This window comes from Pseudomonas sp. TH41 (assembly GCF_016650695.1).
Classification (GTDB): domain Bacteria; phylum Pseudomonadota; class Gammaproteobacteria; order Pseudomonadales; family Pseudomonadaceae; genus Aquipseudomonas.
Genome location: NZ_JAEKFH010000001.1, coordinates 459,282 through 516,687, shown reverse-complemented (window position 1 = coordinate 516,687; position 57,406 = coordinate 459,282). Strand labels below are relative to the sequence as shown.

Below are 57,406 nucleotides of genomic sequence, written 5' to 3'. Positions count from 1 at the left end.
ATGGCACAGTTGATCGGCTGGCCGATGGAGCGTGGCATCGTCACCATCTGGATCGCCCACACCACGTTCTGTGCGGCGTATGTGGCGGTGGTGGTGTCGGCGCGCTTGCGTGAGCTGGACCTGTCCATCGAAGAAGCGGCCATGGACCTCGGGGCGAAGCCGTTCAAGGTGTTTTTCCTGATCACCATCCCGATGATCGCGCCGTCACTGGCAGCCGGCGGCATGATGTCGTTTGCCCTGTCGCTGGATGACCTGGTGTTGGCGAGCTTCGTCTCCGGCCCGGGTTCGACGACCCTGCCGATGGAAGTGTTCTCGGCGGTGCGTCTGGGTGTGAAACCGGAAATCAACGCCGTGGCCAGCCTGATTCTGTTGGCGGTATCGATTGTGACCTTCATGGTCTGGTTCTTCAGCCGCCGCGCCGAAGCCACCCGCAAACGCGCGATCCAGGAAGCAATGGACCAGACCGCCAGCGAATCCTGGCAACAACCGAAGAAACAGATGGTTGGGGCCACCGCCTAATGTAGGAGCTGCCGCAGGCTGCGATCTTTTGATCTTGCTTCTAAAAATCAAAAGATCGCAGCCTCGTTTCACTCGGCAGCTCCTACAAGATGATGGGTCCCCTCCCTTGCCACAGGTTTTATGTTCACTGCATTTTTGCTTTGTGATTTTGAATAAAAAGAGAATTGGAGTTGTACCGATGAAAATGTTTGGCAGGACTCTGCTGACACTGTCCTTATTGGGCGCAATCGCCACTGGCGCCCAGGCCAATGACAAGGTACTGCGCGTCTACAACTGGTCGGATTACATCGCCCCGGACACCGTCAAGAAGTTCGAAGACGAGACCGGCATCCGCGTGACCTACGATGTGTTCGACAGCAATGAAACCCTTGAGGCACGGCTGCTCGCGGGCAAATCCGGCTACGACATTGTCGTGCCGTCCAACAGTTTTTTGGCCAAGCAGATCAAGGCTGGCGTGTATCAGGAACTGGACAAGTCGAAGCTGCCCAACTGGAAGAACCTCAACCCGGTCCTGCTGAAAAACGCTTCCGCCAGCGACCCCGGTAACGGTCACGCCTTCCCGTACATGTGGGGCTCGATTGGCATCGGCTTCAACCCGGACAAGGTCAAGGCAGTGCTCGGCAAAAATGCGCCGACCAACTCCTGGGACCTGCTGTTCAAACCTGAAAATGCTGAAAAACTCAAAGCCTGTGGCATCAGTTTCCTTGATTCGCCGACCGAGATGCTCCCGGCCGCCCTGCACTATCTGGGCTACCCGGTGAACACCCAGGACAAGGATCAGATCGCCGAAGCTGAAGCACTGTTCATGAAGATTCGGCCGTCGGTGGCTTACTTCCATTCGTCGAAGTACATCTCTGACCTGGCCAACGGCAACATTTGCGTGGCGGTCGGTTACTCCGGCGACGTGCTGCAGGCCAAGGCTCGCGCCAAAGAAGCCGGCGACACCGTGAAGATCGACTACAGCATTCCAAAGGAAGGCGCGGGCAGTTTTTATGACATGGTCGCGATCCCTCGGGACGCTGCGAACGTCGAGAACGCTTACCTGTTCATGAACTTCCTGATGCGTCCGGACATCATTGCCGAGATCACCAACAACATCGGCTACAGCAACGCCAACTCAGCGGCGACGCCGTTGGTGGATGAGGCGATTCGGGATGACCCGGGCTCGTACCCATCACAGGAAGTGATGGCGACGCTGTATGCCATTCCTGATCTGCCGATTGCTGTTCAGCGGGTGATGACGCGCGGCTGGACCCGGGTGAAGCTCGGTAAGTAATTCACTCGAAGCTGCCATCGCGAGCAGGCTCGCTCCCACAATTATCTTTGGTGAACCACAGAATTGTGAGCAACGCCGAACCCTGTGGGAGCGAGCCTGCTCGCGAAGAGGCCATCACATTCAACATAGATGTCTGTTTACTGTTTTCCGTTCACGCAGCGCCTTACCACCGCTGCACCTCTCTCAAGAACGGCCTCACCTGGCTTCCTCGGTTAAGGTGAATTTGGGCGCCCTCCTCGGGCGCCTTTTTTTATGGCACGAGTGGCCACTCGGCCAGCGCTCGATAACGGCCCTTATGGGATTCGTACAAGGTGAAGTGATCGGCGCGCAGGAAAAACTTGGGGGGCGTAGCCGATTCCGGGACCGGCACTCGGTAGTCACGCATCAACGTCAGGTGCGGCCGAAACTCTTTGGATGATTCCTCGAATCCAAACGGCAGCATCGCCTGCTCCAGCGCATACACCAGCCGCAGTAACTCCGCAGGCGCCTGCTCCGAGGCGAGCACCAACACCCCTGCCCTGCGCCAGCTGTCCACTCGATCAAGCACAACCCGCAACGGCACACCCGGCACTCGAACCTTCGCGGCGGCCGTGCAGATGTCCGCGATCTGTACCACGCCAACCGATCCCAGAAACATCAGTGTCAGGTGGAAGTTTTCCGCGGGTACCGTGCGCCCACTCCGAAGCTGAAGGGCGCTGCGCCATTGGGCAATGGCCTTGCGCTGCTCGACGGGGCAGTTCAACGCGAAGAACAGCCGTTTGGACGGTTCATGGGTTTCGTCGCTCACGCCTGGCACCTCCTGACATGCACGTTATAGTTGAACCAACCGAACACACGGGATGGGGCCATGCGAGAGATCATCAGCAAAGAGCCGTGGTGGGCAATGCCCCCCAAACCCGGTCAGGATGAGTCCGAACTGGACTGGGGCTGGCTGGTTCACTATAGCGAAGGTGAGCCGCGCTTCGAATTCGTCAAAGAGCGACCGACGGACAATGAGATCCGCAATCGCAAGAGTTGCAGGATCACCCCGACGCCGGAGTGATCCTGACGTTTGGTTTCAGGCTTGCACGATCATTTTGAATCCACCGAACACCATGCGCTGGCCATCAAACGGCATCGGATTGACGTCCGCTTTCATCCGCGGATCGGTCATCATTTTCTGCATGCCTGCATCGCGGGTGGCCTTGTCTGGCCAAATGATCCAGCCAAACACCACCGTTTCGTCTTCCTTGCGTTTCACTGACATGGGAAACGAGGTCACTTTCCCTTCGGGTACATCGTCGCCCCAGCACTCGGCGAGGCTAAGGGCGCCGCTTTCCTTGAAAATGGCAGCGGTGATTTCAGCGTGTTTCTTGAATTGCTCGCGGTTGGCAGTCGGTACGGCAGCGATAAAGCCATCAACGTAAGACATAGTCATTCTCCTGCTGGAGGTAGTGGGTCAATCTGATGGTTAGTCGATTCAGTCGGGCCCAAATCGACAGCTCCCGCGTCCGCACCGACCGACGGTTCGGCACTCCCCGCCAGATTGCCCTCGATCTGCGCCGCCATGTACAGCGTGCCAGCCATCACGCCGGTCGTCGGGTTTTGCACCAGCTTCAGCCAGGCCTTGTCGAACGTATTGCCCAGGCTGCTGCGAATCAGCGCCTCGCTGTCAGGTCGGTCATTGGCCTGAATGATGGCGCGAATCCCTGCAACACCCACGGTGATCAATCCCCCGGCGAGTTTGCCCGCCGCCGCTGCCACGGCACTGGCCGCGCCTCGAGGGGCCATTTCGGCTTCCATCCGTTGGCTGGCGCGCTTGGCCACCGGCGCCATGGCGGTGTCGGTCGACGCGACCCCCTTGTTGCCACCCGCCTCATGAATCTTGGCGATCAGCGCCGCATAGGCCGGCAACGTATTCAGCGGTGTGGTGTGCATCACCTGATACAACGACGCGTCGCGAGCAGGCGGCGGCCCGAGCGCAATCGCGGGGATTTTCTGGATGCGCCCGTTGAGCTGAGCCATCGGCACATTGTGGCGCTGAGAGATTTTCTGCAGTTCTTCCTGAAGAATGTCCACGTAGAACGCCGTCGCCAAGCCGAGAATCGCGTCAGGATCGATCTCCACCGCGACCGGCGCCAATACGCGCTCTTGGTATTGTTCCAGCAGATAGGCCGCCAGGCGCTTGGCCGAAGCGTCCTGCTCGCCCTTGGCGCTGATGGTGTACCAGCTGACCTTCATCGATAGCCATTCCTGGGTCCAATAACTGCTGAACCATGGAATGAAGTTCTCTTCGGTCCGTTCATAGACCCGTGTTCGCCAGTATTCCATGGCACCGCGCGCGTAGATTTTTGTCTGCTCGGTGGCCGATTGCGACGCAGTGACAATCTCCCGATCCACCTGCTGCCAAGTGCTCTGGGAGATGATCACTGGCGGCGGTGCCGGGGCACGCACAGGCGTGGCGCATCCCGCCAACACCACCAGCACGGCGACGATCAGCGAACGCAGCTTCAAGATCGCGGTTCTCTTAAGTGTTACGCCGAACGAAATGTTCGGTGATCAAAAACATCCTGATTTGAGTATAGGCGGCTGTTGATGGCCGCCTTGAGGTTGAGGGTGTTCTGAAGGACCTCATCGCGGGCAAGCCCGCTCCCACAGTGATCAGCGGTGGAATACAGATTTGCGAACGAAACTGAACCCTGTGGGAGCGAGCTTGCTCGCGATGGGGCCCTCGCCCCCCCCCCAAAATCCGACCATCACTGGCGTCGATATTCACCATCGCCGCGAATGCCTTCCGCTCAATTACCGTCAGCGTAGGATCGATCCCAACCCGACACGAAACCCCGTATTGGAGGGGCGAATCATGATCCACTTTGTCAGCCTGGCCGTGAGCTTTCCGGTATTCGGCAGCAATTACTACGCTCAACAATTCGAGTCTCGCAAAGTGTTGACGCTGGTGTTTGACAAAAAGTTCGAAGCGATGCTGATACCGGCAGCCGACCACCATTTCACCAACGAAGTCGTCGGGCTCAATGATCAGTTTCGTTTTTTGAACGATGTACTGGCTGAGCATTTGCTGGACGCCGAACTGGCTCAGCGCACCGGCCGTTCGTCCACATTTTCATCCAGACTATTTAATAACTGACGCAAACGCCGGCATCAGTTATCGACTCTCCGCGGCGGTGGCGACGTTTCGATCCATTGCAACGAAGTCCCCCAATTGTTCGATAAGCTCACGCCCGTCACTGAACATTTGCTGCCAGTCAGTGGGAAAGCGAACATTCAATGGCAGTTGATCGATTCTCCAGCGTTGCGTCAGGGGTTGATCGAACCGCGCAGCGACCTGCAAGCCCACCTCACTGGTTGCGAACGGCCCTCGCAATACCGTCGGCGTGCGACCGGCGCTGTCCACTGCCTGGATAACATGCGCAGTCAGCCACTCGCCATTGGGCATGCGAACGCGCAACGGTTGGCCAATTGCGGCATAGGTGATGTTCAGCGGTTCCAGATAAATCCACAGCACGGGCTCTTCCAGCCGCTCCATGCGCATCAGCAATGTACCGGCACCGACGTTTTCGCCGGGCGTTACCAATACCTCCGCAATCCGTCCGCTCTGCGCCGCCTTGACCGACAACGCGTCGAGGCGCGTTTTCAACCACTGCTGCTCGGCGTTCTGTTGAACAATCTCTCGCTCAACGCTCAAGGGTGACTGACGCGCCTGTTGATCGCGTTGCTCGAACGCCATCAAGTCCGCTTGAAAGGCGTCGCGTTCGGATTCGGCTGCCAGCACTTCACCCGGAGAGACGGCGCCTCGTGACACCAGGTCCTGAAGCGTCCTCACGCGCTCCCCCGCCCTGCCCACTCGAGTCTTGAGCAACTGGCGCTCCTTGCCACTCAATACGGCATTGGTGGCGGGCGCTTTGTTCGCCGGCAGGGCAGCGAGTTGCGCGAGCCGGGCACGCCATTCCGGATTGTCGAGATTGACCAACGGCTGATCGGTCCGCACCTGGTCACCGGCCTTGACAAAAAGCTGCTCGACCCGACCGGCATCCCGCGCCCGCACTTCAAGAATCGGCAGGCGCAACTGCGCCGGTGCGTCGATCATCAGCATGCCGTAAGCCAGTTTGCCGCCCAGCCACAACAGCGGGCTCGCGACCAGCAGCAGGATCAAGTACCAACGCACGCGAAACGCCATGCGTTTGCCCGGTGCGTACAGCACACTCAAGCCCTGCTCCTGGGTCGGATTGAGTTCTTTGCGACTATCGAAACGAATCTTCATGACGGCTCACCGTTTTGGGAAGTCTCGCCAGGCTTGCCAGTCGATACCGGCAATCCCTTGTGGTTGAAGCTGTTCGCGCCAGACACTGTTCTGGCGTTGCAACTGCTCAGTGGACGCGCCGGCCCAGGATTCCGTGGCATCCAATTGCGGCTCGGCGCTTTGCGCCAGGCGAAATTGCAGATCGGGCCAACGTTTGGCAATCTGCTCTGCCATTCGTGCGCTGTTTTTCGGGTTGCGGGTATAAATCATCAGGCTGACCTGGCGCACACCCGCCTCGGGAAGCGCACAAGGCACACAGGTTTGTCCGGGTTTGGCCTCGGCGAACCAGCGATGATGGCTGGAAATCTCCACTGGCCAAGGGCTCTCCCGGGAGGCCATACGCAAGGTGTCGAGCCAGTTCTGCAAGTGCTGATCCGGGACGGGTACGCCCAACTGCTCGACCTCCAGGTCCAGGTGCAGGCTGGCGAAGGGAAGTCCTTTCAGTTTCGTCAATAAATGGCTGAGCTGATCGCGTTGCTGCGGCTCAATCCAGGCCGAATCGCCGAGCAACAGGCTCACTTGCAGCCCCTGAGCGGCCGCTTCCTGCAGCAATTTCCCAAGCTGGTCACGCGTTCTGACCAGGTCACTTAACTGTGCGGCCTTAAGGCCAAGGTAGATCTTGTCCATCCCGGCTTTACTCAGTGCCGCCAGTTCCGTGGCACGCTGGCCGGGATCGAGCAACGCTTCGCTGTCCCAGACATAACTGGCCTGGGACCATTTAACCGATTGCGCCGCCATGGCCTGGAGCGCCAGAGGGGGTGCGATCAGCATCGCGACGGGTAACGCCAGCGACAGGACCAGCAGTATCGAGCGCATTTCAAAACCTCGTGGCGCGTTTGAGCACCCACCACGGCGCCATCGAGCTTTCTTCATGGCCCCGACGAAAGATTTCGTTGAGCATGGCCACTGCGCTCCAGCAGCGCAGCAGCAGCATGAACAGCGGGAAGACAGGCACCAATAACCCCAGGGTCATGTCCTGCCGAGGCCGGTCCGACACCATCGTCAACATGGCGCCGAACAACACCATGGTGATGATCAGGTACAGCAGATAAATCAGCACAAACAGAAACAGCAACGTCTTGCCCGGCAGAATAAACAGCGCCAGCAAGGTGTAGCTGAAGATCATGAAGGGCAGCACCAACTGAAAAAAGAAGCCGCTGACCAGGATCATCAGAAAGGTTGGCCAGCCCAGTAATTTGGGATTGATGTTGCGGCTGTGCTTTCTGATGTACAGAAAAAACAGATCGCCATCCCAGCGCAAGCGTTGCATCAGAAACTGACTGAGCGTCGCCGGTGCATCGGTATGCCCGATCGCTTCCGGCTCGAATGGAATCCTCAAATCGTGGCGCTTGAAGTAACTTTTGATGCGCAACGTCAGGTCCAGGTCCTCTGCGGTATGCGTGTTCCAGCCACCGATTTTTACCAGGAAACTGCGGCGAAATGCCCCAAACGCCCCAGAGACGTTATTGACCAGGTTCCATTCGGCCAGACCGATTTTCGACATATGGATCGACAACAGGTATTCCAACGCCTGCATCGCTGTTACCCAGGAGGCCCAGACATTGCGCACCCGCAGGCTACCGGCGACCGCAGGCACCGAGGGATCCTCGAAATGCCGCACGATGGCGCTGACCATGTTGTTGTCGAAGGACGTATCGCCATCGAGCGCCATCACGATTTCACCGCTGGCAAGCGACAGGCCGGCGTTCAATGACGACACCCGCCCGCCCCGCTGCCATTTGGCGATCGGGCGCAAATGGCGCCTGGGGTACAACTGCGGATCCACGTTAAAACTGCGAACGGCGCTGAGCGTCGGCTGGTTGATCGTGGCCCCGTCCACCACCGGAATCATCTCGATGTGCCCCGGGTAGGTCTGTTCGCACAGGCTTAACAGCGTGGTTTGAACGTCCATCCCTTCGCTGTAGCAGGTGATGATGCACGAGACTCTGGGCCGATAGAGGCTGACCTTTGGCACACCGGTGCGCCGGCGTGCAAACCAGCGCAACACCCCCAGCATCACCATGATCAGCATGGGCAATTCAAAGATCAGGAACGACGGAAAAAGCATGTAAAACAACCGGCTCAGACCATCCGGCCCAGCGAATCCGCCGAGTGCGTTGTAGAGTTGTTCCATTAAAGGGCTCATGGCGTTTCACACCAACTCACTGGCCAGACGGGCCAGTAGTAATTCACCATTTTCCTGATCGCGAAGATCGTCGGGCGCAGTGATGCTGACGACCTGCAGGGAAACATCACTCACCTCCGGTGCGGAAAATAACTCGGCAACCCGGCCCAAACGCTGTTTGACGCATTCCAGTCCCTTGCTATCGGTATGCGGAAGCATGATCCAGAAAAACTCTTCCGTACTTCGAGAGCAGCGGTCTGTTTCCCTGACGGTCTCCTTCATGCGATCAGTCAGGCTATCGATGAAGGCATGGCCGCGGTGTTCACCGAGACGAGCCAGTGTATTGGTCAGGTTAACGAAGCGCAGGCCGATCAGTGAGAAGGTGGGCAACGGGTAGCGCCGTACCAGCTGGATCTGCCAGGTCAGGAGATCATAAAAATCCTTGCCGCCTAATAGATTGAGTCGACCGAAGTGCTGAATCGATCGCTCACCGAACTCCTGGCGACAACGAAAACGTCCTGCCTCGGCCAAACGGAAATCCCTGACTTCCCGTACTCGCAACTTGTCGGGCGTGTGGGACAAGCCGCAGTCCAGGCAGCGTGCCTGCACGTCGGCATCGACAAAAAACGCCTGAAATGACCGGCAGCGATAGTTCTCCATAGGACGGTCGTAATCAGTCCCGATATGGCGCAACCGGTTCAAACAGTTGGGGCACAGCAACACGCCGTCTTTGAGAAACGATTCCTGCGGCCCCACATGACCACAGGTAAAGCAGTGCAGCGAAGGCTGCCGGGAAATGTCCAGGGCCTGACATTCGGCACACACATCGACGTAATTGAGCCGGCCCGAACCGCAGTTTGAACAGAGGCGAACGCGATCTACCAGCACCCCCTCCTCCAGCCAGTCCTGTTGCACCATCAAACCAAGCCAGACAAACGGGTTGATTTGCTCGTTATCAGCCAGGGCGTCCAGCAACGGATAACGATAATGCTGAGGCACTTCCGGGTCTCGCAGGGCATAGACATGGGCGTTGTCGCGTAACCACAGCCAGGTGAGCACCCGGCTTTCAAAACGCTCAGGGGCAACCGCCTGCTTGAACAGCTTGAAGCGTTCTTGCCATACACCCCAGAAGGTTTTTATTTCACTGGAATCAATCGGGCACGCACCGTCACCCAAGGCCTCACACCAGCCGTTCTGGTCACGGCAACAATAAATGAGGGTGTATCGATAGGCGGGAATCGAGCGCAGCTTTTGAAGCACTCGCCCCGCATAAGCTGCTGGCATGTCAAGCAGCACGACATCAGACGCGGCGGCAGCCAACAAGCTGCCGAGATCGGCAAAGTATTCAAGCTCTGGAAGATTCAAGGATGGAACTTTATTACCGAGTATCGCAATCCGGGGACTTGACGTCGCCATGATGCTGACCCCTATAGACGGACCGATTAATCAACAGGAGGTAAAAACCCTAGCACTCTGACGGGAAATTGCTTGAAGTTATTTATTTATACGACGAACGCGAAGTCTTGCCGCGCAGGCACTGAACCTCAACACTTATTCGAGAGAGCCAAACAATCAATTATTTTTCTATTATTTCATAGAGTTATATAACTATAAGCATTAATTCCTGCAACTACTACACTGCTATTTAATTGCCATCATCGATAGCCTTACGCCATACAACATCTGTTACAGTGCAATGCATAGAGCCCTCACCACTACCTTGCGCCACTTAATAAGTTCAGATTTTTTTTCTATATAAAAATAACTAATAATTATTCCCAATAACACACTGATGCGTTACAACCACCTAACACCTACTGCATAGATGTACATAGAAACTTATTTAACTTTAAAACCAAGTGCTCATTACCGAATACAGACATCACGCAGGCAACCACGCAACCATTGATGGGCGGGATCTGCATCCAGCCTCGGATGCCACAGCATCGCCACCGTGAACATCGGCAAGGAAAACGGCAGCGCAAAGCTGTGCATTCCTGTGCGCAGGTTCCCAGTGTGGCGCTCAGGTACGCTTGCGATCAGGTCGGTAGCCCGGGCGAGCGCAAGCGCTGTTGAAAAGCCGGCGACTATGGTCGCGATTTCCCGCGTCAACCCAAGCGGTTCAAGCGCTTCATCGACAGGCCCCTTGTCGAGTCCCCGCCGAGAGACACTGATGTGGCGGCCTGCCGCATAACGAGCAGGCGTGATCTCGCCCTGGCTCAGCGGATGGCCGATGCGCACCACGCCGATGAAGCGGTCGCGGAACAAGCCCTGCGTGCGTAATTCCGGGCCGGCGTCTTTTCCCACGACCCCCGTTTCCAGGTCGACCGTCCCGTCCCGCAGTGCAGTGCTGTCCTTGTCGGGTTTGTGCATGAAGCGCAGCCGCACACCCGGCGCTTGCTCGTTGATTCGAGCAATGAGCGCCGCGCCGAAATTCTCGACAAAGCCTTCGCTGGTGCGCAGCGTAAAGGTGCGCACCAGTTGTGTGAGGTCAGGCGGTTCAGCGGGGCGCAGAACCGCTTCTGCGTCCTGCACCAACTGGCTGACCCGCTCGCGAAGTTCGAGCGCTCGCGGCGTCGGCACAAGGCCCCGCCCGGCTCTGACCAGCAACGGATCCCCCGTCGTCTCACGTAACCGCGCGAGTGCCCGACTCATCGCCGACGGACTCAGCCGCAAGCGTTTGGCGGCACGTGCCACGCTGCCTTCGGCGAGCAGCACATCAAGGGTGACCAGCAAGTTGAGATCGGGAATGGACATCGTACACCCGCAGTATTTTGATATGGCGTTTGACGCACGAATAAAGTGCAAAGGGTGCGTCTTCCGCCATGTTAGGCCTGGGCGTAGATTTCTGATAGCTCCGCTTCGGGAGTTGCCAGAAAAGAGGGACACGATGAAACCAACGATTGCTCTAGTGGACAGCGCGCCAGCGATTCCTTCGGTTCGATGGGCGCTGGCCAGCCTTGCGCTCTCGATGTTGCTGTCCTCGCTCGGCACCAGCATTGCCAATGTGGGTTTGCCGACCTTGGCCCAGGTCTTTCACGCCTCCTTCCAGGACGTGCAGTGGATAGTGCTGGCGTATCTGCTCGCCATCACCACCCTGATCGTCAGTGTCGGGCGGCTTGGCGACATGACGGGCCGTCGTCGGCTTCTACTCACCGGGGTCGGCGTATTTACGCTGGCTTCAGCACTGTGCGGTGTCGCGCCCACCCTCGAATTTTTGATTGCGGCCCGGGCGCTGCAAGGGCTCGGCGCAGCAATCATGATGGCGCTCACCATGGCGTTTGTCGGCGAAACGGTGACGAAGGCGAAAACCGGTAGCGCCATGGGTTTGCTGGGGACGATGTCGGCGATGGGCACCGCGATGGGGCCATCGCTCGGTGGCATGCTGATTAGCGGATTCGGCTGGCGGATGATCTTTTTGATCACCGTACCTCTGGGGCTGCTGACGTGGGTGCTCGCGCGTCGCTATTTGCCCGCAGATAACCAAAAGCCCAAGACCCATCGTGCCGGCTTCGACGCGCTGGGCACGCTGCTGCTGGCGCTGACACTCGCCGCGTATGCCTTGGCCATGACTGTCGGGCGCGGCAGTTTCGGGGCGTTGAACGTGGGGCTGCTGGGCGCGGCGTTTTTGGGTGTCGGCCTGTTCATTTTCACCGAAGCGCGCGCTGCCTCGCCGTTGATTCGCTTGGCGATGTTTCGCGATCCGGTGCTGAGCGGGAGCCTGGCCATGAGCACGCTTGTCGCAACGGTGATGATGGCGACTCTGGTGGTCGGGCCCTTCTATCTTTCCCATGGGCTCGGGCTTGATGCCGTTCTGGTGGGCATTGTCTTGTCAGTCGGGCCGTTTGTCGCGGCGCTGACCGGTGTGCCCGCAGGTCGTATAGCCGACCGAATGGGCGCCCAGCGCATGACAATCGCCGGGCTTCTCGCCATGGCAGCCGGCTGCCTGACGTTAGCGGTGCTGCCGGAAACGCTCGGCATCGGCGGCTACGTCGCGCCCATGATCGTCGTCACCCTCGGCTATGCCCTGTTCCAGACCGCCAACAACACGGTAGTGATGGCGAATGTTCAGCCAGAGCAACGAGGCGTCGTTTCTGGCCTGCTCAATCTGTCACGCAATCTGGGGCTTATCACCGGCGCCTCCGCGATGGGCGCGGTGTTCGCCTTTGCCTCGGCGACGGCCGACATCACCACGGCGCGGCCGGAAGCCGTTGCCAGTGGAATGCGCATGACTTTTGCGGTGGCGCTGTTGTTGATTTGCATTGCTTGCGCCACCTATAAGGCGTCCCGCACCTCACAGTGATGGAAGCAAACTTCGTGCGATGACGTTTACAGCAGGCGCCAGAAGCTTGGGGTATTGGCGCCAGGCGCTTGGGCGGTATCGCCGCTGATCACGGCGAAAAAGTCATTGAAGTATTGGAGATAGGCATCGGCGTGAAAGATATGCTGCTGCTTGTCACGCATCGTCTGCACCAGCCCCCATGGGCTTTCTTCTTTCGGCCGTAACGAACCTGCGTTGTAGGCGATCGCTACAAGAGGCGGGTCAAAATTGGTTGGCTGTTTGGCCGAGACCGCCTGCTTTTTCATGTAACAGGCTGCAGCCCGTATTGACGTTTCGGCATCCAGCAAGGCGGCACGGTCCAGCGATTTGTCGCCCGTGGCCGAACGGGCCGTGGAGATCAACGTCTGCATCAGGCCAGGTGAAACCTTGTCGGGTGTAGACACATCATCGACATAGCCGGGCTCTTGGCGAACGTCGCCAGCACGCCCGTTGCTTTCAGTGCAGGCCGTTGCGACCAGCAGCTCCACCGGCACGCCATAGGCGGCCGCGCACTTTTCGAACGCGGCGCGATAATCCCGCCAGGTTCGCGCTGCCGTCTCGGGTTCCCCGCCGGTGCGTGGCAGCTTACCGTCCACCCTCACCCCCTCCTTTGTCAGCGCCCAGCGTGCGTTGCCGTCACCGATGGGTGCCCCGTGCAACTGGGCCAGACGCGTCTTGTAGGGCTCGAGCACCGTATACCAGGAAACTGAAATGATGCTCGGCGCGGGCACGTTAGTGTTGGCCGCCAGCACTGTGCCAGCGGCTTTATCGGAGAACAGTAAGCTCCAGGTGTTGCGGCCGACGATGCCGTCTTCCTTAAGTCCATGTGCATGCTGAAACTGCTGCACGGCTTGCGCGGTGCCTGGACCAAATACGCCATCGGCCGGATCGCTCAGTAGTTTCGCGCGGGCTAACGCCAGCTGCACCGCACGAATATCGAGCCCGCGCATCAACGGAAAGCAGAATGACAGATCGCTGAAAAGGTCCATGGTCTCACTCCGTACAACCGATGATCAGGTGATGCAGTTGGTCGGCATCGTGCGATACGCGGTCGAGGGTTTGGCTTTGTTCACTGTTCACGCCTAGTCGCTGCGCCGCACGGGCTGCTTCGTCGGCCGAGCGCGCCGCCGCGCAGCGCTGTGCATCGTTACCCGCCCCCGGTCGTGCGAGATAGAGCTGACTCATGGCTTGCCAGAACAGCGCGTCGGCACGTGAAAGCGCCGTGGCCTGCTCGGCGCTCTGGCGTACGAACACTTTGCCCTGCTCGATCGACGAGGCATTTTCCGCCAGGCAATAGAGTGCTTGCGCCTGCAGGTTCTTGAGCGAAACTTTCCCGGCGGGAGTCAACGATGCGTCACCCAATTGCTCACTTTTCGAGTAGCTGGCCACCGCGGTGTTCAGCCGCCCGTTGGCCCCAGGCGGCGGGCAGAACGCATTCGGCGCAAGGCTGGCAAAGGCGAGATGCTGATTGGCCTCGCCATAGATCGCATAGAGCTTGGCGCATCCTTCAAGGACAGGCTGACAGTCGCTGACCGGCGCTTCATCGGTAATGGCCTGCCAGTTGCCGGCACTACGCGCCTGTTGGTAACGATTGAGCTGCCCGACAACAGGGTCCAGCCCATCCGCAACGTGCGAGCAGCCAACCAGGGCGAACACCAGGAGCGGCACCGTGCGCAGTAAGACATGCCCAGTGGTGAGGGTCAGAGGCATCACGGCCTCCAGATCTGGGCGAGTAAATGCACAGGATCGATATTGATTTTTCGCATGTAACCCACCCACAGGATGAGGGCCTCCATTGCGATGTGCGGCTCGTCAGTGGTACCGGGTTTGCCTATCTGTTTGAGCACCTCATTTACGGTGTCCAGACTGGGGGCCGCGGTTGGGACGAGCGCTGTACCGGTCAGTGGTGCAAGTGCGTTCTGGATGTGCTCGGTCGTAATGTCTTGCGATGACTGTTCCCACAGCAACACACTTCTGAACTCAAGCAGCCCATCTTCCAGCTCACCGCGGCTGGCAAAGAGCGTTGTATTGGCGCCATATTTCGCCCACAGGTTATCGGCGCCCTCGTCGCTCAGGACCTGCGTCAGGAGATCACTGACGAAGGCGGGTGTTTGTCGTTGCACGCTGAAGGCCCGAGCAAAAATCGGGCTTTGCTCAAGCGCTATGGCCGCCGAGGTCGCTGACACCTGACCGTGACTGATGATCTGCGGATCGTACGGTGCATTGAGCACCCGCGCGACCCAACGGCGGTATTGATCCGAGCCCAGTTGCCAGGCCGTGCCCAATGCCAACGCGACGACGGTGATCGGGGTCAGCCCACTGATGACGGGCATCACGGTCGAGGCGGCCTTCAAGAGTTCCACCACCGGTGATGCGCCAAGCAGGCCTTGTGCCGCATCGGCGACCTGCTTCACCGACTCGGGCGTCAGCCCATCGGCTTCCACCCCCTGCACTGCGCCCAGTGCGAGGTTAGCCTTCGCCAGGGCATCGGCGGCCCCCTCTGGAATCAATCCTTTGGGTAGCATCGGACCGAGCGTGTTAATCAACACCTCGGCACCGGATACATGCGCCTGAAGACGCACCAGCTCCTCGCGCAATTTGCCGCGAGTCTCGGTGGTCTGCAACGCCGTTTTGGCCTGTGCCACGTCGCCGCCCAGCGCACTGACTTGATTTTCAAGCTTGCGCTTTCCTTCCTCGGACTCCCCCAAAAGCTTGACCGTCTGGCGGGTGGTCTGAGCATCGGCGCTGCTGCTACGCGAGCCGAAGTAGTACGAAAAGACGCCAATGATGATGCCATTGACATACCCGGCGACCGCATCACTCAGATTCAAGACATCGGTATACATCAGCAATGGCAAGCCAATAACGCCAACGATCAGCGCAATCACCGCACGCACGGTCCCCTCAGGCAATGCCATCGGCGTGTCTTTCAAATTGGCGAATGCGCTCGCAGCGTCAGTCGACGACATGGCGCGAATCAACGAGAAGGACCGTGCACACAGCCACCACAGGAACGCCGCAAAACTTAAACCCACTAGAAATACAAGCGTCGCAATGCGTGACTTACTGTCCGAAAAAGTCAGAAATCCCATGAGTTCGGTAAAAAGGCCCGTGGTTTTAAGCGCAAAAACCACAATGAAAATCGATAGGCCATAACCCAACAACTTGAGCGGCCCGCTGAATATTTTCCACAGTCGATCAACGGCGTCCTTTGTCATGTTAGTTGCCCTCGCCTACCACCGTTTTCGAACAAACGGCCCTGTATGTGTCTCAAGTCTGAAACATCCAGGCAACTACTGAACGGCACTCCAGCAGCAACAGAAGACCCATTCAAAGCATGGACTGTGCTCTTAATCGTTAGTGTAGGCAGTTTCAAAAAATCCGCGCTCACCTAACAAAGCGTTAAAAGAAATATGACCTATAACGATTGGCGATTATTTGCTGGCAACTGTCCAGCCGGTAGAAGCCAGGAGCCCAGTCTAGAGCAGACGCGCGGTGTGATACGGGCCAATTAGTTTGGCTCGGAATTGATTGCTTTTTACGAACCGACAAACTTATGCATACATCACTCGACGGGGTCGCTAACTAACAGTGGTGTTCTTTTAGCTTAGACCAATCAGTCATTCACTCTCTTGTATCAGCATAAACAGGCGACCCCCCGTTACTTCCCCCCATTACCTGCCAACTGCTTGGAAAGTATTCACCCAGCAGTCGGCAAACAGCACTTTACTGCTCCAGTACCACCAGCGGTTCGCCTTTCTTCACAATGTACGTCGCCAGTTCCGACCCGCTGCTGCCACCGATATTCTTCGCAACATGCGCGGTGCCGGCAGGGATGTACAAGGAGTCGCCAGCTTTGAGTGTCACCGCTGGTTGCCCTTCGAGCTGATATTCAAACGTGCCACTGATAACGTAGGCGACTTCAACCCCCGGATGAGAGTGCTTGGGGGATGCCACGCCGGCATCGAAATCGACACGCACCTGGACAACCTCACGCCCGGCGACGTCGAGATCCCGGCGTACCAGGTCCGTGCGATGGAGTCCTGTTTGCCAGTTTTTGGCGGCAGCCGACTCATGACCTGCCTCGGTGGGCGCCTTCACTTCCTGTGCTTGAGAGACGCCCGTGAAGGCACAAAGTGCGGCGGCGGCGACAAGGGCGACGATACCAACGGTGTGACGGGTGTTGAAACGGGACATGGCATTTCTCCAGGGTGTGCGTGGCGGGACCACGCGGAGGTTGCCGCAACGGCGGTGGTGCTATTTCAACCCCTTCATGTATTGGGCATGTGTCGCGAAAGGCATGGATTTGTATATGAAGTTAGCTTGCGACCCGGGGGATACGTGCAGATACACGATCTGCCCTTGCTGCGGCACTGGTGGCCTCAACAATTGAGTGGGAGCGAGCCGGCTCCGGGCGGCGTTCCGACGAAGAGGCCGGCACAATCACCGCATATCCCAGCCAAAATAAACACGCTTCCTGCAGCTTCCTGTAGCAGCTGGCGAAGCCTGCGTTCGGCGGCGAAGCCGTCGTGAAACCTGTGCACGAGGTGTTTCTGATGCACCGCGTCGGCTGATTTCACGACGGCTTCGCCGCCGAACGCAGGCTTCGCCAGCTGCTACAGATCGCGGGCCGGATGGCATTCACCGTCATGAAAAACCGCTGCCGAACATGCGCCGAAAGAAGCCTTCAGGTTTCAACAGTTTCTGTATCCGCTGTTGATTGGCGCTCCACCAAAGCAGCAAGGCTTCGCCAGGCATTGGCTTGGCAACGAAGTAGCCCTGAACTTCATCACACCCCAGCTCCCTAAGCAGTGCCCAGTCCTTATGGGTTTCCACGCCTTCGGCGACGACCTTGAGGTTTAACCGCCGGGCAATGTCCAGCGCACTTTCCAGCAAAATGCGCAGATGCACGTTCTCGCTCGCGCCATTGACGAAGGCACGGTCCACCTTCAACTCGGAGCAGGGAACCCGCGACAACTGCAGCATGCAGGAAAAGCCAGTGCCGTAATCGTCCACCGACAAACCGAAGCCTTTGAGACGTAAACGGGCCAGCGTCCCCTGAGTGATCGCCAGATCCGTCATCAGTGCGCTTTCAGTGATTTCCAGCATCAAATAGTGGGGGGCGATACCACTGGCCGCCACACGCTCGATGATGGCGTCCGCCAGTTTGCTGTCGGCCAGCGAGCGAGCCGACAGGTTGATCGATACGCCGATCATCAATCCCTCGGCGTGCCATTGCTGGCACTGGCGCAACGACAGGTCGAGCATCAGCATGGTGATGGCCGGCATGTTGTCGGTACGCTCGACAAGGTCGAGAAAGTGCCCGGGCTGCAGCAAACCATGCGTGGGATGTTTCCAGCGGACCAAGGCTTCCACACCACTCAGTCGGCCATCCTGTAACGAAACCTTGGGTTGGAAATAGGCGCAAAACTGCTGTTCGCGCAAAGCGACCATGACTTCGTGCTCGGTCAATTCCGGCCCCATTTCGGCCATGACCTGAAAGGCATCACGGTGTTGCACGGCGGCGAAACGACCAAGGCTTGAAGCCAGCTGGTCGAGTGTCAGCGGTTTTTGCAACACGCCCAACAGCTTGACGCCCAGGCTCTTGCCCATGCTTTCTACCACCGTCAGCAATACGCTTTCCCGCGCACTGGCGACAATCACGGCCGGATCCATGCCAAGCCGCACCAGCTCATGCAACACCTGCACGCCGTCCATGCCCGGCATTTCCAGGTCGAGGATCACCACCTCGATCAGGGGTATTTCCTGCAACAAGGCAATGGCTTGATGACCCTCTTGCGCCTGGTAAATGTCTGTAGCGCCCAGGCGCAAACACAGTTCCACGGCAAACTCGCGCTGTACCCGACTGTCGTCAACCACCAGGATGCGCTTTGGAATAATGCTCGACTGCATACCTGAATCCCCTTGTCTCACCGCCAACCCATCAATAGCGCGGGAATGGCATCGAGCGGTACGATCTGCTCGACCCCTCCCAGCTTGATGGCTTCTTTGGGCATTCCGAACACCACGCAACTGTCCTCGTCCTGCGCATAAGTACGGGCTTTCGCCTCGAACATCTCTTTCATGCCGCGAGCCCCGTCGTCGCCCATGCCCGTCATGATTACCCCCAGCACGTTGCTGCCGGCTTGCAGTGCCGCAGAACGAAACAGGACATCCACCGAAGGCCGATGCCGGCTGACCAACGGGCCGTCCTTGACCTCTACGTAATATTGCGCGCCGCTGCGTTTGATCAGCAGGTGCCGCCCACCCGGTGCAATCAGCGCCAGCCCTGGCAACAACCGGTCACCGTCCTTCGCTTCACGCACTTCAATGGCACACAGGGTGTTCAAGCGCTCGGCGAAACTGCGGGTAAAGCGCTCCGGCATGTGCTGGACAATCGCGATACCCGGACAGGTGACACCCAGTTCCCGCAGAACGAACTCCAACGCCTGAGTGCCTCCGGTCGATGTCCCGAGCACCGCAATTTTTTGCGTTGTGCGCAGGCTCGAAAGCGCGGTGGGTGTCGGCAGCAGGGCATCGGCCGTCAACTTGGCTGGCGGATGGTTATCGCTGTCCGCTTTAGGCTGGCCTCGACGGGGGCGAGCCTGTGCAGCGGTGCGGATGGCCGCCACCAGTTCATTGGCGCTTTGCTGCAGGAAATCGCGTAGGCCCATGGTGGGTTTGGCCATGACTTCGACCGCACCGGCAGCCAGTGCCTGGAGCGTCACATCGGCGCCCTTTTCGGTCAGTGTCGAGCAAATCACCACCGGCGTCGGGCGGGTCAGCATGATCTGCCGCAGGAACGTGATGCCATCCATGCGCGGCATCTCCACGTCCAGCAAAATCACGTCCGGCCAGTTGCTATGCATTTTCTGCAAGGCAATCAGCGGGTCCATTGCCGTGCCGATGACTTCAATGTCTTTATGGCCAGACAACAGCTCCTGCATCACCTGGCGCATGACAGCAGAGTCATCGACGATCATTACTTTGATGGTCATATCGCCTTCTTCCCCCAATGCGCGGGCAATGCCAACGGTGCGCCATGGCGCACCCAGACGTCGCCATTGGAAAGGTCAAACCTGAGGTAGCGATGGCCTTGCCCGCCGAGGTCACAACTGACTACCCGGACCCCTTCAGCCCGCAGGCACTCCTCGGCGAAACGAATATTGCGTCTACCCACCGCGTGATGCCCGTTGGTCCCGACCAGGGCCTGAGCCCCGCCGAACAGTTTCGCCTCGCAGTCGCGGATATCCAGACCGTTTGCCCAGGCCTGCCCCTTCAACCACAGAACCGCTTCCTCCCCATAGCGACCATCCAGGGTCTGCAAGGCATCGCGTAGTCGGGTTGGCAACATGAAATGGCACAACCCGCCAAGCTTCTGCTCTGAATGCCAGAGCGTAATCGTGACGCACGAGCCCAACACGGTTTCGACCTGACAGTCGCCTCCGCCGAAGAACCAGCCACCAGGTTTGATGAACAGTTTTTCGCTCATACGCCAACCTTGCGATAGACCGAGGGCGTGATCAGCTCCAATGGCAAGCGAGTGTCATGCAAGGATTCGGAATGGCCGACCATCAGCCAGCCACCCGGCTTCAAGCGTTCCATGACGTTATGCAGCACCAGCAACTTGGTCGGCGGGTCGAAATAAATCAGGACATTGCGAAGCAGAATCACGTCAAATAAACCCAGATTGTTCTCCGACTGTGTGAGATTCCCGGGAACAAAGTCGACGCGTGCACGCAACGCCGATTCGACCATGAAATACCCCGAGTACCGCCCATTGCCTCGCAGGCAATAGCGTTTGAGATAGTGCGCCGGAATGCGCTCGCCACGACTCATCGGGTACAACCCGCGCTGAGCATTGACCAGCACCTGGCGGCTGATATCGGAGGCTGTGATCGACCAGGGTTTGGGCGAGCGAAAGCTGTCCAGAACCATCGCCAGGGTATAGGCCTCCTCCCCCGTCGAACTCGCGGCACTCCAGACCCGTAACTCGGGGCTGGCGTGCAGGCTGGGAATCACTTTGCTTTGCAGCAGTTCGAAATGCTTGGGCTCACGGAAGAAATAGGTTTCATGGGTGGTGATCAAGTCGATGGCCGTTTCCCGCTCCTCCCCCCCCGACTTCGACACCAGCAGGTTGTAGTAGGCGCGGTAACTGTCCAGCCCCAATGCATTCAGTCGCTTCGACAGCCGGCCACACAGCAACGGCTTTTTCACGCTGGTCAGCTGGAGCCCGATGTGCTCATGAAAATACCGCTGGAACAGGCTGAATTCCTGATCGCTGATGCTCGAATTCAAACCGGTGGCCGCGTTATGGACTTCCATGCATGCATTCCTGTTTTCAGACCGAGGCCAGACCGACCAATTCGCAAATTTCGTCTACCGACAAAACCTGGCGGATATCGAGCACGATCACGAACTGTTCGTTCTGGCGGAGGATGCCGGCAATGAAGTCCGAGCGGATACGGGCACCGAAGGTCGGTCGCGTTTCCACCTGATTGGCTTCGACGGCCAGCACCTCGTTGACCGCATCGACGATGATGCCCAGCATCTGGGCTTCGTCGTCCTGTACGACCTCGACAATCACGATGCAGGTACGTCGACCGATCGCCGTGCGCTCCCGGCCAAAACGAACCGACAGATCAACCACCGGCACCACCGCCCCGCGCAAGTTGATCACCCCACGCAGGAAGGCTGGCATCATCGGTATTTCGGTCAGGCCACCGAATTCGATGATCTCGCGAATATGTTCGATGGGCAGGGCATACAGTTCTTCACGCAGTGTCAGGGTCAAAAACTGCTGAATCAGCAGCGTTTCTTGCTGAGCCGCTGTGCGGCTCTGACTTTGCAGATTTAGCGATGACATGGCGACAGCCTCTTAGAATCGAGTGAACGCTGCTTCATCGACTACCTCTTCCTGCGAGGGACGTCGCATCGGAATGACCTCTGCCCGCTGTGCTCGGCGCGGTGGAGCCAAGGTCTTCTTGGCGTTTTTCACGTGTTCGTCGCCGATGCGGAAGAACTGGATCATCTCCTGCAACTGCACCGCCTGGGTGCTCATTTCTTCGGAGGTGGACGACAGTTCTTCAGAGGCCGATGCGTTCACCTGAGTGGTTTGCGCCAGCTGGCCGACCGCCAGATTGATTTGTTCAAGCCCGGTGTTTTGCTCGCGAGAAGCGGAGGTGATTTCCTGCACCAGGTCGGCGGTCTTGCGGATCGATGGCACCATCTGATCCAGCAATTGGCCTGCCCGCTCGGCCAGGGTGACGCTGTCGGTGGCCACCCCACCGATCTCCTGAGCGGCCACTTGACTGCGCTCGGCCAGTTTGCGCACTTCCGCCGCTACGACCGCAAAGCCCTTGCCATGATCACCGGCGCGCGCCGCTTCAATGGCCGCGTTGAGCGCGAGCAGGTTAGTCTGGTAGGCGATGTCATCGATGATGCTGATCTTCTGCGCAATCTGGCGCATCGCATGGACCATCTGACCGACCGCTTCGCCCCCTTCTACCGCGTCCTTGGCCGATTGGCTGGCCATGCTGTCGGTGACCTTGGCGTTCTCGGTGTTCTGGGCCACGGTGGCGGAGATTTCCTCGACCGACGCACTGGTTTCTTCGACGTTGGCGGCTTGCTCGGAAGCATTCTGGCTCAGGGCTTCGGAGGACGCGGCGACCTGCTCCGAGGCGGACGCCAGCGAGTCGGCGGTCATGCGCACATCACTCATGATCCCGCGCAGGCGAAGCACCATCAGTTGCAGGCTGTAGAGCATGCTGGACTTGTCACCGTCGCGCAGTTGCACGTCGACTGTCAGGTCACCGCCCGCGACGCGTTGCAGCGCGTCCATGGCGGCGGCAGGCTCCCCACCGACCTGACGAACAATCATGCGGGTAATCAACAGCCCCAGCGCAAGCGCCAGCAGGAAGCCGCCGATCATCAACGCGATCATGAAGTTGTTGATGCCGGCAACGATCTGATCGGCTTCCTTGTTGACCGTTTCAGCCGTAGTGCTGTTGATCTCGACCAGACCGGAGACGGTTTTCAGCACGGCGTCGAACGCCGGCTTGGTTTCACTGCGCAGACGTTTGGTGGCGTCAGCCAACTGATCGGCTTGCAGCAAGTCCGACACGGCTTTCGCCGAGGCCACATAGACAGGCATTTGTTGGTCGTATTGTTCAATCAGGCGTTTTTCCGCATCGACCATCGACGTCTGCCGATAGGCCGCGAACAGTTCGTCGATTTTGCGCAGCGACGCGACATTCTCGGTTTGCTGAAGGATCATGTTGGCCGGATCGTTCATGGCCACCGAGACATAGGCGCGACGGTTGTGTTGAACCAGTTCGATTTCAAGCTTGTTCAGATCGCGAATCGGCACCAGTCGATCGGCGTACATGCTGGTCATCAGATCGTTGACCTTGCCGATGTTTACAACGGCGGCCAAGCCAATGATCAGCGACACCAGTGCGACCACCAGGAACGTGGAGATCAGCTTTACACCCAACTTCAGATTCATGAACCACTGCATATTCTCTCTCCGACGACTTAAATTGAATTCATCACACTGCGATTGACGTCAGGTACAACTTCCGCAGGGCGCCCAGAGGTATCAACTGAGTACGCACTGGCACGCTGGAGCAGGTTGGCGACATCCAGGATCAGGGCCACGCGGCCGTCTCCGAGAATGGTCGAACCACTCAAACCGCGACTTTTCTGAAACAACATGCCCAGCGGTTTGATCACCGCTTGAAACTCACCGACGAGGTGATCCACCACCAGTCCGGCACGGTGGGCCCCGTGCTGCAGCACCACCAGGCTTTCACGCCCGGGAGAAGCGCCGGCGATACTGAACAGCTCGCGCAGACGCAGGAAAGGCAAGGGTTCACCGCGCAGGTTGATCAGATGATGCCGACCCTCCTGCGGCGGGAGGTCAACGCACTCGACCACCTGATCCAGCGGCAACACGAAATGCTCGTCGCCGACCATGACCTGGAAGCCATCGATGATCGCCAGTGTCAGCGGCAGGCGGATCCGCACCGTGGTGCCCCGTCCGAACTCACTGAGCACTTCGACTTCGCCGCGCAACAGTTCGATGTTGCGGCGCACCACATCCATTCCCACACCACGACCGGAAAGATTAGTGACCTGTTCGGCAGTGGAAAAACCCGGCTCGAAGATCAACCGGTAGACATCGGCATCGCTCATCGGCTGATCCGGCTGAACCAGGCCACGCTGCAACGCCTTGGCCAGAATGCGCTGGCGATCAAGCCCCCGGCCGTCATCGCTGACTTCAATCACAATGCTGCCGGACTCGTGGTAGGCATTCAGACGCAGTGAACCGCTGACCCCCTTGCCCGTGGTCAATCGCTCATCGGCCGTCTCGATGCCGTGGTCCATGGCGTTGCGCACAATGTGCATCAATGGATCGGCGAGTCTTTCCACCATCGATTTGTCGAGTTCGGTGTCAGCACCGGTCACCAGCAACTGGATGTCCTTGCCGAGCTCTTTGGAGATGTCACGCACCACTCGCGGGAAGCGCTGGAACACTTCGCCGATGGCCACCATTCGCAAGCTCAGTGACGCATCGCGGATGCTTTCGACCAGCACCGACATCGCCTGGGCGGCCTCTTCCATCATGTCCATGTCACGGCGCAGGGCATGCAAATTGGTGGCGGCACCGGCGATCACCAGCTCGCCCACCAGGTTGATCAGTTGGTCCAGTTTGCCGACCTCGACCTTGATGAATACCTGCTCGTGAGCACGCTTGTCTTCGACATTTTTTTGCTTGTTGAGCGCCACGGCCATCACCGGTTCGGGCACCAGATGATCGTCCAGCAGCAGCGAGTCCAGCGGGGTGACCGGCAACGATTCGCCACGTTGGCGAGCCAATCCGCGTTCAAGCTCGGCCTGGGTCAGCGCGCCGCTTTGCACCAGTACTTCACCCAGGCGCTGCGGCGACTCGGGGAGCGCCTCGATCAGACGCAGGTATTCTTCGACCCGACTATTAGGCGCCAGGATGTGTAACTGACAGTCATCACGAACGAACTCGAATACGTTCTCGATTTCCTGTTGGGTGGCCGTCGATTCGAACGCCAGCTCAAACCCCAGGTAGCAGCTCTCGGCATCGAAACCGGCAGGGTCCGGAAGTTGATCAGTGACCGTGTGCAAATGAACGATGCGCCCGAGTTTGCCCAGATAGCGCAGGAAGGAAAGCGGGTCCATGCCATTGCGTAAAACATCCGCTGATAGCCGCAATGACAGGTGCCAGAATTGATGACTCACCGAATCACCAGGCAGGCGCTCCAAGGGTAATTCGAGCACATCGAACGATTCGATTTCCGGCCCGGGATCGCTATGCGTACGGTCGAGGTACTCTTGCAACTGCTCCAGCAAGTGGGCGCGCAGGACCGCATTCGGCTCCTGCATCTCGCTCCCGTCCTCCACTGCCGTGAGAAGGCTGCCGATATAGTCACCGCAGGTCAGCAGCAGGGAAAGCATGGCCCCTTCGACAAACAACTCACCTGTACGCACTTGATCCAGCAGGCTCTCCGCCACATGGGTGAAACTGACCAACGATTCCAGGCCAAACAGCCCGGCAGAGCCTTTGATGGTGTGGGCAGCTCGGAAAATCGCATTGATCCGCTCCTCGGTGAACCCCTCGTCCTCGATGGCAAGCAATGCCTCTTCCATGGCCGCCAGCAATTCACGCCCCTCTTGCACCAGTGCGCCACGAGCGCTGTCCAGATTCATTGGAAACCCTCCTCTTGACTGGCCATGTCCGGCGATGAATCACCCAGGTCGCCGACCAGATTGAGCAGCTCAAGCACTTCCCACACGGCGACAGAATGCCGGACGAAATTGATCGGTTTGTTCTGTCGCGCCGCCTCGGCTTTGAGTACCAGCAGTACCTGAACGCCGGCGGTGTCGAAATCCTCGACCCCTTCCAGGTCAACTTCCAGCTGCTGGCGGGACTCCAGGGCTTGCAAGAGTTCCGTTCGTACCGTTGCGGCACTGTAAATATTCAGCTCGCCAACAAGGCTGAGGCCGTGATTTTCAGCGTGTTGAAAGTGACGGTTCGTCGCCATGACTGCGGTACCTCAAGGCAGGATTAGTTTGGACACCGCATCCAGTAGCACGGGAGGCTGGAACGGCTTGACGACCCACGCACGCACGCCGGCAGCCTTGCCTTCGTTTTTCTTGGCCTCACCCGATTCGGTGGTCAGCATGATCACCGGGGTGAATTTGTAGGCGGGAAGTTGCTTGGCCGCTTTGACAAAGGTGATGCCGTCCATGACGGGCATGTTCACGTCGGAGACGATCAGATTGATCTTGCGACCGTCGAGTTTGCCCAGGGCATCCTTACCGTCGAACGCCTCCACTACGCTGTAGCCGGCATTTCTGAGGGCGATGCCGACGACCTGACGAAAGCTGCTGGAGTCGTCGACGATCAACACTGTCTTAGCCATGAGGTTGTCCTGGTTTTTATCTTTTAGAGGATTAGAAGAAGGTCACGGATGACTGCTCGACCGGCGCCTGTGACTCGCCGCCATGAATGCGGGTTTGTTCCAGCGTGGTGTAACTGGACTCCAGCACTTGCAACCAGGCCTGGGCGTCCAGCGGCGCGACGTCGTACAGCCGCTCCAGCAAGCGGCGCATGTCGAGGGTGATGTGAGAGGTAATCTGGCTGACTCGATCCTGGAACTGCAGGTCGACCAAGACCTGGTTGACGGTGTGCTCGACCTCGCGACTGGAGCTTCGCAACAGCGTGATGCGTTGCTCCATTTGAGCAATGCCTTGGGTCAGCTCAGCGAGCACCTGATTCACAATGCTTTCGGCTTCGCGGATTTTGCTTCGCTCGGTCTCGGCCACCTGACCCGCATGTTCGATCAGCTCGTGCATGGAGCCGCCCATGATCCGAACTTTTTCAGTGATGCGCGCACCGGTGGCGCCAGACAGGGTGGAAAGCTTGCGCACCTCGTCGGCGACGACCGAGAAGCCGCGACCGGACTCGCCGGCACGGGCGGCTTCGATGGCGGCGTTGAGGGCCAGGAGATTGGTTTGCGAGGCGATTTTGGCGACATCTTCGGCCATGCCGAACAACTCATCGACGAAGTTGCCCAGTTGGTGCATTTCCGTCAGAAAGTGTTCGCGTTCGGCCTGGGTGGCGTCCAGGGCAGTGACCGCTTTAGGCAGCTCGACCTGCGCACTTCGAATCACCTCGAACACGCCGTCCTGGCCGTTATCGTCAGCACTTAACGCAATGGTCTGGCCCACTTGCTGACTCATGGCGACGAACTTTTGCGACAGCCCGTCAGCGGCGGTTTCAGTTTGCGTCCGAGCCAGCTCGACTTGTTTTTCCCATAGCGGCAATACGCTCGACAGCAACTTGCGCAAGGACAACAGTCCAACCGAATCCTGATGCTCTGCGGGTTCTTCAACTCTTTCCACGTGAGCGACTGATGTCTGTCGCCAGCACAACCAGAAACAAAGACCCTGGATCAGCGCGGCAAGGCCAGCCTTCCACCACGCGTCCGCCAAGGCGCTGCACAGCAGAACCGTCAAGAGCAATCCAGCCATCAGCCACCAAGGATTACGCACCTGACTGCGTGTCGGATTCAGCGCCATCAGACCACCCCATCGTTTTTATTTTTTTGCGGGGCGACGCTGCCACACAGCAACGTTCATGCAAACGAAGACTGCTGGCAGAAGGCCGCGCCATCTTGGGTAAAGTCTAGAGGGGCAAGCCGCAGGCGACTACGAGCCAATTACCGGGAGCGACTAGGTAAAATAACCTATACGGCTTTTAGCACTCGGGCCGGGGTGGTAATCCCGCCGATGCTGTCTGTAGGAGCGAGCTCGCTCGCGATGGACTCAAGAGCGCCGCGTTTAGCCAGTAAACACGCGTTATCGTTAACGACCATCGTCGGAACGCCGCCCGGAGCGAGCTCGCTCCTACAGATCCAGGATGCCTTGCCGGATGGCATAAACCACCAGGCCCGCGAGATCGCGAATGTTCAGGCGCACCATGAGTTGTGCGCGATGTGCATCGACCGTCTTGACGCTGAGGTTGAGCTGGTAAGCGATTTCTTTATTGGTTTTGCCGTTGACCAGCCAATAAAGCACTTCACGCTGACGGGCAGTCAGGGTGACCTCTTCCGACTCGGCACCTTGAGCATTCATCGCCTCGATCACCCGACCGGAAATTTTTGGACTGAGGTAGCGATGCCCACTCAGCACAGCCTGAATGGCCATACGCAATTCAACCTCGGCGGCATCCTTGAGCAGATAGGCCGAGGCGCCCTCCTGCATGGCCTTGAGGACAAAGTCGCGGGTGTCGTGCATCGAGAGCAGAATCACCGGTAGCGCAGGCCAACGCACGCGCAGTTTTTTCAGCGCTTCCAGGCCGGACAAACGCTCCATGGTGATGTCCATCAGCAGCACATCCGGCTGGTGCAGCTCGAGCAACCTTTCGACATCGTCGCCATCACAGCCTTCGGCAACCACCGAATAACCCCAATCCCCCAGCAACACCCGAATGCCCGCGCGCACCAGATTGTGGTCGTCCACCAGGACAATTCGAACAGTCATGCCGCGTTTCCTCGTTCGCTATTATTGTTATTGCTGTTGTCCGGAATGATGACCAAGATCTGTGTGCCCTGCCCCGTGATCGATGTCAAAAAAAACTCACCGTCTACCAGTTTGGTCCGTTCTGCCATGCTCATTAAGCCCATGCCACTGCCATCGGTTAAAGCAGCGTCATAATCAAAGCCAAGTCCGTTATCCATTATTCTCAAGTGAATGTTTTCATTGAATCGCGCCAACCTGATTTGCACAGAATCGGCCGCTGCATGCTTGAGAACGTTATTCAACGCCTCCTGGAATATCCTGAACAGGGTGATTTCCACACAGGGCTCCGTGCGCGGTTGCAGCTCGACACAATCGAGCAGGCAATCGACGCTGTCGGGCAGGTAGTTGTCGATCTGCCAACGCATGGCCGCTACCAACCCCAGGCTGTCCAGTTGTACCGGGCGTAACATCCGTGACAAATCGCGGACCTTGCCCAAGGCTTCGTCGGCAATGCGCACCAACACGGCCTGACGCTGCTCAATCTCGCCCTCCAGATGGCGCTGAATCCCGGAAGCACTGATTTTTATGCAGGTCAGCAGCTGCCCGATATCGTCGTGCAACTCCCGTGAGAGATGCCGACGCTCACTTTCCTGCACCTCAATGATCTGGCCGGAAAGGCGCTGCAATCGACCATTGGCGGTCTCCAGATCCCTCTGCAATCGACGGTGCTCGCTGACATCACGCAACATCACCTGAATGCAAATCTGGCCATCCAGCAACAGGCGCCGTGCGGCCATTTCGACTTCAATCGCCGAGCCGTCCAGCCTCAGGTAATGCCGAGAACAAAATGTGGGCACATGATCAGGCTTCAGGATCACCGCTAGGTCATCCATGACTAGCTGATGAAAACAGGGGTCGATCATCGTGAAGATATTCACACCGATAAATTGCTCGACTGACTTGACGGCAAAGAGCCTGGCCGCTGCCACGTTGGCAAAAATCACTCGATAGTCGCGGAAGATCAGCAATCCTTCCGGTAGCAACTCGACCAGTTCGCGATAATGTCGCTCCCCCTCCCTCAACCGTTGCTGCACCCGTTTCTGTTCAGTGATGTCGAGCAAGGCCCCCAGCAGCAGAGGCTTTTCGCCCTGGGGACGCAACTCACCACAGAGCAGTATGTTACGAAGCTGTCCGTCGGGTCGGCGAATCTGCAGCTCGATGTCCAGTCGCTCACCTTCCAGCGCCCGATCAAAAGCCTGTTTGGCCCACCGCTGCTCCTCCACGACGATGCTGCCGAAAAAATCCCCATAGGTGCACTCACCGGAAATGGTTGGCAGACCAAATATCCGCGCGCATTCATCAGTCCACGTGGCGTGCTCGGCCCCGACTTCCCAGGACCATACCCCCAACCCGGCGATCAGCTGCGCCTCCAGCAACTTCTGCTGCGACACCTCCAACGCCTTTTCGGTTTGCTGACGGGCTGAAATGTCATGCAGACAGGCCAGGACATAGACCTTCTTGCCCAGCCGGATGGGCGATAGATGCACCTCGCAGATAAACGCGCCGTCTCGATCCAGACGCCTGAATTTCAAGGTCGCGCACAACTCTGCTCCGCCAGCAGCGCCTAACAACGATTGAGCAATGCCTGACGGCTGGCTACCGTTCAATTGCTCGGGGTAACAGAGGTCGACAAACTCGTAGTTGCAAAGGCGTTCAGCACTGTCCACACCGAACAGCTTCGCGGCTCGCTCATTGGCCTCCTGAACCCCCGACGCGCCCAGCAACAGCACGCCGTCGTGGATCGATTGAAACAATCGGCGATAGCGATGCTCGCCGCGACCAATGCGCCGCCAGGCGGACACCAGCCCGACGGATGCCGCCAGGATCACGAAGCACGTGAGAAAAAGTACGACAAGGGTGAAACGCTTCTGCTTGTTCCAGTCGGCCAGGTACTCCTGTGGCCACCTGGCGACCACCACTTGCAAGGGATAATCCAGCACTGTGTTGCGCACCAGAAGAATGTCCTCTCCCTCATCCTCCTGCAGCCATTGCACACCCGCTTCGCCTGGAACACGTGCTTGCGGCGGCAATCGACCTTGCTCTCGATAAACATTGCCCTGAAGGTCAAGCAACACCAGTGAAATGTCGAATGTATAGCCAAGGCGGGAGAAGTAATCACGCTGGTTTGTCAGCGGCACGAGCGCGCCAACCGTCAACCATCTGCCGTTGGGGCATTCGTAACGGCGAAACACCGGCAGCCAGAGTTTGTCGCCCCGTTGCAGGCCGGCTTCGAACCAGGGCTCACGGCCAACATCAGGCGAAGGATGCCAATCAACACCCTGGAACGCCTCGCCAGGAAGTGACCAGTGTCGCTCCCCGGCGCTGACGAACAGCGGTCCGCGCCGTGGATCAGAATCGACAAATCGTGCCAGTTCGCTGTCGACCTGTGCATCTGTCAGTGGCCAGTCCAGACCCAACAGGTGATTGGCCAGGGCATCCATCGCAAACCTTCGCTGCTCCAGGGCCGTCGCGGTGTAACCAGCAATAGTGGCGCCCACCAGCTGCGTACGAACACTGACTGCACGCTTGCGGTCTTCATGGTCGCGCCACAACGTCATGCTGCCCAGACCGATAATGAAAATGAGCAGCGTGACGCAAACACTCCAGATCAACAGGTACGGGCGTGAGTCCGGGCGAATACATGATTTCAGGCGCGATACTCGCATAACAATCCGGGGCTCAGCTGGCACAAAGGGAATGGGGAGGTTTGACTAACGCCGGGCAGCAGACCACGTGGCAATCGAGCCACGCTCGACAGGGGCCGGGTCATCAGGGGAGGCGAATTTATGGTCGCAGGTTGCCTAGGGAAAATGGGCGCACACATTACTACGGAATTTGAAGGGGGAATGATCAAGCCGACGTATGTTGCTCAGGTGGCGCTTTTGCCATGATTGATACCGGTTTCAGTGGTCAAAATCACCGAAACGGGTGATAGCCAATAGCTATCCTGTTAGCAATCATACTGAGTTTTGCAAGCGCACCCGAACAAGCCATTTCCTTGGCGATTTAGGCGGTTTTACCTATAGACGGCCGGAGTTTCACCTCTTTCCGAATCTCAGAGCGTCATGATCGGCCGCAGCAGCGCCTGCCCTCATAAACAACGCTAACCGATAACGCTCGCCCAAGCGCCAATAGAGGTGTGTTCCACGCCCTACTTCACCTCGCGCATGCACTCTGCGGTACTCGCGAATAACGTCCCCGCCTCCTGAGCGAGCTTGCGCCATTCAGTGCTGGTGATGAGCCCCTCACGCTCCATGTCATCCGCAGCCCTCAATAGCCTGCTGTACTTGTCCTCTGCGTCGATGCGGTTTTCGGGCAGGGCGAAGAGCTGTCGCCAAGCGGATAGGGCCTGCTTTCTTTGTGTCTCTTTCATCGTGCCCCCCATAGTTCGTATAGGGATAGATGACTTCGGCGCTCAGGCGTTCAAACAAACTGACGCACAAAATCGCACACCTCCCCAACCGGTCTATCCGTGAATCCGCACGTCTTGTTTTGATATGTTTTTTTTCATAATGTTGATTTTTGAAATAATACGTGTCATTTATAGCCACACAAAATCATCAGGACAGCTCCACCACGCCAGATCGGACGGCCAGTACCTGCACCCCAAACGCCCCCCAAGGAGTCAACAATATGAACAAGACAGAACTTCTAGGTGCCCTGGCACTGTGCGCCGCCAGCTTCCTGGCACAGGCCGACGAAGGCAGCCTGCGTATCGGTATCGAAGCCGCCTACCCGCCCTTCTCTTTCAAGACGCCGGAGGGCAACGTCAGTGGTTTCGATTACGACATCGGCAACGCCTTGTGCGAAGAGATGAAGATCAAGTGTGAGTGGGTCATCCAAGAGTTCGACGGCATGATCCCGTCACTGAAAGTGCGCAAGATCGACGCGGTGCTGTCGTCGATGTCGATCACGGAAGACCGCATGAAATCGGTCGACTTCAGCAAAAAGTACTACCACACGCCGGGCAAGTTCGCGATGAAGGCCGGTAACGTGATCAACGATCCAGCGGTTGATCTCAAAGGCAAGAAACTCGGCGTGCAACGTTCCTCGACCTACGACCGGTTTGCCACCGAGCAGCTGGAAAAAGCCGGGGTCAACGTGGTGCGCTACGGCTCACAAAATGAAGCCTTCCTTGATCTGGCGTCGGGTCGTCTCGATGCCACGCTCGCCGACATCGTCAACACCGATGAGAGCTTTATCAAAACGCCGGCGGGTCAGGGTTTCGCCCTGGTCGGGCCGGACATCAATGACCCGAAATACTTCGGCAGAGGCGCCGGGATCGCGGTGCGCAAAGGCGACAGCGTGAATACTGCACGCCTGAACACAGCGATTGACGCCATCCGCGCCAATGGCAAGTACCAGCAAGTGATGGCCAAGTATTTCGCCTTCGATATCTACGGCGAATAAACGCCTGCCCGCAACCCTGTGGCGCCGGCTCCTTGCGGCGCTCGCTTGAGGAACTTCACCATGCTTCACGGCTACGGATCGAGCATTCTCGATGGCGCCTGGCTGACCGTAAACCTGGCCCTGACGTCCATGTCCATGGCGATTGCCTTGGGTCTGATCGGCGCCGCCTTTCGTTTGTCGCCGCTCAAATGGCTGGCGATGCTGGGCGAAGGCTATACAACACTGATTCGCGGTATTCCCGACCTGGTACTGATTCTGCTGATCTTCTACGGCGGTCAGGATCTGGTGAACCGCATCGCCCTGGCGCTCGGTTACACCCGTTATATCGACATCAATCCCTTCATCGCTGGCGTGTGCACCATGGGCTTCATTTTTGGTGCCTACCTCTCGGAGACGTTTCGTGGCGCGTTCATGGCGATTCCCAAGGGCCAGGCCGAAGCTGGCGCGGCTTATGGCATGAGTGGCACGCAGGTGTTCTGGCGAATTCTGGTGCCGCAGATGATTCGGTTCGCCCTTCCCGGGTTCACCAACAACTGGCTGGTGCTGACCAAATCCACCGCGCTGATCTCGGTGATCGGCTTGCAGGACATGATGTTCAAGGCCAAGAACGCAGCGGACGCAACCCATGAACCCTTTACGTTTTTCCTCGCCGTGGCGGCGCTTTATCTGATGCTGACCAGCGTGTCATTGCTGGTGCTGCGCTACCTGGAAAAACACTACTCGGTCGGCATCAAAGCCGCCGAATTGTGATGGGGAGCTGACCCATGATTCTCGACTACAACCTGATCTGGGAAAACCTGCCGCTGTATTTCAACGGCGTGCTGGTCACCCTGAAAGTCCTGCTGATCTCACTGGCGTTTGGTCTGGTGCTGGCGATACCGTTGGCGCTGATGCGGGTGTCCCGATCCCCTCTGGTCAACTTCCCGGCCTGGCTTTACACCTATGTGATTCGCGGTACCCCGATGCTGGTGCAATTGTTCCTGATCTATTACGGGCTGGCGCAGTTCGCAGCCGTACGCGAAAGCGTGCTCTGGCCGTACCTGTCCAGTGCAACGTTTTGTGCCTGTCTGGCGTTTGCGATCAATACCAGTGCCTATAGCGCGGAACTCCTCGCCGGCAGCCTGAAGTCCACGCCCCACGGCGAGATCGAAGCCGCCAAGGCCATGGGTATGTCGCGCTTCAACCTGTACCGCCGCATTCTCCTGCCGTCGGCCTTGCGCCGGGCACTGCCGCAGTACAGCAACGAAGTGCTGATGATGCTGCAAACCACCAGCCTGGCATCGATCGTCACGCTGGTGGACATCACCGGCGCCGCGCGTACGGTCAGTTCGCGGTTCTACCTGCCGTTCGAGGCGTTCATCACGGCCGGCCTCATCTACCTGGTCCTGACCTTCATCCTGGTTCGTCTGTTCAAGCTGGCCGAGCGCCGTTGGCTGGCGTATCTGGCACCGCGCAAGCACTAAGGAGTTTTATGAAGCACATTCAATACCTTTTGCCGTGGAGTGCCTTGGGCACTGAACGACAGCTGTCGCTGTTTCGTTTTGGCAGTGGGCCGCGCAAAGCGTACATCCAGGCCTCGCTGCATGCCGACGAACTACCGGGGATGCGCGTTGCCATTGAGCTCAAGCGCCGATTGCGTGAACTGGAAGAACAAGGCCGCCTGACCGGGGTGATCGAACTGGTGCCGATGGCCAATCCGATCGGTATCGCACAAATGTTCCAGGCCACCCATCAAGGTCGCTTCGAATTTTCCAGCGGCAAGAATTTCAATCGCGACTTCCCGGAGCTGGACGAAGCGCTGGCGGCGCGTTTGGAAGGTCAACTCACAGACGATGCCGAGACCAACGTTGCACTGATCCGCCGCGCCATGGGCGATGTCCTCAGCGACTTGCCGGCAGCGACATCGGAACTCGATGGTCTGCGCCGTTTGTTGATGCAGCATGCCTGTGACGCGGATGTGGTCCTGGATCTGCATTGCGACTTCGAGTCGATCATGCTGCTTTACGCCATGCCGCAAAACTGGCCGCACTTGCGCTCATTGGCCGCACGCCTGGGCGCCGGTGTAGCGCTGTTGGCCGAAGCCGCGGGAGGCAATGCCTTCGATGAAGCCTGCGCGATCCCCTGGTTGCGACTGGCCGAGCGTTTTCCGCAGGCCAATATTCCGCTGGCGTGCGTGGCCACCACCATCGAACTACGCGGGATGGCCGACACCGAACGCGAGCCCTGCCTCGACAGCGCTGACGCCATTCTCGGCTATCTCGCCGAACAAGGCCTGATCAGCGGTGACTGGCCTGTTGCGCCACCCTCCCGCTGTGAAGCGACGCCGTTCGCTGGCGCGCAGTACGCCTATGCACCGCACCCGGGCGTGGTGAGTTTTCTGCAACCGCTGGGCGCGCGGGTCAAGGTGGGTGATCCACTGTTCGAAGTGATTGATCCGCTGAGCGATCGCCACAGCGTGGTGCGCGCCAGTACCGACGGCATTCTCTACGCCCGCGAACGCCTGCGCTTTGCCCAGCCCGGTTTGTGGTTGGCCAAAGTGGCCGGCAGCACCCTCATTCGCCAAGGCCGCTTGCTCAGCGACTGACTCCAGAGAGTTGAAACCATGTACAAACTTGAAATTCAGGATCTGCACAAAAGCTACGGCACCCACGAAGTGCTCAGGGGCGTGTCGCTGGAGGCGAAAGCCGGTGACGTGATCAGCATCATCGGCTCCAGCGGCTCTGGCAAAAGCACCTTTCTGCGCTGTATCAACCTGCTGGAGCAGCCCAACGCGGGCAACATTGTGCTCAATGGCGAGCCACTCAAGTTGGTGACCAACAAACTCGGCGGCCTCAAGGCTGCCGAACCCAAGCAGTTGCAACGCATGCGTTCCCGGCTGTCGATGGTGTTTCAGCACTTCAATCTGTGGTCGCACATGAGCGCCCTTGAAAACGTCATGGAAGCGCCGGTGCATGTGCTGGGCATAGGCAAGAAAGAAGCCCGGGAAAAGGCCGAGCATTACCTGAACAAAGTCGGCGTGGCGCACCGTATGGATGCTTATCCGGCGCATATGTCCGGCGGCGAGCAGCAGCGCGTGGCGATTGCCCGTGCGTTGGCCATGGAACCGGAAGTGATGCTGTTCGATGAACCGACTTCGGCTCTCGATCCCGAGCTGGTCGGCGAAGTGCTCAAAGTCATGCAGGACCTCGCACTCGAAGGCCGCACGATGGTGGTCGTTACCCACGAAATGGGCTTTGCCCGCGAGGTGTCGAACCAACTGGTGTTCCTTCATAAGGGCCAGGTCGAAGAGCGTGGCGATCCGCGTGAAGTGTTGGTCAATCCACAGTCCGAGCGTCTCCAGCAGTTCCTGGCCGGCAGCTTGAAATAACCCTGACGCAAACGTGTAGGAGCTGCCGAAGGCTGCGATCTTTTGATCTTGATTTTCGATTTCAAGAGGAAGATGAAGATCAAAAGATCGCAGCCTTCGGCAGCTCCTACAGGGTATGCGTCCAGCGCGCTGCACACCGAGGGTTGGCTTCGGATACACTCCAGCCAACCTTATGCCCTCAGGAAATGTTGAGCCGGATATGCCGACACCTTCGAAAAATACCACGGTCTATGCCGCGCCGGTGATGCGCAAACTGGCGGAGATCGTTTCCGACTTGCAGCCGTCGTTGCGCAAGGTGGCGGACTTTATTCTGCGTCACCCCCTGAAGGCGGCGACGCTGACCATCGAGGAGATGGCGCACGAAACCTCCACGTCGCCCGCCGCGGTCAACCGCTTGGCCAAGGCGCTGAACCTGGGTGGTTACACCGGCATGAAGGCCGAACTGGTCGCGACGTTGCAGCAGATGGTGTCGCCGGTCGACAAACTGCGCAACGAACTGGCGCATCGGCCCGGTGGCGCGTTTGGCCTGCACGAGCAAATCCAGAGCGCCAGCAGCAACCTCGCCACGGCGGCGACCAACAATCATGAAGACGCCTTTGAAGCGTTTGTCACCTGCCTGACCCAAGCGCGCAAAATTTACATCCTGGGCTTTGGCAACAGCGTCTACTTCGCCGGCCTTGCCGCCTCGACCCTGATGCCCTTCTGTGCGGACGCCACCGCCATCAGCATGGAGGGTGGTAACGAAAACGCCGCTTACCGACTGGCCGCGATCACCGATCAGGATGTGCTGCTGGCGATCTCCCTGCCACGATATTCACTCGACACCTTGCAACTCGCCCGCTTCGCCAATGAGCGCGGCGCTTCGGTGCTGGCGATCACCGATTCACCCGCCTCGCCGCTCACCAGCATTGCCGAACACGTGCTGTTCGCCCCTGCCGACCATCCGGTATTGACCAGTTCCAACATCGCGGTGCTCGCCTTGATCGAAGGCTTGGTGGCAGGCGTGATGGCGCGCAACAAAGAAGCGGTGAAGCTGGCGACAGAATTGACCGAAAGCGTGATGGCTTACCTGCACATGCCCACCCACAGTAAATCGCCGAAGAAGTGAGCATGTCCGACCCTGTCCCGCCCCCCTACTGACCAGCCTCAGTGGTTACGCTCCGGGGTCGTGTCCGGTTGCCCCGGCCCCTGTGTGGTCAGCCATTCGTGCACCGGATCGTTCTTGAAACACCACTGGCGGGTCGGCCCGGCCATCACATTCAGGTAATAGCTTTCATAGCCGTAAGGCACCACGACGGGGTGGTAACCGCGTGGCACCATCACCACGTCCCCGTCTTCGACCGCCATGGCCTCATCCAGGCTGCGATCATCGGTGTACACGCGCTGAAAGACGAAACCCTGCGCCGGGCTGATACGGTGGTAATAGGTTTCCTCGAGCACGCTTTCATGGGGTATCGCATCGGTATCGTGCTTGTGCGGTGGGTAGCTCGAACTGTGGCTCTGCGGCGTGCGTACCTCCACCACCAGTAATGACTCCGCTGGCTGGTCGGCCGGCAGGATATCGGTGATGTAGCGGGTATTGGCGGCCACCCCCCGGACCGAACGCCGGATACTGGCGGGCTCGATCAACCGCGCTGGCAGCTTGCCTTCGGCCGGCGCCGTGCACAGCGCAATCTCCGCGTTGCTGTGGGCGATGATGTGTGCGGCAAGCTTTGGCGGCAGATACAGCGCATAGGGTGCCTGCTCGTCGAACGGACCTGTACGCCCGCCTATCTCCTTGCAGTGCAGCTCGCCCGCGCTCACCGACACCACGCCACAGAGCAAGACCGCACAGGTCTCGCGTTCCGTTTCATGCAGGCTGATCGACTCACCGGCTGCCAATTGCCGGACTTCAAAGCCGACATGCCCCCAACCTGCCGACTCCGGAGTCACTTTGACCCGCTCCCGCCCACACTTGGCCGCTTTGACTAATAGGCTCATGTTGTTCCCCCTTAGATGCGCTGCACCTTTCTGGCCGACTCATAGGCGGCACGCGCCTCTTGCACTTGTGAGCGCTGCGACACTTGCGGTACCGAGACTTCCCACCAGCAGCCGCCTTCCTGGGTAGTACGCCGTGCATCGGTATCGATAACGACCACATAACTGCGTTCGCTTTGCCTGGCGCGCACCATGGCCGCTTCCAGTCCGGCGATATCGAACACGTGCTCGGCCTTGGCGCCCAGCGCTTGCGCATGTTTCGCGAAGTCGATCTCAGGCAATCCCTGCGGACCGGTCAGGCAGTTTTCGAGCATGTTGTTGAAGGGCTCGCCACCACAGGCCTGCTGCAAACGGTTGATGCAGCCGTAACCTCGGTTGTCCAGCAACACCACGATCAGCTTTTGACCCAGCATTACGGACGTCGCCAACTCCGAATTCATCATCAGGTAGGACCCATCGCCCACCATCACAATGACTTCCCGTTCCGGGCAGGCCATCTTCACCCCCAGCCCCCCGCCACCTCGTAGCCCATGCAGGAGTAGCCATACTCCATGTGGTAGGCGCCTGCCGCGCCCGCCCGCCACAACTTGTGCAGCTCGGCAGGCAGCGTACCGGCGGCACACACCACGATGTCGTGTCGGGCCGAGTCTGGGTGCGAGCGCTGTACGGCACCAATCACTTCGGCATCATAGGGAAGGTAGCCAGCGCCCGGCACTTCACACCGGCTGGTGACGCCTTGCACTGTTTCGCGCCAACCGTGCGCCAGCCTGCGCGCACGTTCGGTCCATTGCGCCTCGGCCTGCCAGTCGCTGCCCAGTTGTCTGGTCAGTTGGTCCAATGCCCAGCGAGCGTCCGCCACCAAGCCTTGACCACGCCATTTCAGCGCATCAAAGGTGTTGACGTTGATCGACAATAACCGGGCCTGGCTGAACAGGCTGTGCGAGCCCGTTGTGAAGTCCTGCAAACGGGTGCCGACGGCCAACACCAGGTCAGCCTCGCTCGCCAGCTCGTTGGCCGCCGGTGAACCGGTCACACCGACCGCCCCCAGTTGCAGCGGGTGGTCCCACGGCAAGGCGCTCTTACCCGCCTGGGTTTCACAGACCGGCACACCGAAGGTCTCGGCGAAGGTACGTAACGCAGCACCGGCACCGGAGTACAGCACACCCCCACCGGAGATGATCACTGGTTTGCGGGCCTGGCGAATCGCCTGGATGGCCTCGGCCAGCTCATCCTCGGCAGCCGTCAGGCAGCGAATGCGCACCAGCCGCTCGTTGAAAAATTCAACCGGGTAATCATAGGCCTCGGTTTGCACGTCCTGCGGCAAGGCCAGTGTCACTGGGCCGCACTGGGCCGGGTCGGTCAAAATCGAGATCGCACGCGGCAAGGCCGTCAGCAATTGCTCGGGGCGAATGATGCGGTCGAAGTAGCGCGACACCGGCCGCAAGCTGTCATTGGCCGACACGCTTCCATCGACGCTGTCTTCAATTTGCTGCAGCACCGGGTCCGGTGCCCGTGAAACAAACACGTCGCCAGGCAACAGCAGCACCGGTAGCCGATTCACGTGGGCCAGCGCGGCAGCCGTGACCAGATTGGTGGCACCCGGGCCAATACTGGTGGTCACCGCCATCATGCGCTTGCGAAAGTGCGCCTTGGCGTAGGCAATCGCGGCATGCGCCATGCCCTGCTCATTGTGCGCACGATAGGTGGGGAAATCCTCGCGCTGCTGGTAGAGCGCTTCGCCGACACCCGCCACGTTGCCGTGGCCGAAGATGGCAAAACAGCCTGCGAACAGCGGCAGACGCTCGCCGTCGATCTCGACCCGCTGCGCGGCAAGATAACGCACCAGTGCCTGGGCCATGGTCAATCGAATAGTGGACATCAGGCAGCCCTCCCGGACTCTTCACGCCAGGCTTGAATCAGCTCCACGAAGTTGGCCGCGACTTCACGCTTGACCCCCTCATCGTCGAGTTCACCCTGAAACCATTTGCGGCTGGGTTCGTAGAAAATGGTGCGGCCAACCGTGAAACCACGGCAGGTCTTCGAGGCGCGTGCGGCCCGGAAGCCCTCACGCAGGGACTCGGCCGGTGCATTGAGCCCCAGTAACACCACGCCACGGCAGTACGGATCGCGCGCATGAATCAACGCATCAATCTGCTGCCACATCGGCGCAGAGACTTGCTCCAGCTTCCACCATTCGGGAGCGATACCCAGGTCGTAAAGACGCTGCAATGCGCGGTAGACGGTGTCCGGCCACTGCTGCATTTTCTTGGGAGGAATCACTTCCAGCAGCAATTCGTGACCCGACACCTGAGCCGCCTGGTAGAGCGCCAGCAGCTGTGCCTCCTGCTCCAGGCGGTTTTTAAGCGTGTCATCGGGGTGGTACTGCACCAGGCACTTGATCACATGTTCCTTGGGCCAACTGAGCAGATGTGAGCCGATTGACCGTCCCCACTCGAACTGAAGCGGATTGGACAACGGCAACTCGACCGGGCGACCGATCCACCAGCCGCGACCTGTCGCATCGTTCAAGGCATCCTGGCCATAGAGGTCATCTGCCAGAATCCCGACCTTGCCAGCCAAGCCGTATTCACGTTCCACCTCGGCCACCGCCTCGACCAGCAGTTGCTTGAGCTTGCCGATGTGCGACTCGGGCAGACTGTTCTGCCGAGCCAACTCAAGTAACTGGACACGATGATCGAAAGCCAATACCAAGAGTTCGTCCCATTGAGGACGAGGTACCGTCACACGATGCAGGTGGTTGAGACATTTGTCCTCGGCTGGCCGCACCGGTTGAGTTTCGAGGAAATAGCTCAGCTCTGCTGGCGTCGGCATGGCCGGAGCACAACCGTGACGACTCACGACCAACGCGCCACAGGCATTGGCGTAGCGGCAGCAGGACGTATAGTCTTCGCCGCGTAACCAGCCTGACAAGAAGCCAGACAAGAAAGCATCTCCGGCACCCAGCACATTGAGCACCTCCACTTGGACGCCTCTCTGTACACCGGCGTCCTCAATTTGGGCGGGGATGGCACCGTCGATCACCACGCACCCCAGCGCACCGAGCTTCACCACTAAAGTGGCGTCCGACAGTCGGCGAACCACTCGTAGACAGGCGATAAGATCGTCCATGCCGCCAGCGATGCGAAACTCTTCCTCGGTCCCGACGATCAAGTCGAACTGCGGCAGGATGGTTTGCAGGTGTTGGGTGACACTGGAATCGGCGATAAAGCGCGTTTCGCCGTCACGCTTTTCGGCAAGCCCCCACAACACAGGGCGGTAGTCGATATCCAGCACCGTGCGTACGTTATTGCGGCGAGCAAAGTCGAGGGCAAGGCTGGCAGCGGCGTGTACCCCTGGTTGCGAGAAGTGCGTGCCGGTAATGGCCAGCGCCTTGCTGGAGGCAATAAAGGATTGGTCGATATCATCAACCGAAAGCGCCATATCGGCGCAATGGTCGCGATAGAACAACAGCGGGAAGCTCTCGCGGTCCTTGATACCAAGCAACACCAGACCCGTAAGATGTTCAGGGTCGCGCTTGAGTTGCGATACATCACAGCCTTCTGCCGCCAGTGTCTCGATCAGAAACTGCCCCATCTGATCGTTACCCACCCGGCTCAACATCGCCGACTTCAGGCCCAGCCGGGCAGTACCGAACGCCACGTTACCCGAAGAGCCGCCCAGGTATTTGGCAAAGTGGCTGACATCTTCCAGGCGTGCACCAATGTTGGTGGCATAAAGGTCAACCAGCAAACGCCCAAGGCAAATGAGGTCTAAAGGGCGATCATTTGCAAACTTCGTTAAATTTCCCATCTTCAGCCCTCGTAATCCTGATCACTCAAATCACAACGCCCGGCGTCTCCACGAGCGTGTCCAGGTCCTCACCACCGGCCATCACACGCAAAATTTCTTCGCGAGAAATATCGGTTTTCTTGTAGGTACCGTGGTTTGTGCCTCGATTGAGCAGGGTGAAGCGATCGCCAATCGGGTAGGCGTGGTTGATGTTGTGGGTAATAAACACCACGCCGATGCCATCGTTTCTGGCCTTGGCTATATATTTCAAGACCATGCTGGCCTGATGGACACCCAGCGCTGAAGTCGGCTCATCCAGGATCAAGACTTTGGCGCCGAAATAGGTCGCTCGAGCGATGGCCAATCCTTGCCGCTCGCCACCCGACAGGGTTCCGACGGCCTGCGCCGGATCACGAATATCGATGCCGATCCGTACCATTTCCTCACGGGTCACTTGATCGGCGTACTTCGCATCAAAACGCCGCATCAAGCCTCGGCCCTTGGTCGGTTCACGCCCCAGGAAAAAGTTACGGCTGATACTCATCAAAGGCAGCATCGCCAAGTCCTGGAACACGGTTGCGACACCGGCTTGATAGGCATCGCGCGGGCTCTTGAACAAGACGTCCTTGCCGTTGATACGAATGCCGCCGGCACTGGGCTGATGCACACCAGACAACACCTTAATCAGGGTGGACTTGCCCGCACCGTTATCCCCAAGCAAGCAATGCACTTCGCCTGGACAAACATCAAATGACACACCCTGAAGGGCAACAACTGAACCGAAGGTTTTTCTGACATTGGCAAGTTCAATTACTGGAAGCATTTTAAATCTCCTGTAGAAACTTATCGGCTGCTGGTTGCCATCTTGCGGATGTAATCGTTAAACAACACCGCAATCAGAACCATCAGCCCCAGGAAAACCTTGAACCAATCCGTATCGATCCCGGTGTAGAACATGCCAACTTGAACCGTACCGAAAATCAAGGCGCCGACCATAGACCCCACCGCAGAACCATATCCTCCGGTCAATAAAGAACCACCAATGACCGCGGCAATAATGGCTTCAAACTCTTTTTGGACACCGCGCATTGTGTCGGCAGACCCCGACTCCAAAACTTGTATGGTGGCAAACAATGTCGCCATCAGCGCCGAGAACATGAAGAGCAGGATTTTTACTTTATCCACCGGCACGCCCATATTGCGGGCGGCATTGGCATCACCACCTGTTGCGAAGATCCAGTTCCCCAGACGAGTACGCAGCAGTACCCACGTCGCCAGCCCGGTAGCAGCTACCCACCACAGGATCGATACCGGAATGCCGGGGACTGACGCCAGTCCATCCGGACGCATCGTGATCACGCCATGTTCCGCGAGGTACTGGAACAGTCCGCCAAAGAGGTGCCCTGAAAAAATGGACACTACCCAAGAGTTTTCATTGAGCTCATTCACGACATAAGAAATTTGCGTTTTACCGGTCAATAGACGCGTTACCGCTACGGCGACACCGCGCAAGATGAACATTGTCGCCAAGGTCACAATGAACGATGGCAATTTGGTGCGAACCACCAAATAACCGTTGAACGCGCCGATCATCAAACTGAATACAAACGCCATCATCACCGCGACCGGTAATGACAACCCCAACTTGGTAACGCCAACGCCGATCATCAGACCCGAAAGTGCAATCATGGATCCGATCGATAGATCAAACTCACCCGCAATCATCAGCAAGGAAACCGAAACCGCCAAAATCCCAAGTTCTGCAGCCACTTTGAAAATGTTCAGCATCCCTTCGGCGCCAAACATCCCGCTGCCGTTTGCAAACAGGAGAAAAAATACATAAACAAATAGCAGACCCGATACAGCGCCCGACTCAGGGCGATGCATAACACGCGCAAAAATCGATTGCTTGGCCAAGCGTTTTGAATCGCTGCCAATACCCTTCTTTGTTATCTGTATGCTTTTGGGCACTTCAACACTTGTGGCATTCATTTTCTTCTCCATTTGGTCTAGAAATTACTATTTCCAAATAAACTAGGAGGCCATTGATACCAGGATGCCTATCGAGCGCGGGCCTGTAGGCTTGATGCGCTCGACAGTGCGACCAATGAAATCCCGGATACTTATCAGTTATCGAAGTTAACGATTTTTTGCTGTTCCAATGCTTCCCGCATGGCAACGCCAATACGGGTGGCGGCTTGTGCCTCCAACAAGCGGCCCCTCAAGGTGTCGCCACTGCTGATGGCATCGACAAAGGCTTGTGCTTCCAGGACAAAGGCTTGCTCAAAGCGACCAAAGAAATCCACTACCCTATCGGAGTGGTTGGCATTGCCCTTCTGGACACTGACTTCTGAAACCGGGGTTCCGCCTACGCCAAGTGCCAGGGAGGCATCGGTCCCCACCAACTGCAACGAGGTTTCATCGCCGTGATGGGAAGTGCGGGAGGCATGAAAGGTCGCGAGAATGTCGTTCTCGAATAGAACGGTGGCAGTGGCGGTATCGACGTCATTGCAGGCGGCCAGGCCTGGATACATGGCGCGGATGCCGGTAGCGGAAACCGACACGGGTTTTGCACCGTCAGTCATCCAAAGGGCGACGTCGATGTCGTGAATGCTGCAGTCCAGGAACAGACCGCCCGAGGTCGGCGCAAAATCAACAAAGAAGCCATTGGTATCAATCGCATCCAGCGAAGCGCAATGCAGGCGGAACAGTCGGCCCAGATCGCCATTGTTCAACAGACGCTTGGCTTCTACATACGCCGGATCGTAGCGGCGCATGAACCCGATCATGACCGTTTGCGAAGCGTACTTGTCGGCCGCCGCCAGGACCCGCTCGCACTCTGCTTCGGTGAGTGCCAATGGCTTTTCGCAAAATACGTGTTTACCGGCTTCGAGTGCCGAAACAATTTGCTCGGCATGCAATGACGTCGGGGTAGCAAGCCACACGGCATCGACGTCCTTATCCGCCAGTAGCGACTCCATGTTTTCATAAAGTCGCGTGATACCCAGTTCTTTCCCGGCCCACTCACGTTCGGCGGCAACCGGACTGGATCCCGCAATCAGTTCTGCACCACGTACCCGCTGTGCCAGATTGCGCGCATGGTTCTTACCAATACGACCCAGGCCTACGATGCCGATTTTTATTGTTGTTTTCATTTCATGCCCCGTATATTTCGGCCACACAAAGAGCGAATTCATGACTTCTGGAAGTCGCTGCTTTTGCGTTTATCCCACTGCAACACCCGTCATGTGGCCGGATTGATGGTGAGATTAGCGGTAGCCTTGCTTACTGAGCGTCAATACTTTTTCCGCGTCCGTCTTGGTGCTGACGAACAGCGGACCGGTGTACACATTGTTCAGTGGCAGCAGACCATACTTGGCTTGCTTGGTGAGCATGACTACGGGCAAGTAGCCCATCATGTATTGCTGTGCATCCAGCGCAAAGAACACGTCGCCTTTGGCCACACCATCGAGCAACTCAGGGGACACATCAAAGCTGCCGAACTTGTACTTGGTTAACGTTCCTTTCTTGCGCAAGTCGACAATCAATACGTTCGCCACGCTGGAACTGGTCGCCAGAATGCCGTCGACATCCGGATGGCTCGCCAGGTAGGCGCCCACTCGCGAGGTGATATCGGTCGGGTCCAGCGTCATGGCCACAACGGGAGCATTGCCACCCATGCCGTCCTTGAATCCACGGCAACGGTCATCGATAGCAACGTTACCGACTTCGTGATTCAGACAGATCGGGTTTTTCACCCCCGCCGCCTTGTAACGCTCACCGGCCATCTTCCCGGCGGAATACTCGGCAGCACTGCCCACATAAAACTTTGCACCGACTTTTTGTACATCGTCTTCACCGGAGTCGACGACAATCACTGGAATACCGGAAGCATCGGCGGCCTTGATGGACTTCTGCAGTGCGTTCGCATCCGGCACAGACACGACAAGTCCATTGACCTTGGCAGCGACGGCGGCATCGATCATGCGCGACATGGCAATCGGGTCAAAGGCATCGGGGGCCTGGTAGGAAACTTTTGCGCCTGTTTCCTTCGCCGCATCCTCCATGCCTTTCTTCAATGCGTTCCAATAAGAGTCACCCGCTTGCCCATGTGTAACAAAGGCAATGCGCACAGGTTCGTCTGTAGCATTGGAAATTGACGGAATCATTATTGCCGAAGTTAAAACAGCCGTTACAACACCCTGGAACAATGTATGTTTGATCCGCGACTTCATGGTGAATCTCCTAAAGTGGACTGTCTTCTTATGCTTATTGTTGACTTCCGAACTTTCAGTTGACTTCCCTAACAAATACCGGACGTTGTTCCTTTAAAGAAATATCTGCTGCCAATGCTACTCTTTCGGCTTGCAGGGATTCTTTAGCGCCCACTAGCACAGGTTTATTATTCAGCACGCTATGGGCAAAGGCAGCGAGCTCGCTGGCATAAGATAGCGGGTAACGATCAAGGCAAGAGAAATAAGGCTTCTCTGTCTTGACGCCCTCTTCCTTGAAGATTTCTACAGTTGTCGGCGTGAGGTTGTGGATTTTCGCGAGCCCCTTGGAGCCCAGCACCTCCGCCAATTGGTCATGACCATAAACAGCATTCAGCGAGCAATCAATCACCCCCACGCCACCGTTGGCGAACTTCAGCGTGATGATGGTCGTGTCAACAAACCCTTCTTCATCCGCACGCGACGGGTCAGCAATGGCCCCGCCTTCGACATACACCCGTTCGATGGTGTCGCCCATCAGGTACTGCGCCATATCGAAGTCATGCACATGGATGTCGATAAAAACATTGCCTGCCGACTTGAGTGCGCCACGTGGTGGAAGTTCGGCTTCGCGCGAGGTGATTTTGACCACCTGAGGGTTGCCGATTTCGCCACCACTGACCACCTGATGCAATTGACGAAACTGCGCGTCAAAGCGTCGATTGAAGCCGACCTGGAACGGCACGCCGGCTTCTTTGACGATGGCCGCAATTTCCTTGCTCTGCCGATAGTCAACATCCAGCGGTTTTTCGCAGAACATCGCCTTTCCGAGCCCGGCGACGTATTTGACGATTTCCAGGTGAGCGGTGGTGGCGGAGCAGATGCACACCGCATCAACCTCCACACTTGCCAGCATTTCCTTGTAATCCGCGAATTGATTTCTGACGCCTGCGTTAGTCAGCCATTCCTTGTGCTTGCCGATCGATGGAGAGGCCACTGCCGCCAGTTCTGCGCCGTCCACGCCTTTTACCAGATTCTGGATGTGCATTTTCCCAATGACACCGGCACCGATCACTGCAATTTTCAGCTTGCGCATACTCACCTCTCACATCGAACGTGTTGAGTTGTTTAATGCAGTGCGTCCCATTGCGGACAGCAGACGTGTGTCACGCTCGGCATCTTCGAGGGTGTTGAGCGGCGTACTTTCGTTGACAATGGTTTCCCAGAAATATTTGATCTCCTCGACAAAGGCTTCCTTGTAGTTGGCCCGGTGCTCGGTTTTCTGTGAGTGCTGCCCATCGGCTTTCCACACGGTCAAGCGAGTGGGAAAGTGATTCAGATAAGGCGAAGGGAATTCCAGGTGGTACACGGCGTCATCAAAATACAGCGAGATACGCTCGTGATACTCCGCCACCTGTGGAACGGTCAGGTGCATCATTTGCCACAGGCTGGTCTGCGTATTCAGCCGCACCGTGGCCTGCCCACCATCGCCGTTGGCAAAGAAGGTGGCCGCTTCAACGCCGACCGTGGAAACATTCATTTTTTGCAGCAGCCCATGAACAACGTTGATGTCATGCACCAGGCTTGAACAGTACGCACCCGTAAAACCACGGAAGCTGTTTTCATCGGGCTGCCCGCCCAGCGCCTGGACCACTTGCTCACGCTGCCGGATCTTGAACTCGTCTCTGAGCGCTTGAGGAATATCATTGGCGAATACCAGTTCGCCCTGATGTTCACGGAACGGCCAGGAGTCCGGATCGCACACTTCCACACTGACCATGCGCAGCTTGGCGCCGTCTTCGGGCAACATGTCGCGCAGCAGCAGGTAAGAAGGATCAAAGCGCTTCATGTAGCCAACCTGCAGAACCCGACCATTGGCATCACGTGCCTGTTTGATACGGGCGACGTCCTCCAGGCTGTAGCAGATGGGCTTTTCAGTGAAGACATGGCAGCCGGCATTAAGCGCATCGATCACCATGTCGGCGTGGTAGCAATCCGGCGAACACACAAAGATCGCTTCCGGCTCGCCCTGGCTCAGCAATTGTTGATGCGATTCATACACGGGCAAATGCTTGTCGTGGAAGAATTGGCGTACGGTCGCCGAAGCATCCGCGATACCGACCAGTTCAAACAGCCCACTCAACTTCAGGATATTCGGAATATGTTCGAGTTGAGCAATTAACCCAGCCCCTAAGACACCAACACGCAATTTCTTTTGCATAGACGTATCTCTTTCCTAATGGTGAAACCGATTTGGAAATTCAGGATTTGACAGTAAAGCCAGCGCCTTCTGCCAACTGCTTGGTATTCTTGTAACCCATCGTTGCATACACCAGCGGATTCGCTTTATTCGGATCCTGCTCGGCTTCAACGACCAGCCAGCCGCTGTAATTGTTTTCCGCCAGGACTTTCAAGATGTCCGCGTAATCAATCACACCGTCGCCCGTCACCGTGAAAATGCCATTCATCACCGCGCCCATGAAGCTCAAGTCTTCTTTCAAGGCTTTTTCCAGCTCGGCCTTTCGAACATCTTTCAAATGAACATGGTTGATACGTTTGGCGTGACGGCGAACCAGTGCGTAAGGATCGCCCCCGGCATACAAACAATGCCCCGTATCAAAGAGCAAGCCAACCGCCTCACCGGTGTGTTGCATCAGCTGATCTATCTCATAATCGGTTTGAACGACGGTTCCCATGTGGTGGTGGTAGCCCATCTTCACGCCAAAATCAGCCATCTTTTCCGCCAACTGGGTCACTTTCTTGCCGTAGCTGATCCAGTCGCCATCCGGTAACTCGGGACGAATGGAAGCCGGGTCATGGATAGCGCCGTGGCGGCCGTAACTGGTGTCTGCATAGACAACCACTTTGCTGCCCATTTCCTTGAGCAATGTCAGGTGCGGTAAAATAGCGTCGAACTCTTCATCCACCTCGTTCTCTGCAATTCGTCCGTCATACCAGCCCGAAACAATATCCAGCCCGTGTGCCTTAACAATAGGGCGAAGTACTTCCGCTTGACGCGGGAACTTACCCCCTAATTCCGAGCCCGCATAGCCTGCCAATTTAGTTTCACTCAGACAGACTTCCAGCGGCGTATCGCCCCCTAACTCCGGAACATCGTCATTTGTCCAAGTAATCGGGTTAATACCAATTCGTACCGTTGTCATGTTATCTCTCATGTTTGCGGGAGGAATGTCGGCTCACAGACAAGCCGGTTAATGCACTTCTTTTTATTATTAAAACTCTCTACGGAATAGCGGTTCTACTTAAGTACAACTCATTGTCTTGCAGCTGACTCGGAAGTTGCGCGGAAAAGTACCGACCATTAACTTCTTGCAGTGCAATTGCCACGGCCCCGAGTAGTCCGGCTTTCTTGCCTAAGGCACAGGCTTCCAGCGGCAGCGGATCATCCATCATGTCCGCCAGCCAATAGCGGACCCGTTCCAGCATTTCGGGGCGCCCGCCAACGCTGCCGCCTAACAGGCAGAGTTGCGGATCCAGTACGGTGGCGGTTGCCCCAATCGCTTTGGCGCAGCCTCGCGCCACTTGGTCGATAACCTGTTGGGCAACCTCATCGCCTGCCGCGGCGCGGTCAAATACCTCAGGTACTTCGTCAACGCTATTGCCACTGAGCTCTCGGTAGAAGCGCAAGATCGCTTGACCACTCGACACCGTTTCCAATGGGCCGTGCCGTTTCACCTCAGGATCAACATCTTCGTTCAGCACTGGCATGTAGCCAATTTCACCCGCGCCACCGCGGGCACCACGCCACAGTTTGCCGTCCAGGATGACCCCCATCCCGATGCCGGTTCCCATCGCGACAAAGATGAAACTATCAGTGGCCTGCCCACGGCCACGCCACAATTCCCCAACGGCGGCCAGATTGACTTCGTTTTCCAGCAACACTGGCACACCTAATGCCCGGTACAGTGCGACTTCAAGGTCTGCTCCTGGCAATGCTGGCAAATTCGGCGAGTGATGCACTCGCCGGGTTTTGCGATCAACGACCCCTGGCACCCCAACGACAACCTGTAGCAATTTGCTGCGTTCGATAGTGTGCTTTTTCAACAAGTCGCTAATGCCCTGCGCCAGCTGCCCTTCCACCTGTGCACCACCGTCCTTCAGCGGCGAACGGGTTTCTTCGATCAGATGCCCTGAAACATCTGCAATCCCCAGCTTCAGATGGGTTCCACCCAGATCACAGACGGCGACATAGCCAGCTTTTGGATTCAGTTCATAGGTAATCGCAGTGCGACCCAACTTGCCCTGAACGCTGCCCACTTCACGTACCCAGCCTGACTCCTCAAGCATGGAAACCAATTCCGATACGGTCTGCTTGGACAGCCCCGTCAATTTGGCGACCTGGGCGCGGGACGTCGGGCCTTGGCGGACAATGCACTCCATCACAGTCTGGTAATTCACCCGACGCCCAAGTGCCGACTCAGCCAATACCCCATTCATCTTGAATTCTCCCTTCCTAGAAAACCGTGTGGTCTTACTGCGCCCTTACTTAGTTCGGGCTGCGAACGAATTAATGCACGCCTCAAAAATTATGTAAAGGATTTTTTTCTCAGGGATTCCACGAGACTCGGCGGGGTGCTCAAGCACGGCGTTTCAGCGGGCGTGGCGTTGCGCAACGGCAAGCGTGCAGCTGCGCTGATGGGACTGATCAAGTCGACCCAGACCAAAAGAAGGCTCAATCGAGAGAGGAAAAAACAGGCCCTCTTTTGCGGATATCCAACGGCTGTTCAGACGCTGAATTCTTTTTCCAATTCCGTCTTCATCCACTGGATGAACCACGCGACATCCGCTGAAAACTCGGCAGTAGGCGTCAGGACCCGATAGCTATCCAACTTCACCTGGGTGTCCAGTGCCTTCACCAGTTTGCCGGCGGCGAGTTCTTCGCGCACCAGCACTTCATTGGCCAGCGCGATGCCCTGCCCGCTCTCGGCCACGGACAGCGCGTGGTCGTTGTTGACGTAAAGCATGTCTGAGCTAAGGTGAACATCCAGTCCATAGGCTGCGAACCACATATTCCACCATTCGCCGTCGTCGACGTGGATCAGCTTGTGTTTGACCAGGTCAGCCGGGCCCTCGATGGGGTCGATGCTGGCCAGGTAACCCGGGGTACAGATCGGAAAGACTCGTGGGCAGATCAGGCTTGCGCGTGAATGCGGGTATTGCCCATCCAGGCCATAGACAATGCCCAGGTCAGCGTTCTTGCCATCGACATCACTGAAAGTAGAGTTGGGTTCGATGGCGAACTTCAAACCCGGCCGAAGGTGACGCATGGCTTCAAGGCGTGGCGTCAGCCAGCGCTTGGCGAATCCCGGCACCACCATGATTCGCAGCCACCGTTCGGCATCCTTGGGCCGTACCTCCTTTCCCGCCTCGATGATCAACTGCAAGGCTGCACAAATCTTGCGGTAGTACTTCTCCCCCGCCAACGTCAGGGTCACGCCCCGCGAAGTACGCTCAAACAGTTGAACGCCCAACCACTCCTCCAGCAACTTCACATGCCGCCCGATGGCGGGCTGGGTCACGTGCAGGGCTTTCGAGGCCTCGACGTAGCTGCCCAGGCGGGCCGCGGCGTCAAAGGCACGCACCGCATTGAGCGGCGGCAAACGGTGGTCAGGCATGGTTGTGGACGCCTTTAGCTATTAATTTATTTAACAGGACCTATGTTAAATCTGAAGTTTCGCTCCTGCAATCGCTCACTGATAATCGCCCCACAGCACAACAAAAAAAGCAGCTGGTTCACACCCAAACGCAATTCGATCCTGCTCAAAAAAACAATATCCATCGCCGTTGGCAACGCTGTTATCAGCCTCTGCGCAGGTGATGGGGGAATCGGAGGTAACGCATGAATGCCCTGCATTCGCTGCAAACGCTGGCGGTCTCTATCCGCTCAGTGCGTAAAGTCTACGGTGATCCACACTCTGGCCCGGTGGCGCTGAAAAGCATCGACCTGGACATTCGCGATAACGAATTCTTCACCCTCCTCGGCCCGTCCGGCTGCGGTAAAACCACCCTCTTGCGGATGATTGCGGGGTTCGAATTTCCAACCGAGGGTGAGATTTTGCTCTACGGCGAAAACATCGCCGACCGCCCACCCTTCGAACGACCGGTCAACACGGTGTTCCAGCATTACGCATTGTTCCCGCACATGACCATCGCCGAAAACCTGGCCTTCGGTCTCGAATCGCAGCCGATGGGCAACGTCCTGAACAAAGCGCAAATCGCCGAAAGAGTGCGCGAGATGCTCGCCCTGGTGCAGATGGAACGGTTCGCCGCACGCAAGCCGGCACAACTCTCCGGCGGCCAACAACAGCGTGTCGCCCTGGCCCGCGCACTGGCTCCACATCCCAAGGTTCTATTGCTGGACGAGCCGCTATCGGCGCTGGACCTCAAGCTGCGCCAAGCCATGCGCGAAGAACTGAAAACCATCCAGGCCAAGACCGGCATCACCTTCATCTTCGTCACTCACGACCAGGAAGAAGCCCTGACCATGTCCGACCGCATCGCCGTCCTGTCCGAGGGCGAAGTCCAGCAAGTCGGGGCTCCGGAAGACATTTACGAACGTCCTCGCAATCGCTTTGTAGCGGACTTCATCGGCGAAACCAACTTTATAGAAGGTACCGTCACGCGTGTCGAAGCAGGCCAGGCGTGGTTCGCCGGGCCAGCAGGTCACCCGCTGCCCGCACAACGCTGCAGCAACGCTCGGGCCGGCGACACGGTAGCGTTGTCTGTACGTCCAGAGCGTCTTCATCTGGTGCCTGAAAGCACCGAGGGTGCGCTGCCGTGCCGGATCGATACGCAGATCTATCTCGGCACCGACCTGCAATATCACGTCCGCCTGAGCGACGGTTCACGTCTCACCGTGCGCACGCCCAACAGCGTCGACCCTGGCCAGCGCTTCGCCGTGGGCAGCCAGGCCGGTCTGCTGTTCGACCGCGGTAGCGCCAGCGTCCTGCACGATTGAGCACGAGGATTTGCCATGTCCGCATTACCGATTGCCAATACCCTGGAACGCCGCCGGGCCTTCCAGAGCTTCCTCGGTGTCAGCCCGGCGCTGATCGCCATCATTCTGTTTCTGATCGTGCCGATCCTGATTGTTGTCGGCTATTCGCTGATGGAAGCCAACCCCTACGGTGGGGTAAACAAGGTCTTCAGCAGCGACGCCTACACCTCGCTGCTCTTCGAACGGCAACTGGACGACAGCCTGACCTTTGCCGACTCCTACTTGATCATCGCCCTGCGTTCGATCGTCATTGCCGGGTTAACCACCCTGATCACTTTGCTGATCGGCTTTCCGGTGGCGGTGTGGCTGGCCATGCAGCCAGCGCATCGGCGCGGGCTGCTGATTTTTCTGATCACGGTGCCCTTCTGGGCCAACCTGCTGATCCGCACGTACGCCTGGATTCTGCTGCTGCGTAATACCGGGGTGATCAATAACAGCCTGATGGGCCTCGGCCTCATCGACCAGCCCTTGCAAATGCTCTATACCGACGGCGCGGTGCTGCTGGGACTGGTCTATACCTACGCCCCCTTCGTCGTGCTGCCTATCTACGCCACGCTCGAAAAAATGGACATTCGCCTGCTGGAAGCCGCTCAGGACCTCTATGCCGGCCGCGTGCGTACCTTGCGAAAAGTGGTGTTGCCCATCGCCAAACCGGGGATTCTTGCCGGCGCCATCCTGACCTTCGTGCCATGCCTGGGGGCGATGATTGCCCCGGAACTCCTGGGCGGCGGCACCCGGATGATGCTCGGCAACCTCATCTTCAGGCAGTTCAGCGATGCGCGTAACTGGCCATTCGGTGCCGCGCTCTCGTTAGTCCTGATGGCGGCGGTGATGTTGGTGTTGACCGTTTATGCCCTGCGCGCCGAGCGCCAACGTATCGCCAAGGGAGGTGCATGATGCTGCGTCTATTCAACCAAAACAGGCTGGGCGTGCAGGACTTCCCGGGCTTCGGCGGCTTCAGTTTCCTGTTCTACCTGTACCTTTACGCGCCGATCGTGGTGCTGGTGGTGTTCTCCTTCAACGCCAACCAGTCGGCAACAGTGTGGACCGGTTTCAGCCTCGACTGGTATCGCGCCGCATTTGCCAACCAGGCGCTTCGACAAGCGGCCGGCAACAGCCTGTTGATTGCGGTCTGCGCGAGCATGGTCGCCACGGCCATCGCGACGCTAGCCGCCCTCGGCACTTCGCGGGGCGCAAAATTCAAGGGCCTGCATCTGTCCATGGGCGCGATCATGTTGCCCCTGGTGCTGCCGGAAATTGTCGTCGGTGTCGCCACGCTCGCGCTGTTTTCCACCATTGGCCTGTCCCTGGGCTACGGCAACCTGATCATCGCTCATACGGTGTTCTGTATCCCCTTTACGTATCTGCCGATTCGCGCACGGCTCAACGACATGGACCTGTCCCTGGAGCAAGCCTCGGCGGACCTCTATGCCGGTCCATGGCGGACCTTTCGCAAGGTCACCCTGCCGCTGTTGATGCCGGGGATCGTCTCCGGGCTGATGCTGGCCTTTATCGTTTCGCTGGATAACTTCGTGATCTCGATGATGGTCTCCCAGGCGGGCACCACCACCTTGCCGATCTTCATCTTCGGCTTGCTACGCATGGGTGTGACACCTGACGTCAACGCCGTCTCGACCCTGATCCTGGGCGTCTCGGTGCTGTTCGTCAGTCTCTCTTACCTGCTGGGCAAAAAGAACGCCTGACCTTTTTACAAACCGTGGGGAATTAGCATGAGCAAGTGGATTAACAGTATCGGCACTTCGTTGTTCCTGACCTTACCGCTGACCCTGGTCGCCAGCGTTCAGGCCACGGAAAAACTCAATGTGGTGAGCTGGAGCGGTTACTTTTCACCTGAGATTCTCGCCAAGTTCCAGAAGCAGACCGGGATCGAAGTCACCGTCGATTCCTACGACTCCAACGAAACACTGCTGGCCAAACTGAAACAGGGTGGCGCTGGCTATGACGTGGCGATTCCGTCGCACCAGTTCGTACCGATCCTGATCAAGGAGAAGTTGCTGGAACGCTTCGACCCGGTCAATGAACCCTACTATGCCAGCGTCGTCGACAACCTGAAAAAGCCCACCTGGGACCCGGAGGGCGCCTATTCCATACCCTTCATCTGGGGCACTACCAGCGTGGTACTGAACACCGAACGCTACAAAGGTCCGGCCGACAGCTACAAAGTGCTTTACGAGCCGCCGGCCGAATTGCAGGGACGAATCAACATGTTTGATTCGGTCAGCGAAGTCATCGACATGGCCAGCCTGTACCTGAATATCCCGCTGTGCAGTGAAGACCCCAAGCAGATGCAGCAGGTGCTGACCCTGCTCAAGACGCAGAAGCCCTTCGTCAAAACCTACAGTTCGAAGGCCGGCTCAATTCGCGAAAACCTGGCCTCGGGTGAAGTCGACATGTCGATGTTCTGGGGCGGTTCGTCAATGCGCGCCCGGGAAATGAAACCCGCCCTGAAATACCTGTATCCGAAAGAAGGCGTGCTGGCGTGGGTCGATAACATGGTTATCCCGGCGGGCAGCAAGAACCCGGCAAACGCCAAGGCGTTTATCGCGTTCCTCAGCCAGCCGGAAAATGCCGCGATGACTCAGAACTTCCTCAAGCACCAGAGCCCGATCAAGGGTGTGGAACCGTTCCTTGACGCCAGCCTGAAGGACGCCCCGGAGCTGCATATTCCCGAAGGTACCCAGGTGGTGTTCAGCAAAACCTGCGGCGAAGGCGCAATCCGCCTGGCCGATCGTCTCTGGACCAGCCTGATGCGTTGATTCCAACCGCCCCGTCACGGTGACGGGGTGTTCCTCCAGCCGTCCGAAAGGCAGCGTTGCAATGACTTCTAATACCCTCAGCGAACTGGTCCTGCTACAGGCCCATGAACTCGCCGAACGCATCCGCTTGCGCCAGGTTTCCTGCCGCGAAGTGATGCAGACTTATCTTGCCCATATCGATCGCTTCAATCCGCGAGTCAATGCCTTGATCAGCCTGCAAGCGCCGGAAGACCTGCTGGCGCAGGCCGATCTACGCGACGCCGAACTGGCCCGGGGCGAGTACCGTGGCTGGATGCATGGCCTGCCCCATGCGGTCAAAGACCTGTCGCTGACCCGCGGCATCCGCACCACGCTGGGGTCGCCGTTGTTCAAGGATTTTATCCCTGAACGCGACGGCATCATGGTGGAGCGGATCAAAGCCGCCGGCGCGATCATTATCGGCAAGAGCAACACACCGGAATTCGGCCTCGGTTCGCAAAGCTACAACCCGTTGTTCGGCGCTACTGGCTGCGCCTTTGACCCGAGTAAAACCGCTGGCGGTAGTAGCGGTGGCGCCGCCGCAGCGCTGGCCATGCATTTGGTGCCGGTGGCCGATGGCAGCGACATGATGGGTTCGCTGCGCAACCCGGCCGCCTTCAACAATGTCTTCGGATTCCGCCCATCGCAGGGGCGCGTGCCATTTGACGACAGTGCCGATCTGTTTTTCGACCAGCTCGGTTACGAAGGTCCCATGGGCCGTAGCGTGCGCGACGCCGCCTTGCTTTTGTCGGTGCAGGCCGGCGCCGATGCCCGCGCGCCACTGTCCATCGCCGAATCCGGCAGCGCCTTTGCCGCGCCGCTGGAGCGGGACTTCAAAGGCACTCGCCTGGGCTGGCTGGGCGACTTCAACGGCTACCTGCCAATGGAGAACGGCATTACCGCGCTGTGCGAAAAGGCCTTTGCTGATTTCGAAAGCCTGGGTTGCCACATCGAACCCGTGCAGCCTGAGTTCACCCCGCAACACCTGTGGAACAGCTGGCGAACGCTGCGTCACTGGTCGATCGCCGGCTCTCTGGGGGCAGCCTATGCCGACCCACAAAAGCGTGCGCAGTTAAAACCGGAAGCCTGCTGGGAAATCGAAAACGGCCTGAAACTGGCCGCCAGCGAGGTGTTTGCCGCTTCAGTCGTGCGCAGTAACTGGTACCGCGCCCTCTCCAGACTGTTCGAGCGCTTCGACTACCTGCTGCTGCCGAGCGCCCAAGTGTTCCCGTTCGACAAAAATGTCCCTTGGCCGACGTCCATTGAAGGCACGGCCATGGATACCTATCACCGCTGGATGGAAGTCGTGATTCCGGGCACGCTTTCTGGCTGCCCAGTGGCCAATGTGCAAGCCGGTTTCAACGAAAACGGGCTACCGATAGGAATGCAGATCATCGGTCGACACCAGGCCGATTTCGCAGTGTTGCAGTTGGCCCACGCGTATGAGCAGGCAAGCCGTTGGTTCACTAGGCACCCGTCGCCCCTACTCAAAGAGGACCGTTGACAACGGGGTCAATCAGCCTGGAAGCCTGCGGCAAAGTGCTTGTCTGCTACAGTGTTTTCAATGTTTCTACTGCTGATGGACCTCTCTGTGACAACACCTATGGATGACCAGACGCCTGAGCCTCAACCCATCTGTAACCCCATTACCAGCAGCGCAATTTTTATCGTGGCCACTTTAAC

Annotated in this window: 55 protein-coding genes (2 of these 55 only partly in view); 17 read left to right on the top strand and 38 right to left on the bottom strand. The window is 58.0% G+C overall.

Features of this window, described 5'->3' with window-relative positions; genetic code table 11:
- Both JFU37_RS02365 and JFU37_RS02360 read left to right on the top strand, forming a co-directional pair.
- Positions 1–519 carry the 3' portion of an ABC transporter permease subunit gene (locus JFU37_RS02365; protein WP_201112446.1) on the top strand. Its footprint begins 366 nt before the window's first position, so the window shows 519 of its 885 coding nt (coding positions 367–885); the start codon falls outside the window, past its left edge; it ends in the stop codon at positions 517–519.
- A 178-nt stretch (positions 520–697) separates the two neighbouring features.
- On the top strand, positions 698–1,795 hold the full coding sequence (locus JFU37_RS02360) for a polyamine ABC transporter substrate-binding protein (RefSeq protein ID WP_201112444.1): 1,098 nt from the start codon (positions 698–700) through the stop codon (positions 1,793–1,795).
- Positions 1,796–2,045: 250 nt separating this feature from the next.
- Here the strand turns inward: JFU37_RS02360 and thpR are convergent, their stop codons facing one another.
- Positions 2,046–2,582 carry an RNA 2',3'-cyclic phosphodiesterase gene (thpR, locus tag JFU37_RS02355; RefSeq protein WP_201112442.1) on the bottom strand — a complete coding sequence of 179 codons (537 nt, stop codon included), beginning with the start codon at positions 2,580–2,582 and terminating at the stop codon, positions 2,046–2,048.
- Positions 2,583–2,642: 60 nt separating this feature from the next.
- On the opposite strand from thpR, the gene JFU37_RS02350 reads away from it, so the two are divergent.
- Positions 2,643–2,837, top strand: coding sequence for a hypothetical protein (locus JFU37_RS02350; RefSeq protein ID WP_201112440.1), 195 nt, complete (start codon positions 2,643–2,645; stop codon positions 2,835–2,837).
- Positions 2,838–2,852: 15 nt separating this feature from the next.
- Here the strand turns inward: JFU37_RS02350 and JFU37_RS02345 are convergent, their stop codons facing one another.
- Positions 2,853–3,206, bottom strand: coding sequence for a DUF1428 domain-containing protein (locus JFU37_RS02345; RefSeq protein WP_201112438.1), 354 nt, complete (start codon positions 3,204–3,206; stop codon positions 2,853–2,855).
- A gap of 2 nt (positions 3,207–3,208) precedes the next feature.
- Positions 3,209–4,288 carry a hypothetical protein gene (locus tag JFU37_RS02340; protein ID WP_201112436.1) on the bottom strand — a complete coding sequence of 360 codons (1,080 nt, stop codon included), beginning with the start codon at positions 4,286–4,288 and terminating at the stop codon, positions 3,209–3,211.
- Between the two features lie 349 nt (positions 4,289–4,637).
- Here JFU37_RS02340 and JFU37_RS02335 point away from each other — a divergent pair, with 349 nt between their 5' ends.
- On the top strand, positions 4,638–4,919 hold the full coding sequence (locus tag JFU37_RS02335; RefSeq protein ID WP_201112651.1) for a hypothetical protein: 282 nt from the start codon (positions 4,638–4,640) through the stop codon (positions 4,917–4,919).
- Positions 4,920–4,937: 18 nt separating this feature from the next.
- Here JFU37_RS02335 and JFU37_RS02330 read toward each other — a convergent pair whose 3' ends face one another.
- The 5 genes from JFU37_RS02330 to JFU37_RS02310 all read right to left on the bottom strand — a co-directional run bounded on the left by JFU37_RS02330 (position 4,938) and on the right by JFU37_RS02310 (position 10,974).
- On the bottom strand, positions 4,938–6,053 hold the full coding sequence (locus JFU37_RS02330) for an HlyD family secretion protein (RefSeq protein WP_201112434.1): 1,116 nt from the start codon (positions 6,051–6,053) through the stop codon (positions 4,938–4,940).
- Positions 6,054–6,059: 6 nt separating this feature from the next.
- Positions 6,060–6,908, bottom strand: a complete 849-nt coding sequence (locus tag JFU37_RS02325) for a hypothetical protein (protein ID WP_201112432.1) — start codon at positions 6,906–6,908, stop codon at positions 6,060–6,062.
- Between the two features lies 1 nt (position 6,909).
- A complete protein-coding gene (locus JFU37_RS02320; protein ID WP_201112430.1) occupies positions 6,910–8,238 on the bottom strand; it encodes a glycosyltransferase family 2 protein in 1,329 nt (442 codons plus the stop codon).
- Between the two features lie 6 nt (positions 8,239–8,244).
- On the bottom strand, positions 8,245–9,633 hold the full coding sequence (locus JFU37_RS02315; RefSeq protein WP_201112428.1) for a TackOD1 domain-containing metal-binding protein: 1,389 nt from the start codon (positions 9,631–9,633) through the stop codon (positions 8,245–8,247).
- 450 nt (positions 9,634–10,083) lie between these two features.
- Complete coding sequence (locus JFU37_RS02310) at positions 10,084–10,974, bottom strand: LysR family transcriptional regulator (protein WP_201112426.1); 891 nt, start codon at positions 10,972–10,974, stop codon at positions 10,084–10,086.
- A gap of 133 nt (positions 10,975–11,107) precedes the next feature.
- Between JFU37_RS02310 and JFU37_RS02305 the strand changes: the two genes are divergently transcribed.
- Positions 11,108–12,520, top strand: coding sequence for an MFS transporter (locus JFU37_RS02305; protein ID WP_201112424.1), 1,413 nt, complete (start codon positions 11,108–11,110; stop codon positions 12,518–12,520).
- Between the two features lie 26 nt (positions 12,521–12,546).
- On the opposite strand, the gene JFU37_RS02300 is transcribed toward JFU37_RS02305, so the two are convergent.
- The 17 genes from JFU37_RS02300 to JFU37_RS02220 form a co-directional block, all read right to left on the bottom strand.
- The gene (locus tag JFU37_RS02300; protein WP_201112422.1) at positions 12,547–13,527 is read right to left on the bottom strand and encodes a peptidoglycan-binding domain-containing protein; all 981 of its coding nucleotides are present in this window, start codon (positions 13,525–13,527) and stop codon (positions 12,547–12,549) included.
- Between the two features lie 4 nt (positions 13,528–13,531).
- Positions 13,532–14,248 (bottom strand): hypothetical protein, encoded by a 717-nt coding sequence (locus tag JFU37_RS02295; protein WP_201112420.1) that lies wholly within the window; start codon positions 14,246–14,248, stop codon positions 13,532–13,534.
- On the bottom strand, positions 14,248–15,756 hold the full coding sequence (locus JFU37_RS02290; RefSeq protein WP_201112418.1) for a hypothetical protein: 1,509 nt from the start codon (positions 15,754–15,756) through the stop codon (positions 14,248–14,250). Before JFU37_RS02290 ends, JFU37_RS02295 begins: the two co-directional genes overlap by 1 nt.
- A 508-nt stretch (positions 15,757–16,264) precedes the next feature.
- Complete coding sequence (locus JFU37_RS02285; protein WP_201112416.1) at positions 16,265–16,735, bottom strand: cupin domain-containing protein; 471 nt, start codon at positions 16,733–16,735, stop codon at positions 16,265–16,267.
- Between the two features lie 450 nt (positions 16,736–17,185).
- Positions 17,186–18,451 (bottom strand): EAL domain-containing response regulator, encoded by a 1,266-nt coding sequence (locus JFU37_RS02280; RefSeq protein WP_201112414.1) that lies wholly within the window; start codon positions 18,449–18,451, stop codon positions 17,186–17,188.
- A 17-nt stretch (positions 18,452–18,468) separates the two neighbouring features.
- The gene (locus tag JFU37_RS02275) at positions 18,469–19,536 is read right to left on the bottom strand and encodes a protein-glutamate methylesterase/protein-glutamine glutaminase (protein ID WP_201112413.1); all 1,068 of its coding nucleotides are present in this window, start codon (positions 19,534–19,536) and stop codon (positions 18,469–18,471) included.
- Positions 19,533–20,030, bottom strand: coding sequence for a chemotaxis protein CheD (locus tag JFU37_RS02270; protein WP_201112411.1), 498 nt, complete (start codon positions 20,028–20,030; stop codon positions 19,533–19,535). Before JFU37_RS02270 ends, JFU37_RS02275 begins: the two co-directional genes overlap by 4 nt.
- Positions 20,027–20,863, bottom strand: a complete 837-nt coding sequence (locus tag JFU37_RS02265; protein WP_201112409.1) for a CheR family methyltransferase — start codon at positions 20,861–20,863, stop codon at positions 20,027–20,029. The genes JFU37_RS02270 and JFU37_RS02265 overlap by 4 nt, the downstream gene beginning before the upstream one ends.
- 16 nt (positions 20,864–20,879) lie before the next feature.
- Positions 20,880–21,404, bottom strand: coding sequence for a chemotaxis protein CheW (locus tag JFU37_RS02260; protein WP_201112407.1), 525 nt, complete (start codon positions 21,402–21,404; stop codon positions 20,880–20,882).
- Between the two features lie 12 nt (positions 21,405–21,416).
- Positions 21,417–23,057: a methyl-accepting chemotaxis protein gene (locus tag JFU37_RS02255; protein WP_201112405.1), complete on the bottom strand. Its 1,641-nt coding sequence runs from the start codon at positions 23,055–23,057 to the stop codon at positions 21,417–21,419.
- A 17-nt stretch (positions 23,058–23,074) separates the two neighbouring features.
- On the bottom strand, positions 23,075–25,279 hold the full coding sequence (locus tag JFU37_RS02250) for a chemotaxis protein CheA (protein WP_201112403.1): 2,205 nt from the start codon (positions 25,277–25,279) through the stop codon (positions 23,075–23,077).
- Positions 25,276–25,614, bottom strand: a complete 339-nt coding sequence (locus JFU37_RS02245) for an STAS domain-containing protein (RefSeq protein ID WP_201112401.1) — start codon at positions 25,612–25,614, stop codon at positions 25,276–25,278. Before JFU37_RS02245 ends, JFU37_RS02250 begins: the two co-directional genes overlap by 4 nt.
- Before the next feature lie 12 nt (positions 25,615–25,626).
- Positions 25,627–25,995, bottom strand: a complete 369-nt coding sequence (locus tag JFU37_RS02240; RefSeq protein ID WP_201112399.1) for a response regulator — start codon at positions 25,993–25,995, stop codon at positions 25,627–25,629.
- Positions 25,996–26,026: 31 nt separating this feature from the next.
- On the bottom strand, positions 26,027–26,815 hold the full coding sequence (locus JFU37_RS30545; protein WP_242485709.1) for a methyl-accepting chemotaxis protein: 789 nt from the start codon (positions 26,813–26,815) through the stop codon (positions 26,027–26,029).
- Positions 26,816–27,481: 666 nt separating this feature from the next.
- Entirely contained in the window at positions 27,482–28,117 is a 636-nt protein-coding gene (locus JFU37_RS02230; RefSeq protein WP_201112397.1) for a response regulator, read from the bottom strand.
- A complete protein-coding gene (locus JFU37_RS02225) occupies positions 28,114–30,822 on the bottom strand; it encodes a PAS domain-containing sensor histidine kinase (RefSeq protein ID WP_201112395.1) in 2,709 nt (902 codons plus the stop codon). Before JFU37_RS02225 ends, JFU37_RS02230 begins: the two co-directional genes overlap by 4 nt.
- A gap of 485 nt (positions 30,823–31,307) precedes the next feature.
- Positions 31,308–31,529, bottom strand: coding sequence for a hypothetical protein (locus JFU37_RS02220; protein WP_201112393.1), 222 nt, complete (start codon positions 31,527–31,529; stop codon positions 31,308–31,310).
- Between the two features lie 260 nt (positions 31,530–31,789).
- Between JFU37_RS02220 and JFU37_RS02215 the strand changes: the two genes are divergently transcribed.
- The 6 genes from JFU37_RS02215 (at position 31,790) to JFU37_RS02190 (ending at position 37,041) form a co-directional block, all read left to right on the top strand.
- On the top strand, positions 31,790–32,566 hold the full coding sequence (locus tag JFU37_RS02215) for an ABC transporter substrate-binding protein (RefSeq protein ID WP_201112391.1): 777 nt from the start codon (positions 31,790–31,792) through the stop codon (positions 32,564–32,566).
- 60 nt (positions 32,567–32,626) lie between these two features.
- The gene (locus JFU37_RS02210) at positions 32,627–33,316 is read left to right on the top strand and encodes an ABC transporter permease (RefSeq protein WP_201112389.1); all 690 of its coding nucleotides are present in this window, start codon (positions 32,627–32,629) and stop codon (positions 33,314–33,316) included.
- A 14-nt stretch (positions 33,317–33,330) separates the two neighbouring features.
- On the top strand, positions 33,331–34,029 hold the full coding sequence (locus JFU37_RS02205) for an ABC transporter permease (RefSeq protein ID WP_201112387.1): 699 nt from the start codon (positions 33,331–33,333) through the stop codon (positions 34,027–34,029).
- A gap of 8 nt (positions 34,030–34,037) precedes the next feature.
- Entirely contained in the window at positions 34,038–35,150 is a 1,113-nt protein-coding gene (locus JFU37_RS02200) for a succinylglutamate desuccinylase/aspartoacylase family protein (RefSeq protein ID WP_201112385.1), read from the top strand.
- Positions 35,151–35,168: 18 nt separating this feature from the next.
- Entirely contained in the window at positions 35,169–35,933 is a 765-nt protein-coding gene (locus JFU37_RS02195; RefSeq protein ID WP_201112383.1) for an ABC transporter ATP-binding protein, read from the top strand.
- Between the two features lie 199 nt (positions 35,934–36,132).
- The gene (locus JFU37_RS02190; RefSeq protein WP_201112381.1) at positions 36,133–37,041 is read left to right on the top strand and encodes a MurR/RpiR family transcriptional regulator; all 909 of its coding nucleotides are present in this window, start codon (positions 36,133–36,135) and stop codon (positions 37,039–37,041) included.
- 38 nt (positions 37,042–37,079) lie between these two features.
- On the opposite strand, the gene iolB is transcribed toward JFU37_RS02190, so the two are convergent.
- From iolB to JFU37_RS02130, 13 genes are all read right to left on the bottom strand, one after another.
- Positions 37,080–37,913 (bottom strand): 5-deoxy-glucuronate isomerase, encoded by an 834-nt coding sequence (gene iolB, locus JFU37_RS02185; RefSeq protein WP_201112379.1) that lies wholly within the window; start codon positions 37,911–37,913, stop codon positions 37,080–37,082.
- A gap of 11 nt (positions 37,914–37,924) precedes the next feature.
- The gene (locus tag JFU37_RS30540; RefSeq protein ID WP_242485690.1) at positions 37,925–38,407 is read right to left on the bottom strand and encodes a thiamine pyrophosphate-dependent enzyme; all 483 of its coding nucleotides are present in this window, start codon (positions 38,405–38,407) and stop codon (positions 37,925–37,927) included.
- 2 nt (positions 38,408–38,409) lie between these two features.
- Entirely contained in the window at positions 38,410–39,789 is a 1,380-nt protein-coding gene (gene iolD / locus JFU37_RS02180; protein ID WP_242485689.1) for a 3D-(3,5/4)-trihydroxycyclohexane-1,2-dione acylhydrolase (decyclizing), read from the bottom strand.
- Positions 39,789–41,720 carry a bifunctional 5-dehydro-2-deoxygluconokinase/5-dehydro-2-deoxyphosphogluconate aldolase gene (locus JFU37_RS02175; protein WP_201112377.1) on the bottom strand — a complete coding sequence of 644 codons (1,932 nt, stop codon included), beginning with the start codon at positions 41,718–41,720 and terminating at the stop codon, positions 39,789–39,791. Before JFU37_RS02175 ends, iolD begins: the two co-directional genes overlap by 1 nt.
- Before the next feature lie 25 nt (positions 41,721–41,745).
- Positions 41,746–42,522, bottom strand: a complete 777-nt coding sequence (locus JFU37_RS02170; RefSeq protein ID WP_201112375.1) for an ATP-binding cassette domain-containing protein — start codon at positions 42,520–42,522, stop codon at positions 41,746–41,748.
- Positions 42,523–42,542: 20 nt separating this feature from the next.
- On the bottom strand, positions 42,543–43,691 hold the full coding sequence (locus tag JFU37_RS02165; protein ID WP_201112373.1) for an ABC transporter permease: 1,149 nt from the start codon (positions 43,689–43,691) through the stop codon (positions 42,543–42,545).
- A 134-nt stretch (positions 43,692–43,825) separates the two neighbouring features.
- Complete coding sequence (locus JFU37_RS02160) at positions 43,826–44,854, bottom strand: Gfo/Idh/MocA family oxidoreductase (RefSeq protein ID WP_201112371.1); 1,029 nt, start codon at positions 44,852–44,854, stop codon at positions 43,826–43,828.
- A 114-nt stretch (positions 44,855–44,968) separates the two neighbouring features.
- Entirely contained in the window at positions 44,969–45,868 is a 900-nt protein-coding gene (locus tag JFU37_RS02155; RefSeq protein WP_274609927.1) for a rhizopine catabolism ABC transporter substrate-binding protein, read from the bottom strand.
- A gap of 121 nt (positions 45,869–45,989) precedes the next feature.
- Complete coding sequence (locus JFU37_RS02150; protein WP_201112366.1) at positions 45,990–47,006, bottom strand: Gfo/Idh/MocA family oxidoreductase; 1,017 nt, start codon at positions 47,004–47,006, stop codon at positions 45,990–45,992.
- Positions 47,007–47,015: 9 nt separating this feature from the next.
- Positions 47,016–48,131 carry a Gfo/Idh/MocA family protein gene (locus tag JFU37_RS02145; RefSeq protein WP_201112364.1) on the bottom strand — a complete coding sequence of 372 codons (1,116 nt, stop codon included), beginning with the start codon at positions 48,129–48,131 and terminating at the stop codon, positions 47,016–47,018.
- 40 nt (positions 48,132–48,171) lie between these two features.
- The gene (gene iolE, locus JFU37_RS02140; protein ID WP_201112362.1) at positions 48,172–49,074 is read right to left on the bottom strand and encodes a myo-inosose-2 dehydratase; all 903 of its coding nucleotides are present in this window, start codon (positions 49,072–49,074) and stop codon (positions 48,172–48,174) included.
- 79 nt (positions 49,075–49,153) lie between these two features.
- Positions 49,154–50,368, bottom strand: a complete 1,215-nt coding sequence (locus JFU37_RS02135) for an ROK family transcriptional regulator (protein WP_201112360.1) — start codon at positions 50,366–50,368, stop codon at positions 49,154–49,156.
- 287 nt (positions 50,369–50,655) lie between these two features.
- On the bottom strand, positions 50,656–51,546 hold the full coding sequence (locus JFU37_RS02130; RefSeq protein ID WP_201112359.1) for a LysR substrate-binding domain-containing protein: 891 nt from the start codon (positions 51,544–51,546) through the stop codon (positions 50,656–50,658).
- Positions 51,547–51,770: 224 nt separating this feature from the next.
- Here JFU37_RS02130 and JFU37_RS02125 point away from each other — a divergent pair, with 224 nt between their 5' ends.
- The 6 genes from JFU37_RS02125 to JFU37_RS02100 form a co-directional block, all read left to right on the top strand.
- Positions 51,771–52,889, top strand: a complete 1,119-nt coding sequence (locus JFU37_RS02125) for an ABC transporter ATP-binding protein (protein ID WP_201112358.1) — start codon at positions 51,771–51,773, stop codon at positions 52,887–52,889.
- A gap of 15 nt (positions 52,890–52,904) precedes the next feature.
- Positions 52,905–53,825 (top strand): ABC transporter permease, encoded by a 921-nt coding sequence (locus JFU37_RS02120; RefSeq protein ID WP_201112357.1) that lies wholly within the window; start codon positions 52,905–52,907, stop codon positions 53,823–53,825.
- On the top strand, positions 53,825–54,631 hold the full coding sequence (locus JFU37_RS02115; RefSeq protein WP_446738696.1) for an ABC transporter permease: 807 nt from the start codon (positions 53,825–53,827) through the stop codon (positions 54,629–54,631). The genes JFU37_RS02120 and JFU37_RS02115 overlap by 1 nt, the downstream gene beginning before the upstream one ends.
- Positions 54,632–54,658: 27 nt before the next feature.
- Positions 54,659–55,705 carry an ABC transporter substrate-binding protein gene (locus tag JFU37_RS02110; RefSeq protein ID WP_201112355.1) on the top strand — a complete coding sequence of 349 codons (1,047 nt, stop codon included), beginning with the start codon at positions 54,659–54,661 and terminating at the stop codon, positions 55,703–55,705.
- Positions 55,706–55,766: 61 nt separating this feature from the next.
- Positions 55,767–57,227 carry an amidase gene (locus JFU37_RS02105; protein ID WP_201112354.1) on the top strand — a complete coding sequence of 487 codons (1,461 nt, stop codon included), beginning with the start codon at positions 55,767–55,769 and terminating at the stop codon, positions 57,225–57,227.
- 99 nt (positions 57,228–57,326) lie between these two features.
- Positions 57,327–57,406 carry the beginning of a Dyp-type peroxidase gene (locus JFU37_RS02100; RefSeq protein WP_201112649.1) on the top strand. The gene runs 868 nt beyond the window's last position, so the window shows 80 of its 948 coding nt (coding positions 1–80); its start codon is at positions 57,327–57,329; its stop codon lies beyond the right edge, outside the window.

Excerpts from the sequence above, each read along its gene's own strand:
- JFU37_RS02360 (WP_201112444.1), top strand. The coding sequence starts at position 698 with ATGAAAATGTTTGGCAGGACTCTGCTGACACTGTCCTTATTGGGCGCA.
- JFU37_RS02350 (WP_201112440.1), top strand. The coding sequence starts at position 2,643 with ATGCGAGAGATCATCAGCAAAGAGCCGTGGTGGGCAATGCCCCCCAAA.
- JFU37_RS02345 (WP_201112438.1), bottom strand. The coding sequence starts at position 3,206 with ATGTCTTACGTTGATGGCTTTATCGCTGCCGTACCGACTGCCAACCGC.
- JFU37_RS02335 (WP_201112651.1), top strand. The coding sequence starts at position 4,638 with ATGATCCACTTTGTCAGCCTGGCCGTGAGCTTTCCGGTATTCGGCAGC.
- JFU37_RS02330 (WP_201112434.1), bottom strand. The coding sequence starts at position 6,053 with ATGAAGATTCGTTTCGATAGTCGCAAAGAACTCAATCCGACCCAGGAG.
- JFU37_RS02325 (WP_201112432.1), bottom strand. The coding sequence starts at position 6,908 with ATGCGCTCGATACTGCTGGTCCTGTCGCTGGCGTTACCCGTCGCGATG.
- JFU37_RS02320 (WP_201112430.1), bottom strand. The coding sequence starts at position 8,238 with ATGAGCCCTTTAATGGAACAACTCTACAACGCACTCGGCGGATTCGCT.
- JFU37_RS02315 (WP_201112428.1), bottom strand. The coding sequence starts at position 9,633 with ATGGCGACGTCAAGTCCCCGGATTGCGATACTCGGTAATAAAGTTCCA.
- JFU37_RS02310 (WP_201112426.1), bottom strand. The coding sequence starts at position 10,974 with ATGTCCATTCCCGATCTCAACTTGCTGGTCACCCTTGATGTGCTGCTC.
- JFU37_RS02305 (WP_201112424.1), top strand. The coding sequence starts at position 11,108 with ATGAAACCAACGATTGCTCTAGTGGACAGCGCGCCAGCGATTCCTTCG.
- JFU37_RS02300 (WP_201112422.1), bottom strand. The coding sequence starts at position 13,527 with ATGGACCTTTTCAGCGATCTGTCATTCTGCTTTCCGTTGATGCGCGGG.
- JFU37_RS02295 (WP_201112420.1), bottom strand. The coding sequence starts at position 14,248 with ATGCCTCTGACCCTCACCACTGGGCATGTCTTACTGCGCACGGTGCCG.
- JFU37_RS02290 (WP_201112418.1), bottom strand. The coding sequence starts at position 15,756 with ATGACAAAGGACGCCGTTGATCGACTGTGGAAAATATTCAGCGGGCCG.
- JFU37_RS02285 (WP_201112416.1), bottom strand. The coding sequence starts at position 16,735 with ATGTCCCGTTTCAACACCCGTCACACCGTTGGTATCGTCGCCCTTGTC.
- JFU37_RS02280 (WP_201112414.1), bottom strand. The coding sequence starts at position 18,451 with ATGCAGTCGAGCATTATTCCAAAGCGCATCCTGGTGGTTGACGACAGT.
- JFU37_RS02275 (WP_201112413.1), bottom strand. The coding sequence starts at position 19,536 with ATGACCATCAAAGTAATGATCGTCGATGACTCTGCTGTCATGCGCCAG.
- JFU37_RS02270 (WP_201112411.1), bottom strand. The coding sequence starts at position 20,030 with ATGAGCGAAAAACTGTTCATCAAACCTGGTGGCTGGTTCTTCGGCGGA.
- JFU37_RS02265 (WP_201112409.1), bottom strand. The coding sequence starts at position 20,863 with ATGGAAGTCCATAACGCGGCCACCGGTTTGAATTCGAGCATCAGCGAT.
- JFU37_RS02260 (WP_201112407.1), bottom strand. The coding sequence starts at position 21,404 with ATGTCATCGCTAAATCTGCAAAGTCAGAGCCGCACAGCGGCTCAGCAA.
- JFU37_RS02255 (WP_201112405.1), bottom strand. The coding sequence starts at position 23,057 with ATGCAGTGGTTCATGAATCTGAAGTTGGGTGTAAAGCTGATCTCCACG.
- JFU37_RS02250 (WP_201112403.1), bottom strand. The coding sequence starts at position 25,279 with ATGAATCTGGACAGCGCTCGTGGCGCACTGGTGCAAGAGGGGCGTGAA.
- JFU37_RS02245 (WP_201112401.1), bottom strand. The coding sequence starts at position 25,614 with ATGGCGACGAACCGTCACTTTCAACACGCTGAAAATCACGGCCTCAGC.
- JFU37_RS02240 (WP_201112399.1), bottom strand. The coding sequence starts at position 25,995 with ATGGCTAAGACAGTGTTGATCGTCGACGACTCCAGCAGCTTTCGTCAG.
- JFU37_RS30545 (WP_242485709.1), bottom strand. The coding sequence starts at position 26,815 with ATGAGTCAGCAAGTGGGCCAGACCATTGCGTTAAGTGCTGACGATAAC.
- JFU37_RS02230 (WP_201112397.1), bottom strand. The coding sequence starts at position 28,117 with ATGACTGTTCGAATTGTCCTGGTGGACGACCACAATCTGGTGCGCGCG.
- JFU37_RS02225 (WP_201112395.1), bottom strand. The coding sequence starts at position 30,822 with ATGCGAGTATCGCGCCTGAAATCATGTATTCGCCCGGACTCACGCCCG.
- JFU37_RS02220 (WP_201112393.1), bottom strand. The coding sequence starts at position 31,529 with ATGAAAGAGACACAAAGAAAGCAGGCCCTATCCGCTTGGCGACAGCTC.
- JFU37_RS02215 (WP_201112391.1), top strand. The coding sequence starts at position 31,790 with ATGAACAAGACAGAACTTCTAGGTGCCCTGGCACTGTGCGCCGCCAGC.
- JFU37_RS02210 (WP_201112389.1), top strand. The coding sequence starts at position 32,627 with ATGCTTCACGGCTACGGATCGAGCATTCTCGATGGCGCCTGGCTGACC.
- JFU37_RS02205 (WP_201112387.1), top strand. The coding sequence starts at position 33,331 with ATGATTCTCGACTACAACCTGATCTGGGAAAACCTGCCGCTGTATTTC.
- JFU37_RS02200 (WP_201112385.1), top strand. The coding sequence starts at position 34,038 with ATGAAGCACATTCAATACCTTTTGCCGTGGAGTGCCTTGGGCACTGAA.
- JFU37_RS02195 (WP_201112383.1), top strand. The coding sequence starts at position 35,169 with ATGTACAAACTTGAAATTCAGGATCTGCACAAAAGCTACGGCACCCAC.
- JFU37_RS02190 (WP_201112381.1), top strand. The coding sequence starts at position 36,133 with ATGCCGACACCTTCGAAAAATACCACGGTCTATGCCGCGCCGGTGATG.
- iolB (WP_201112379.1), bottom strand. The coding sequence starts at position 37,913 with ATGAGCCTATTAGTCAAAGCGGCCAAGTGTGGGCGGGAGCGGGTCAAA.
- JFU37_RS30540 (WP_242485690.1), bottom strand. The coding sequence starts at position 38,407 with ATGGCCTGCCCGGAACGGGAAGTCATTGTGATGGTGGGCGATGGGTCC.
- iolD (WP_242485689.1), bottom strand. The coding sequence starts at position 39,789 with ATGTCCACTATTCGATTGACCATGGCCCAGGCACTGGTGCGTTATCTT.
- JFU37_RS02175 (WP_201112377.1), bottom strand. The coding sequence starts at position 41,720 with ATGGGAAATTTAACGAAGTTTGCAAATGATCGCCCTTTAGACCTCATT.
- JFU37_RS02170 (WP_201112375.1), bottom strand. The coding sequence starts at position 42,522 with ATGCTTCCAGTAATTGAACTTGCCAATGTCAGAAAAACCTTCGGTTCA.
- JFU37_RS02165 (WP_201112373.1), bottom strand. The coding sequence starts at position 43,691 with ATGAATGCCACAAGTGTTGAAGTGCCCAAAAGCATACAGATAACAAAG.
- JFU37_RS02160 (WP_201112371.1), bottom strand. The coding sequence starts at position 44,854 with ATGAAAACAACAATAAAAATCGGCATCGTAGGCCTGGGTCGTATTGGT.
- JFU37_RS02155 (WP_274609927.1), bottom strand. The coding sequence starts at position 45,868 with ATGATTCCGTCAATTTCCAATGCTACAGACGAACCTGTGCGCATTGCC.
- JFU37_RS02150 (WP_201112366.1), bottom strand. The coding sequence starts at position 47,006 with ATGCGCAAGCTGAAAATTGCAGTGATCGGTGCCGGTGTCATTGGGAAA.
- JFU37_RS02145 (WP_201112364.1), bottom strand. The coding sequence starts at position 48,131 with ATGCAAAAGAAATTGCGTGTTGGTGTCTTAGGGGCTGGGTTAATTGCT.
- iolE (WP_201112362.1), bottom strand. The coding sequence starts at position 49,074 with ATGACAACGGTACGAATTGGTATTAACCCGATTACTTGGACAAATGAC.
- JFU37_RS02135 (WP_201112360.1), bottom strand. The coding sequence starts at position 50,368 with ATGAATGGGGTATTGGCTGAGTCGGCACTTGGGCGTCGGGTGAATTAC.
- JFU37_RS02130 (WP_201112359.1), bottom strand. The coding sequence starts at position 51,546 with ATGCCTGACCACCGTTTGCCGCCGCTCAATGCGGTGCGTGCCTTTGAC.
- JFU37_RS02125 (WP_201112358.1), top strand. The coding sequence starts at position 51,771 with ATGAATGCCCTGCATTCGCTGCAAACGCTGGCGGTCTCTATCCGCTCA.
- JFU37_RS02120 (WP_201112357.1), top strand. The coding sequence starts at position 52,905 with ATGTCCGCATTACCGATTGCCAATACCCTGGAACGCCGCCGGGCCTTC.
- JFU37_RS02115 (WP_446738696.1), top strand. The coding sequence starts at position 53,825 with ATGCTGCGTCTATTCAACCAAAACAGGCTGGGCGTGCAGGACTTCCCG.
- JFU37_RS02110 (WP_201112355.1), top strand. The coding sequence starts at position 54,659 with ATGAGCAAGTGGATTAACAGTATCGGCACTTCGTTGTTCCTGACCTTA.
- JFU37_RS02105 (WP_201112354.1), top strand. The coding sequence starts at position 55,767 with ATGACTTCTAATACCCTCAGCGAACTGGTCCTGCTACAGGCCCATGAA.